The organism is Flavobacterium sp. GNP010 (genome assembly GCF_056428945.1).
Map to the genome: position 1 here is coordinate 1 of NZ_JBWJVK010000018.1, position 57671 is coordinate 57671.

At 34.3% G+C, this 57671-nt stretch carries 56 protein-coding genes and 1 riboswitch (1 of these 57 running past the window's edge); of the genes, 24 read left to right on the top strand and 32 right to left on the bottom strand.

The features are described 5' to 3' along the window. The 3 genes from cysS to AC061C_RS09150 form a co-directional block, all read right to left on the bottom strand. Nucleotides 1–1093, bottom strand: a 1093-nt coding sequence (cysS, locus tag AC061C_RS09140; protein ID WP_478290920.1) for a cysteine--tRNA ligase, incomplete at its 3' end; no start/stop codon positions are given. 123 nt (nt 1094–1216) lie between these two features. Then, complete coding sequence (folE, locus tag AC061C_RS09145) at nt 1217–1888, bottom strand: GTP cyclohydrolase I FolE (protein WP_417969270.1); 672 nt, start codon at nt 1886–1888, stop codon at nt 1217–1219. 226 nt (nt 1889–2114) lie between these two features. After that, entirely contained in the window at nt 2115–3308 is a 1194-nt protein-coding gene (locus AC061C_RS09150; RefSeq protein ID WP_478290921.1) for a pyridoxal phosphate-dependent aminotransferase, read from the bottom strand. A 129-nt stretch (nt 3309–3437) separates the two neighbouring features. Between AC061C_RS09150 and AC061C_RS09155 the strand changes: the two genes are divergently transcribed. After that, complete coding sequence (locus AC061C_RS09155; RefSeq protein WP_478290922.1) at nt 3438–4769, top strand: PDZ domain-containing protein; 1332 nt, start codon at nt 3438–3440, stop codon at nt 4767–4769. A gap of 58 nt (nt 4770–4827) precedes the next feature. Here AC061C_RS09155 and AC061C_RS09160 read toward each other — a convergent pair whose 3' ends face one another. Further along, nucleotides 4828–5214, bottom strand: coding sequence for a DUF1573 domain-containing protein (locus AC061C_RS09160; RefSeq protein ID WP_417944668.1), 387 nt, complete (start codon nt 5212–5214; stop codon nt 4828–4830). A 161-nt stretch (nt 5215–5375) separates the two neighbouring features. Here AC061C_RS09160 and AC061C_RS09165 point away from each other — a divergent pair, with 161 nt between their 5' ends. Beyond that, nucleotides 5376–8009, top strand: coding sequence for a valine--tRNA ligase (locus AC061C_RS09165; protein WP_478290923.1), 2634 nt, complete (start codon nt 5376–5378; stop codon nt 8007–8009). Nucleotides 8010–8377: 368 nt separating this feature from the next. After that, a complete protein-coding gene (locus tag AC061C_RS09170; protein WP_478290924.1) occupies nt 8378–8755 on the top strand; it encodes a hypothetical protein in 378 nt (125 codons plus the stop codon). Nucleotides 8756–8876: 121 nt separating this feature from the next. Here AC061C_RS09170 and AC061C_RS09175 read toward each other — a convergent pair whose 3' ends face one another. The 7 genes from AC061C_RS09175 to AC061C_RS09205 all read right to left on the bottom strand — a co-directional run bounded on the left by AC061C_RS09175 (nt 8877) and on the right by AC061C_RS09205 (nt 17750). Next, nucleotides 8877–9422, bottom strand: coding sequence for a PepSY-associated TM helix domain-containing protein (locus tag AC061C_RS09175; protein ID WP_478290925.1), 546 nt, complete (start codon nt 9420–9422; stop codon nt 8877–8879). Between the two features lie 59 nt (nt 9423–9481). Continuing rightward, a complete protein-coding gene (locus tag AC061C_RS09180) occupies nt 9482–11689 on the bottom strand; it encodes a TonB-dependent siderophore receptor (protein ID WP_478290926.1) in 2208 nt (735 codons plus the stop codon). 197 nt (nt 11690–11886) lie between these two features. Next, nucleotides 11887–12366 (bottom strand): DUF6265 family protein, encoded by a 480-nt coding sequence (locus tag AC061C_RS09185; RefSeq protein WP_478290927.1) that lies wholly within the window; start codon nt 12364–12366, stop codon nt 11887–11889. 248 nt (nt 12367–12614) lie between these two features. Continuing rightward, nucleotides 12615–14906, bottom strand: coding sequence for a DNA topoisomerase 3 (locus tag AC061C_RS09190; RefSeq protein ID WP_478290928.1), 2292 nt, complete (start codon nt 14904–14906; stop codon nt 12615–12617). Nucleotides 14907–15087: 181 nt separating this feature from the next. Further along, nucleotides 15088–15495, bottom strand: coding sequence for a hypothetical protein (locus tag AC061C_RS09195; RefSeq protein ID WP_478290929.1), 408 nt, complete (start codon nt 15493–15495; stop codon nt 15088–15090). A gap of 269 nt (nt 15496–15764) precedes the next feature. After that, nucleotides 15765–16628 (bottom strand): DUF1963 domain-containing protein, encoded by an 864-nt coding sequence (locus tag AC061C_RS09200; RefSeq protein WP_478290930.1) that lies wholly within the window; start codon nt 16626–16628, stop codon nt 15765–15767. A 228-nt stretch (nt 16629–16856) separates the two neighbouring features. Next, nucleotides 16857–17750 (bottom strand): dienelactone hydrolase family protein, encoded by an 894-nt coding sequence (locus tag AC061C_RS09205; RefSeq protein ID WP_478290931.1) that lies wholly within the window; start codon nt 17748–17750, stop codon nt 16857–16859. A 492-nt stretch (nt 17751–18242) separates the two neighbouring features. Here AC061C_RS09205 and AC061C_RS09210 point away from each other — a divergent pair, with 492 nt between their 5' ends. The 7 genes from AC061C_RS09210 (at nt 18243) to AC061C_RS09240 (ending at nt 24936) form a co-directional block, all read left to right on the top strand. Continuing rightward, nucleotides 18243–19187 (top strand): ion channel, encoded by a 945-nt coding sequence (locus AC061C_RS09210; RefSeq protein ID WP_478290932.1) that lies wholly within the window; start codon nt 18243–18245, stop codon nt 19185–19187. 87 nt (nt 19188–19274) lie between these two features. Continuing rightward, a complete protein-coding gene (locus tag AC061C_RS09215) occupies nt 19275–20171 on the top strand; it encodes a MerR family transcriptional regulator (protein ID WP_478290933.1) in 897 nt (298 codons plus the stop codon). Nucleotides 20172–20207: 36 nt separating this feature from the next. Next, nucleotides 20208–21683, top strand: a complete 1476-nt coding sequence (gene crtID, locus AC061C_RS09220) for a bifunctional phytoene desaturase/3,4-desaturase (protein ID WP_478290934.1) — start codon at nt 20208–20210, stop codon at nt 21681–21683. A gap of 1 nt (nt 21684) precedes the next feature. Beyond that, on the top strand, nt 21685–22524 hold the full coding sequence (locus tag AC061C_RS09225) for a phytoene/squalene synthase family protein (RefSeq protein WP_478290935.1): 840 nt from the start codon (nt 21685–21687) through the stop codon (nt 22522–22524). A gap of 50 nt (nt 22525–22574) precedes the next feature. After that, the gene (locus AC061C_RS09230) at nt 22575–23015 is read left to right on the top strand and encodes a sterol desaturase family protein (protein ID WP_478290936.1); all 441 of its coding nucleotides are present in this window, start codon (nt 22575–22577) and stop codon (nt 23013–23015) included. A gap of 164 nt (nt 23016–23179) precedes the next feature. After that, nucleotides 23180–23641 carry an SRPBCC family protein gene (locus tag AC061C_RS09235; RefSeq protein ID WP_478290937.1) on the top strand — a complete coding sequence of 154 codons (462 nt, stop codon included), beginning with the start codon at nt 23180–23182 and terminating at the stop codon, nt 23639–23641. Further along, entirely contained in the window at nt 23641–24936 is a 1296-nt protein-coding gene (locus AC061C_RS09240) for a cryptochrome/photolyase family protein (RefSeq protein ID WP_478290938.1), read from the top strand. Before AC061C_RS09235 ends, AC061C_RS09240 begins: the two co-directional genes overlap by 1 nt. A 76-nt stretch (nt 24937–25012) precedes the next feature. On the opposite strand, the gene AC061C_RS09245 is transcribed toward AC061C_RS09240, so the two are convergent. The 9 genes from AC061C_RS09245 to AC061C_RS09285 all read right to left on the bottom strand — a co-directional run bounded on the left by AC061C_RS09245 (nt 25013) and on the right by AC061C_RS09285 (nt 33264). After that, nucleotides 25013–26434 (bottom strand): SDR family oxidoreductase, encoded by a 1422-nt coding sequence (locus AC061C_RS09245; protein WP_478290939.1) that lies wholly within the window; start codon nt 26432–26434, stop codon nt 25013–25015. A gap of 232 nt (nt 26435–26666) precedes the next feature. Next, nucleotides 26667–27266 (bottom strand): GTP cyclohydrolase I FolE, encoded by a 600-nt coding sequence (gene folE / locus AC061C_RS09250; protein ID WP_417968850.1) that lies wholly within the window; start codon nt 27264–27266, stop codon nt 26667–26669. 50 nt (nt 27267–27316) lie between these two features. Further along, nucleotides 27317–28000 (bottom strand): SDR family NAD(P)-dependent oxidoreductase, encoded by a 684-nt coding sequence (locus AC061C_RS09255; protein ID WP_309758575.1) that lies wholly within the window; start codon nt 27998–28000, stop codon nt 27317–27319. Between the two features lie 57 nt (nt 28001–28057). Beyond that, a complete protein-coding gene (locus tag AC061C_RS09260) occupies nt 28058–28342 on the bottom strand; it encodes a TIGR03643 family protein (RefSeq protein ID WP_309758573.1) in 285 nt (94 codons plus the stop codon). 51 nt (nt 28343–28393) lie between these two features. Next, on the bottom strand, nt 28394–29878 hold the full coding sequence (locus AC061C_RS09265; RefSeq protein WP_478290940.1) for a cryptochrome/deoxyribodipyrimidine photo-lyase family protein: 1485 nt from the start codon (nt 29876–29878) through the stop codon (nt 28394–28396). An 8-nt stretch (nt 29879–29886) separates the two neighbouring features. Next, complete coding sequence (locus AC061C_RS09270; protein WP_478290941.1) at nt 29887–31188, bottom strand: DASH family cryptochrome; 1302 nt, start codon at nt 31186–31188, stop codon at nt 29887–29889. Further along, nucleotides 31164–31298: a DUF2256 domain-containing protein gene (locus tag AC061C_RS09275; RefSeq protein ID WP_417944634.1), complete on the bottom strand. Its 135-nt coding sequence runs from the start codon at nt 31296–31298 to the stop codon at nt 31164–31166. The genes AC061C_RS09270 and AC061C_RS09275 overlap by 25 nt, the downstream gene beginning before the upstream one ends. Continuing rightward, on the bottom strand, nt 31298–32605 hold the full coding sequence (locus AC061C_RS09280; RefSeq protein WP_478290942.1) for an ABC1 kinase family protein: 1308 nt from the start codon (nt 32603–32605) through the stop codon (nt 31298–31300). The genes AC061C_RS09275 and AC061C_RS09280 overlap by 1 nt, the downstream gene beginning before the upstream one ends. Beyond that, nucleotides 32605–33264, bottom strand: a complete 660-nt coding sequence (locus AC061C_RS09285; RefSeq protein ID WP_478290943.1) for a TetR family transcriptional regulator C-terminal domain-containing protein — start codon at nt 33262–33264, stop codon at nt 32605–32607. The genes AC061C_RS09280 and AC061C_RS09285 overlap by 1 nt, the downstream gene beginning before the upstream one ends. A 116-nt stretch (nt 33265–33380) precedes the next feature. Between AC061C_RS09285 and AC061C_RS09290 the strand changes: the two genes are divergently transcribed. Further along, complete coding sequence (locus AC061C_RS09290) at nt 33381–34295, top strand: TIGR01777 family oxidoreductase (protein WP_478290944.1); 915 nt, start codon at nt 33381–33383, stop codon at nt 34293–34295. A gap of 2 nt (nt 34296–34297) precedes the next feature. On the opposite strand, the gene AC061C_RS09295 is transcribed toward AC061C_RS09290, so the two are convergent. The 4 genes from AC061C_RS09295 to AC061C_RS09310 form a co-directional block, all read right to left on the bottom strand. Beyond that, nucleotides 34298–34837 carry a YceI family protein gene (locus AC061C_RS09295; protein WP_478290945.1) on the bottom strand — a complete coding sequence of 180 codons (540 nt, stop codon included), beginning with the start codon at nt 34835–34837 and terminating at the stop codon, nt 34298–34300. 180 nt (nt 34838–35017) lie between these two features. Next, nucleotides 35018–35569 (bottom strand): acyl-CoA thioesterase, encoded by a 552-nt coding sequence (locus tag AC061C_RS09300; RefSeq protein WP_309757022.1) that lies wholly within the window; start codon nt 35567–35569, stop codon nt 35018–35020. Further along, on the bottom strand, nt 35569–35934 hold the full coding sequence (locus AC061C_RS09305; protein WP_478290946.1) for a 6-phosphogluconate dehydrogenase: 366 nt from the start codon (nt 35932–35934) through the stop codon (nt 35569–35571). Before AC061C_RS09305 ends, AC061C_RS09300 begins: the two co-directional genes overlap by 1 nt. A 7-nt stretch (nt 35935–35941) precedes the next feature. Continuing rightward, a complete protein-coding gene (locus AC061C_RS09310; protein ID WP_478290947.1) occupies nt 35942–37312 on the bottom strand; it encodes a DNA recombination protein RmuC in 1371 nt (456 codons plus the stop codon). 136 nt (nt 37313–37448) lie between these two features. Between AC061C_RS09310 and AC061C_RS09315 the strand changes: the two genes are divergently transcribed. Further along, a complete protein-coding gene (locus tag AC061C_RS09315; protein ID WP_478290948.1) occupies nt 37449–38087 on the top strand; it encodes a Pr6Pr family membrane protein in 639 nt (212 codons plus the stop codon). A gap of 144 nt (nt 38088–38231) precedes the next feature. On the opposite strand, the gene AC061C_RS09320 is transcribed toward AC061C_RS09315, so the two are convergent. Both AC061C_RS09320 and AC061C_RS09325 read right to left on the bottom strand, forming a co-directional pair. After that, the gene (locus tag AC061C_RS09320) at nt 38232–41648 is read right to left on the bottom strand and encodes a choice-of-anchor J domain-containing protein (RefSeq protein ID WP_478290949.1); all 3417 of its coding nucleotides are present in this window, start codon (nt 41646–41648) and stop codon (nt 38232–38234) included. A 242-nt stretch (nt 41649–41890) separates the two neighbouring features. Beyond that, nucleotides 41891–42268 (bottom strand): hypothetical protein, encoded by a 378-nt coding sequence (locus AC061C_RS09325; RefSeq protein ID WP_478290950.1) that lies wholly within the window; start codon nt 42266–42268, stop codon nt 41891–41893. 171 nt (nt 42269–42439) lie between these two features. On the opposite strand from AC061C_RS09325, the gene AC061C_RS09330 reads away from it, so the two are divergent. Beyond that, nucleotides 42440–43015, top strand: a complete 576-nt coding sequence (locus AC061C_RS09330; protein WP_478290951.1) for a pseudouridine synthase — start codon at nt 42440–42442, stop codon at nt 43013–43015. A gap of 50 nt (nt 43016–43065) precedes the next feature. Further along, nucleotides 43066–43521, top strand: coding sequence for a tRNA (cytidine(34)-2'-O)-methyltransferase (locus tag AC061C_RS09335; RefSeq protein ID WP_417978942.1), 456 nt, complete (start codon nt 43066–43068; stop codon nt 43519–43521). Here AC061C_RS09335 and AC061C_RS09340 read toward each other — a convergent pair. Genes AC061C_RS09340 through AC061C_RS09350 form a run of 3 tightly spaced genes read right to left on the bottom strand, consistent with a single transcriptional unit; the run spans nt 43518 to nt 46475 of the window. Further along, the gene (locus tag AC061C_RS09340; RefSeq protein ID WP_478290952.1) at nt 43518–44300 is read right to left on the bottom strand and encodes an ABC transporter ATP-binding protein; all 783 of its coding nucleotides are present in this window, start codon (nt 44298–44300) and stop codon (nt 43518–43520) included. The two genes, AC061C_RS09335 and AC061C_RS09340, sit on opposite strands and share 4 nt — an antisense overlap. Next, entirely contained in the window at nt 44300–45331 is a 1032-nt protein-coding gene (locus AC061C_RS09345) for an iron chelate uptake ABC transporter family permease subunit (RefSeq protein WP_478290953.1), read from the bottom strand. The genes AC061C_RS09340 and AC061C_RS09345 overlap by 1 nt, the downstream gene beginning before the upstream one ends. A 1-nt stretch (nt 45332) precedes the next feature. Then, a complete protein-coding gene (locus tag AC061C_RS09350) occupies nt 45333–46475 on the bottom strand; it encodes an ABC transporter substrate-binding protein (protein WP_478290954.1) in 1143 nt (380 codons plus the stop codon). Between the two features lie 189 nt (nt 46476–46664). Here AC061C_RS09350 and AC061C_RS09355 point away from each other — a divergent pair, with 189 nt between their 5' ends. Next, nucleotides 46665–47600, top strand: a complete 936-nt coding sequence (locus tag AC061C_RS09355; protein WP_478290955.1) for an ABC transporter substrate-binding protein — start codon at nt 46665–46667, stop codon at nt 47598–47600. Nucleotides 47601–47661: 61 nt separating this feature from the next. Here the strand turns inward: AC061C_RS09355 and AC061C_RS09360 are convergent, their stop codons facing one another. Then, on the bottom strand, nt 47662–47868 hold the full coding sequence (locus AC061C_RS09360; RefSeq protein WP_478290986.1) for a hypothetical protein: 207 nt from the start codon (nt 47866–47868) through the stop codon (nt 47662–47664). Between the two features lie 7 nt (nt 47869–47875). Here AC061C_RS09360 and AC061C_RS09365 point away from each other — a divergent pair, with 7 nt between their 5' ends. From AC061C_RS09365 to AC061C_RS09405, 9 genes are all read left to right on the top strand, one after another. Next, nucleotides 47876–48022: a DUF5522 domain-containing protein gene (locus tag AC061C_RS09365; protein ID WP_478290984.1), complete on the top strand. Its 147-nt coding sequence runs from the start codon at nt 47876–47878 to the stop codon at nt 48020–48022. A 22-nt stretch (nt 48023–48044) separates the two neighbouring features. Continuing rightward, a complete protein-coding gene (locus tag AC061C_RS09370; protein WP_478290956.1) occupies nt 48045–48761 on the top strand; it encodes a DUF8737 domain-containing protein in 717 nt (238 codons plus the stop codon). A 65-nt stretch (nt 48762–48826) separates the two neighbouring features. Beyond that, nucleotides 48827–49342, top strand: a complete 516-nt coding sequence (gene cobU, locus AC061C_RS09375; RefSeq protein ID WP_478290957.1) for a bifunctional adenosylcobinamide kinase/adenosylcobinamide-phosphate guanylyltransferase — start codon at nt 48827–48829, stop codon at nt 49340–49342. Between the two features lie 90 nt (nt 49343–49432). Next, a complete protein-coding gene (locus AC061C_RS09380; RefSeq protein WP_478290958.1) occupies nt 49433–50077 on the top strand; it encodes a Dph6-related ATP pyrophosphatase in 645 nt (214 codons plus the stop codon). A gap of 123 nt (nt 50078–50200) precedes the next feature. Next, nucleotides 50201–51877 (top strand): nicotinate-nucleotide--dimethylbenzimidazole phosphoribosyltransferase, encoded by a 1677-nt coding sequence (gene cobT / locus AC061C_RS09385; protein ID WP_478290959.1) that lies wholly within the window; start codon nt 50201–50203, stop codon nt 51875–51877. Between the two features lie 76 nt (nt 51878–51953). Beyond that, on the top strand, nt 51954–52760 hold the full coding sequence (locus tag AC061C_RS09390; protein ID WP_478290960.1) for an adenosylcobinamide-GDP ribazoletransferase: 807 nt from the start codon (nt 51954–51956) through the stop codon (nt 52758–52760). Then, the gene (gene cobC / locus AC061C_RS09395; RefSeq protein ID WP_478290961.1) at nt 52745–53281 is read left to right on the top strand and encodes an alpha-ribazole phosphatase; all 537 of its coding nucleotides are present in this window, start codon (nt 52745–52747) and stop codon (nt 53279–53281) included. Before AC061C_RS09390 ends, cobC begins: the two co-directional genes overlap by 16 nt. Before the next feature lie 40 nt (nt 53282–53321). After that, nucleotides 53322–53590: riboswitch (cobalamin riboswitch) on the top strand. A gap of 31 nt (nt 53591–53621) precedes the next feature. Further along, complete coding sequence (locus AC061C_RS09400; RefSeq protein ID WP_478290962.1) at nt 53622–55451, top strand: TonB-dependent receptor; 1830 nt, start codon at nt 53622–53624, stop codon at nt 55449–55451. A 3-nt stretch (nt 55452–55454) separates the two neighbouring features. Continuing rightward, nucleotides 55455–56513 (top strand): YncE family protein, encoded by a 1059-nt coding sequence (locus tag AC061C_RS09405; RefSeq protein ID WP_478290963.1) that lies wholly within the window; start codon nt 55455–55457, stop codon nt 56511–56513. A 100-nt stretch (nt 56514–56613) separates the two neighbouring features. Here the strand turns inward: AC061C_RS09405 and AC061C_RS09410 are convergent, their stop codons facing one another. Next, complete coding sequence (locus AC061C_RS09410; RefSeq protein ID WP_478290964.1) at nt 56614–57234, bottom strand: N-acetylmuramoyl-L-alanine amidase family protein; 621 nt, start codon at nt 57232–57234, stop codon at nt 56614–56616. 237 nt (nt 57235–57471) lie between these two features. Further along, nucleotides 57472–57671, bottom strand: partial view of a GFO_1087 family putative carboxy terminal peptidase gene (locus tag AC061C_RS09415; protein WP_478290965.1) — the 3' portion only. Its footprint extends 1228 nt past the window's final position; the window shows 200 of its 1428 coding nt (coding positions 1229–1428); its start codon lies off the right edge, out of view — the gene reads right to left on this strand; its stop codon occupies nt 57472–57474.

Consider the following 57671-nt stretch of genomic DNA (forward strand, 5'->3'; position numbering starts at 1 on the left):
TGCTTTTTGCGCTAGCTGAGATATCTTTTAATGAATGCATTGCTTCCATCAATCGTTTATATCCTTTTTCTGCGGCAACTATTGCATCATCAGAAAAATCAAGAATGCTTCTGTAGTGTGCTTGTAACATGAAAAATCGTGCAACCGATGCAGAGAAAGCTTTACTTAAAATAGTATTGTCACCAGTCAATATTTCTCTTGGCAAAATATTATTACCAGTAGATTTGGCCATTTTTTTTCCGTTCAACGTCAACATGTTGGCATGCATCCAGTAATTAACAGGAGTCTGACCGGTACAGGCTTCATTTTGAGCAATTTCACATTCATGATGCGGGAATTTTAAATCCATTCCGCCTCCATGAATATCAAAATGATTGCCTAAATATTTAGTACTCATGGCAGTACACTCTAGGTGCCATCCTGGAAATCCATCGCTCCATGGCGAAGGCCAACGCATGATATGTTGCGGTTCAGCTTTTTTCCAAAGTGCAAAATCTTGTGAATTTCTCTTGTCACTTTGTCCGTCAAGATCACGGGTATTGGCAAGCATATCCTCAATATTTCGACCACTTAGTCGGCCATAATGATTGGTTTCATTGAATTTTACTACATCAAAATAAACAGATCCATTGGCTTCATATCCAATTCCTTTGTCGATTATAGTTTTAATAATTTCAATTTGTTCGATAATATGACCCGTAGCTGTTGGTTCTATACTTGGTGGTAAAAAATTAAATTCGTTCAAGATATCATGAAAATCTACCGTATACCGTTGCACTACTTCCATAGGTTCTAGCTGCTCTAAACGCGCTTTTTTTGCAATTTTATCTTCACCTTCATCTACATCATCCACAATATGCCCTACGTCTGTAATATTTCGAACGTAGCGTACTTTATAATCCAAATGCAAAAAATACCTAAAAATAACGTCAAATGACATGAAGGTACGAACGTTTCCAAGATGCACATTACTATAAACCGTTGGTCCACAAACGTACATTCCTACATTTCCTTCGTGAATGGGTGTAAATGTTTCTTTTTCTCCAGAAAGAGAATTGTATATTTTTAGAGTTTGGTTACTATATAATGGCATTTTTTATTTTTTAGGAGCTTATTCCTGCTGTACGCTTAATCTTTTTATGGCTAAAAAGCCATAAAAAGGATACCGCTTCCATCAGGGCTAGGGCTTATCGATACTATGAAATTTATTTCTTTTTTAGAATTTTGTTTCTAATTTGATATAATCCAAAAACTCTCTACGCGTTACATTGTCTTTAAATTTTCCACCAAATTCGGAGGTTACCGTGCTGCTCTCAATATCACTAATTCCTCTTGAATTAACACAAAGGTGTTTGGCATCAATTACACAAGCTACATCTTCAGTACCCAATGCGATTTGTAATTCCTGAACAATTTGCATCGTTAAACGCTCTTGTACTTGAGGTCTTTTGGCATAATATTCAACAATACGATTCATTTTAGATAAACCTATTACCCTACCATTTGAAATATAAGCAACATGTGCTCTTCCAATAATTGGTAATAAATGATGCTCGCAAGTAGAGTAAACAATTATGTTTTTTTCTACTAGCATTTCGCCGTATTTGTAATTATTATCAAACGTAGATGCTTTTGGTTTTTTTGAAGGATTTAAACCTCCAAAAATTTCTTTTACAAACATTTTTGCTACACGATTGGGCGTGCCTTTTAAACTATCATCCGTCAAGTCCATTCCAAGGGTACTTAAAATACTCTCAACATCTTTTTTTATTTTTTCAATTTTTTCATCATCAGAAAGGTCAAAAGCATCATCTCTTACTGGATTTTTTGCAGATAAACTAACATGATTATCTCCTATTTCGTCTTGAAATTCTTCGTTTTTTATCATTAAAAGCAACTATTATAGTGGGTATATTTATTTGAGCGGTAAAGATAAATAATAAAAAGTAAAGTATTTCTATAGCCTAAGTATTTAAGAGTACTTTATTGTTTGCGCTTGGTATTCTATGTTTTTTTAAAATAAAAGAAAGGCAACAACGAATTCGCTATTGCCTTTCTTTTAAAATGTAAGGTGCTATGTTTTGAAACTATTCTTTAGCCCTTTTGCTATTACCTTACCTTGCGTTATAGATTGGTATCGCTGTTTTTATAATTTGTACTGCACGAATTAAATCTTCTTTTTTTAGCACGTAAGCAATTCGAACTTGATTCAAACCCATTCCAGGAGTAGAGTAAAAACCTGCAGCTGGTGCTACCATTACTGTTTCACCGTTTAAATCATAGGTTTCCAATAGCCATTGGGCAAAATCATCAGCGTTTTCAATTGGAAGTTGTGCAATACAATAAAACGCACCTTTAGGTTTGGATACCACAACACCTTCAATTTTATTCAACTCAGTTACTAAAGTATCTCTTCGTTCTCTATATTCTGAAATCACCTCGTCAAAATAACTTTGTGGAGTGTCTAATGCCGCTTCACTTGCAATTTGTTCAATGGTGGGTGGGCTTAGTCTTGCTTGCGCAAATTTCATAGCTGCTCCCATCACTTCTTTGTTTTTAGAAACAATACATCCAATTCTTGCACCGCACATGCTGTATCTTTTTGAAACCGAATCAATCATAATAGCGTGCTCTTCTAGTCCGGGAACATTCATAACTGAATAATGAACGTCGCCATCATAGGTGAATTCTCGATATACTTCATCAGAAATTAAGAACAAATCATGTTTTTTAACCAAAGCGGCCAATTGCATAATTTCCTCTTTTGAATATAAATAGCCAGTCGGGTTTCCTGGATTACAAATCAAGATTGCCTTTGTTTTTGGAGTAATTAGTTTTTCAAAATCAGCTACTGCTGGCAAAGCAAATCCAGTTTCAATAGTTGAGATTACAGGAACAACAGTAACGCCTGAGGCTGTTGAAAATCCGTTGTAATTTGCATAAAAAGGTTCTGGTATGATGATTTCATCACCTTGGTCCATAGTGCTTCCCATTGCAAACATTAACGCTTCAGATCCACCTGTAGTGATAATTATATCTTCCTTGTTTACTGATACACCTTGCTTGATGTAAGAAGCAGATAATTTTGTTCTATAGCTTTCGTTTCCTGCGGAATGGCTGTATTCTAAAATAGTTAAATCAATGTTTTTAACAGCTTCCATTGCAACCTCGGGTGTTTTAATATCCGGTTGGCCAATGTTCAAATGATATACTTTATTTCCTTTTTTCTTAGCGATTTCTGAGTAAGGAACCAATTTTCGGATTGGTGATTCTGGCATTTGTGTGCCTTTGATAGATATTTTTGGCATAGTCATATAATTATTGAATTGCAAATTTGCGATTTTTTTTCCGAATGTATTACAATCAAAACGAGTATATATTGTTAAAACTGCAGTTTTGATATAATTTTTTTAGTATTTTTATGTCAAAGATTAACAATGAAAAAAACAGTAGTAACAATTCTCATTTGCCTATTTTTTTGTCCTATTTCTGCCCAAAAAGGATTTCAGTTTGAAAATGGCGTCAATAAAATCAGCATCCCATTTAAATTGATCAATAATTTAGTTTTTATTCCTATAAAAGTAAATGGTGTAGAGCTTAATTTTCTTTTGGATACAGGTGTCGACGAAACTATATTATTTAGTTTGGAAGACAAAAAAGAAGTCCGTTTTTTTAATACAGAAAGAATTTTACTAAAAGGATTGGGCAGTCAAGAAGCAGTAGAGGGTTTGAAATCTACCAATAACCTTTTGGAATTTGATGAAATGAAATTTCGGAATCATATGCTTTATATTATTTTGGATCCCGAATTTAATCTATCATCTCATGTAGGAATTCCAGTTAACGGTATTATTGGCTATCAGTTTTTCCGAAATTATTTAGTTGAAGTCAATTATAGCAAAAAGAAAGTTGTAGTGTACAAAGAGACTGAAAAAAATCGACTAAAAATTGAAAAAAACTATAAAAGAATACCCATTTCTATTGAAAAGTCCAAGCCTTACATACAAAGTACCATTGTTCAAGATAATAAAGAAATACCGGTTAAGTTATTGATAGATATTGGAAACAGTGATGCTTTATGGCTCTTTCAAGATCGATCCGAATTGATTACAGTACCTACAAAGAATTTTGAAGATTTTCTGGGAAGGGGATTTAGCGGAGATGTGAAAGGGAGAAGAGCCCTGGTTAATAAATTTAAAATGACAGATTTTGAATTTAATAATCCTGTAGTTGCTTTTCCAGATTCAATTTCTATAAAAAATGTAAATATGGTTGTAGACCGAAAAGGCTCTGTGGGAGGTGAGGTTATGAAACGATTTACAGTGGTTTTTGATTATAAAAACAATCAAATGTTTTTAAAAAAGAACGGGAATTATAATACACCTTTTAGTTACAATAAAAGTGGTGTTGAGATCCAGCAAAATGGTTTGCAATGGGTTCAGGAAACCGTAAGGATGGAGACAGTGCCACTATCTAGACAGGATAATGAGTCGGGTGGAATTAGAGTTTACACAAGTGATTTTAAATATAAGTTCCAATTAAAGCCTATTTATGAGATTGCTTACGTTCGCCCAAATTCTCCAGCAGCAATTGCAGGATTACAAAAAGGAGATGTGATCATAACTATTAACTATAATCCAATATACAAGCGTACTCTACAAGAGATCAACGCTCTTTTTAGATCCGAAGAGGAAAAAAGAATCACTTTAGAAGTTGAACGTAAAAGCGAAATTTTGAAATTTAATTTTCAGCTGTACAATATTTTGTAAAAAAAAATGCTTTTGGTAGAATTTCCAAAAGCATTTTGATTTTATATTTTAATTAGAATTAATCCGAAATAACTTCACCCTTTATTTTAAGAGCAACTCTGCCGCCTTCATAATTTACTGCGTTAGACTCTACCGTTAGGGTTTTTCTAATTGGTCCAAGTGCCATATTATACTTTACCGTTATTTTGCCTTTTTTTCCAGGTAGAATTGGCTCTTCTGGTTTAGTAGGAACTGTACAACCACAAGTAGACAATACATTACTTATTATTAATGGTGCATTACCTGTATTTGTAAAGATAAAATCACGAGAGCCATTGTCATTCTTATTGACCTTTCCATAATCGATTGTGTTGTCTTTGGCTTCAAATTCAATTTTTGGACCATTTTGAGCAAAACCAATACTGCTAATTAATGCGAATGCGACTAAAGCTATTGTTTTTTTCATTTCCTAAATATTTAAATTCATTAAGTAAATTTACATCCTTTTAATTTACGTACAAATATTTTTTTCCCTTTTTATAGTGTACTTTATTATTTACTTTTGTTCTCAACTTGAATTACAAATATCAGACCAAAGTTTAATTTTGGTTTTAACAGTTGCTTTTTATGACTATTCCTGCACAATTTGACGCTAAAACTATTGAAAATAAGTGGTATGACTACTGGATGAAGAATAATTATTTTCATTCTGAGCCTGACCACAGAACACCTTATACTATTGTAATTCCTCCTCCCAATGTTACTGGAGTTTTGCACATGGGGCACATGTTAAACAATACGATTCAAGATGTATTAATTCGAAGAGCCCGACTAAAAGGTTTTAATGCATGTTGGGTTCCTGGAACGGATCACGCCTCTATAGCCACCGAAGCGAAGGTAGTGGCTAAATTAAAAGCCGAAGGAATCAATAAAAATGATTTAACACGCGAGGAATTTTTATCTCATGCTTGGGAATGGACAGATAAGTACGGTGGTGTAATTCTAGATCAATTAAAAAAACTAGGCGCTTCGTGTGATTGGGAACGAACTAAATTTACTATGGATCCTGATATGTCGGCATCAGTAATTCGTTCTTTTGTAGATTTATATAACAAAGGTTTGATTTATAGGGGATACCGAATGGTGAATTGGGATCCTGAAGCAAAAACTACTTTGTCTGATGAAGAAGTGATTTATGAAGAACAGCAAGGGAAATTGTACTTTCTAAAATATAAAATCGAGGGAAGTGAAGACTTTCTAACGATTGCAACAACACGTCCTGAAACTATTTTTGGCGATACTGCGATTTGTATTAATCCAAATGACGAACGTTTTGCTCATTTGAAAGGCAAAAAAGCGATCGTTCCTATATGCGGAAGAGTTATTCCAATTATTGAAGATGAATATGTAGATATCGAATTTGGTACTGGTTGTTTAAAAGTAACTCCAGCACACGATATGAATGACAAAGCATTGGGAGAAAAGCACAATTTGGAAATAATTGATATTTTCAACGAAGATGCAACCCTTAACAGTTTTGGATTGCACTTTCAAGGTCAAGATCGTTTTGTGGTTCGTGAAGCAATTGCCAAAGAATTAGAAACCATTGGTGCTTTGGCAAAAACAGAAATACACTTAAATAAAGTTGGAACCTCAGAAAGAACAAAGGCCGTTATCGAACCTCGTTTGTCTGACCAATGGTTCTTGAAGATGGAAGATTTGGTAAAACCGGCCATCCAATCAGTTTTGGTTGATGGCGATATCAAATTACATCCAGCTCGTTTTAATAATACCTATGCGCACTGGCTTAACAATATTCGGGATTGGAATATCTCCCGTCAACTGTGGTGGGGACAACAAATTCCGGCGTATTTTTATGGTGACGGAAAAGAAGATTTTGTCGTTGCCGAAACAATTGAAGAAGCATTGAAATTAGCACAAGCTAAAACTTCTAACTTCTCACTTCTCACTTCTGACTTACGTCAAGATGTTGATGCTCTTGATACTTGGTTTTCGTCTTGGCTGTGGCCAATGTCCGTTTTTGGCGGAATTATGGACCCAGAAAGTGACGATTTTAAATACTATTACCCAACCAACGATTTGGTTACGGGTCCAGATATTTTATTTTTCTGGGTGGCCAGAATGATTATTGCAGGTTATGAATACACCGATAAAAAACCGTTTACAAACGTGTATTTGACTGGTTTGGTTCGTGATAAACAAAGACGCAAGATGTCTAAATCACTAGGAAATTCCCCTGATCCTTTAGACTTAATTGAAAAATTTGGTGCCGATGGTGTTCGTGTAGGATTGCTTTTGAGCGCTTCTGCAGGAAACGATATCATGTTTGATGAAGAATTGTGTAACCAAGGTAAAGCGTTTACCAATAAAATTTGGAATGCGTTTAAATTGATCAAAGGATGGGAAGTGTCTGATGCTATTCCTCAGCCAGAATCGTCTAAAGTAGCCATTGAATGGTATGAGGCTAAATTGCAGCAAACACTTCTTGAAATTGAAGATAACTTTGAAAAGTATAGAATTTCAGATGCGTTAATGGCAATTTATAAATTGGTTTGGGACGACTTTTGTTCTTGGTTCTTAGAAATGATCAAACCAGCGTACCAACAGCCAATAGACAGCGTAACTTTGGCGAAAGCCATTGAAATGCTCGAAAACAATTTGAAATTATTGCATCCTTTTATGCCGTTTTTGACTGAGGAAATTTGGCAAATTCTTGCAGAAAGAACTACAGCAGAAGCATTGATTGTTTCTACTTGGCCAGAAATGAAACCATTTAATGCCAGTTTAATTGCTGATTTTGAGAACACTATTGAAGTAATTTCCGGAATTAGAACAATTCGAAAAGACAAAAATATTCCTTTCAAAGATGTAATAGAGTTGAAAGTTGTTAATAATGATAAAGCTTCTACTTATTTTGATTCGGTTGTAACCAAATTAGGGAATATCACTGCATTAGAATATGTATCGGATAAAGTAGATGGAGCATTGTCTTTCCGTGTAAAATCTAATGAATATTTTATCCCTATCACTGGAAACATAAACGTTGAAGAGGAAATTGCAAAATTAACAGCAGAGTTGGTGTATACGCAAGGTTTCTTGAAATCTGTTCAAAATAAACTATCTAATGAGAAGTTTGTTGCTGGCGCGCCAGAGAAGGTGTTGGCAAACGAAAGACAAAAAGAAGCGGATGCTTTAGCAAAAATTGACACCATCGAACACAGTTTGGCTGGACTAAAATAGGAACAAAATTAAAACCTTATTATTATCCCATTTGCAACGTTTGCGAATGGGATTTTTTTTACATGAATAATTTTTTAAGTTGCAATTAAAATTTTAGCCACAGATTTATATGGTTTAATCTTTTTAAATCACTTTAAAATAGGGCTAATCTATTAGTATTACAATTCAACTTACAATACCTTCATTCTGTTTAACCTAATTCATGTAGGTCCAATCCTTAGTGGTTTAGTTTGAAATACTTTTATCGACAAACGTCAATAGCGCTGTGTTTAAAAGAGTATTTTGTCCTTTAATCGATTTTAAATTGCTTCCTGAAATATTGTTAATAATTTTATAGTAAGATTTCCAAATACCACAAATAATACAAGATGAAAAAAGCGTTTAGTCCTACTTATAGGCAATATTATTTTGAAGGCTATTCTATTGGTTTAAATCCATATTTAGAATTTAATAGTGCAATGAAAAACGATGCATTTATAATGGGGTTTAATGCTGGGCGATCAGAATATGAACGAATGAATGGCTTAATATGTAATGGAATTCCGCAGCGAATCGTTACAGATATGATTTTAGAAGATTTTCTTATTGCAGGCTTACTTGGATTGCCTATTGATGATGAAGGATATACAGCACATCAAGTAGCAATGATTGAGGAATGGTATCAAAGTGGTATCGAGAAGTATGAACCTAATCATAGCAATACTCTTTTTGAGCTACTGGAAAAAAGTGGAATTCAAATCAGTTAAGAATTATTGCGATTTTACAATAATCCAAAAAACAGATTGTTTTTTAAATAAAATGCCCCCAAATACTGTTTATTTTTTGGAGGCAATTTATTTTTGAAACGAGGATTTTACTATTTATTTTTTAGAATAAAAATAAGAACAGTAATGGAAATACAACTCCAGCAACCGCTAGTTTCCAACCTCTGTTCTTCCAGCTGAATTTTCCAGCTTTGATCATCAAAGTTCCAGTCAAAGCGATAAGAATTAAACTTATTGCAAAAATATCAGAATAATAAATCCAGAAATTCGATGTGTTTTTGTGCAATTTCATCGTTTGACTGATGATTGGCGTTTTTACAAATGATACAATTTCACCTTTTCCTGTTTTCATATCAATTTCGACATCGTGGTTTTCAAAGGAAATTTTAAATACATCCTTCTTTACATTATGACGTCTGAACTTGTCATCGATTCCCAATTTTTTTCCAAAATCCTCAGCAAATTTTTCATCAATTTTATTTTCTTCAGGGAGTTTCACTGTGATGGCTTTGGTTTCTGTAGTGTATTTTTCAGAATGCCACATATCTCTGTGATTCATTAATAGTCCGGAGAATGCAAAAGATACAATCAGTCCAATGTAAAAATATCCTAAATCGCGGTGTAGGTTTCTTGCTTTAATTTTTTTCATGGTTTAAAAAATTATAAAATAAATCAGGAGTCAGACTATTTGTTTGGTAAAAGGTTTAATTAAAATTTATATCGTAAACTGGTTAATACTTGTCTCGGTGCAATTGGGTTTACGCTATAGTTTTCGTGTACAGTGTAATTCAACTCATTTGTAACGTTAGAAAGTTTGCACAAGATCGATATTTTTTTCCATTCATAACCAACGGATACGTCAATTGTGGTATAGCCTTCTAAAGGAATTTCTCTGTCAAATATTCCATTAGGCAATGAAGCATCGACTTGATTGTTCCATCCACCAACTCTTTTCCCGATATAATTTCCTAAAGCTCCCAGCGAAACTCCTTTAAATGTACCAGATTGCAATGTATAGAAAAAACTTAAATTGGCAGTATTTGCTGGAGTTCTAGCTAATCGATCTCCTTCAATAAAGCTCCCTTTTAAACCAGAAGTTTTGGTAAAACGCATGTCATTGTAACTGTATCCGGCAATAATGTTTAGTCCCTCTATTGGTTTTGCAACAATATCAAGTTCTACTCCTTTGCTGTTGGTTTCTCCACTTAACACTTTTATTGAACTATCTGTATTAGAGGATCCATCAGCTTTAAATTCAGCTGTTTGTGCTAAATTACTATTTGTGATTTGGTACACAGTAACATTTGTACTTAATGCTCCTCTCCAAAAATCTTTCTTCACACCAACTTCATATTGGTCAATTATAGATGGTTCAATTGCTTTCAAGTCTACAGTTGTTCCTGTATTTGGAGTAAAAGAGTTTGCGTAACTAGCAAATACAGACAGATCTTTTGTAGGTTGATAAACCAACCCAAGTTTTGGAGTGAAGGCGAGGTCTTTTCGTTTTTTATCTTCAATACTTGTTTTTTTAATCAGGTCTGTGGTTTCTACTTGTGCCTCTTGCCAAGACCAACGAATTCCTGCGAGAACTTTGAATTTTTCAGTAAGTGAAATCAAATCTTGTGCATAGATACCAAAACGGTTGGTATCTGTTTTTACTATTCTAGTATTCTTACCAACTGATATCGCTCCGCCTTGGTTAAAATTTTCAAAGTCAAATAGGTTGCCACTACCGTAAGTCGTAGGTGTAAATGTAAAGGTATAAGCTTGTGAAAAGGAGTTTTCTAAATCCATACCAGTGAATAATTGATGTCTCACTTTTCCAGTTGTAAAATTTCCTTGCACGCTCAATTGTTCGCCTATAATTTGTTCTAAGTTTTTGTTTTGTCCCAAAGGTCGATTCCAATCACCATTTGCAGCTGGTTGCACTCGTTCGGTACCTTTAGAAGTTCTCTCATAGTTTTGAAAAGAGGTATTAAAGTTTAATTTCCAGTCTTTATTAAAATTATGTGTTAGCAAACCAGAAACAGTAGCTTGATTGGTTTCTCCATTAGACCAAGTTGCGCCTAAATAAAGGTTTCTAGGAAGGTCTAATATTTTTTTTCCGATGATTCCCGTTCCAAAATCAGGAGTCCAGTAGTCTTTTAAATAGTCTCCTTGCAAAATAATCTCCGTTTTATCATTTACTTTAAACAAAAAGGAAGGATTAATGTAATAGCGCTCTTTGGTTACATTATCTCTAAAACTTTTAGAGTTTTCATAAGAACCAGTAAAGCGGTAAGCAATAATGTCATTTAATGGGCCATATACATCAATGGATGGTTTGTAAAAGGAGTAGCTCCCCATTTGCATTGAAATTTCGCCTCCTTTCTTGAAAGATGGAGTTTTAGTAACCATGTTTAAAATTCCCCCTGGCGCCACATTTCCGTAAAGCAAAGCAGCACTTCCTTTTAGGACTTCAACTTTTTCTAAACCTGAAACTTCTGGTATGGAACCAGCATTGTAACGAAAACCATTTTTAAACATATTATTGGCAGACATGTCATATCCTCTCGAAAAAAATGATTCTTGCGCGCCACCTCTAGCGGAACCTACATAAACTCCATTGATGTTTTTGATGACTTCACTTAAACGAATGGCTTGTTGTTGTGTTATTATTTCAGCACCAATAACTTGAACGCTTTGTGGTGTATCCATTGGTTTTAAACCAGATCGCAGTGCCGAAACAGGTTTTTTCTCTGTATTGGCGGTAATAATAACTTCTCTAAGTACACCACCTTTTTTGTTTTTGATTGTGTCAAATTCTGATGAAATTGCGGCATCAAAATTTTTGTCGTCAGTTGCAGTAGCTGATTCTTGTGCGAAACAAGATAAGCTGAATAATAGGCTTACTGTTGGGAGCAAAATATATTTCATGATTGTTTATTTGGAATAATTAAAAATAACGGTGCAAATATATAAAGCACTTTTGATTTAACAAAACTTATTTAGACTAAATATGAATAGTGAATTAAAGATCGTTCTTTCGCTATTGAAATTCAGTATTTTAAGAGCATAAAAAAACCTTACTTTTAATGAGTAAGGTTTTGATTGGAAGGCGATATGTTAAAATTTTATTTGATTTTCTTCATTATAAATTCTTCTGAAGTAGGTTTTCCTTGCTGTATTCCAGAAATTTTAACCGCTAATTCTATCGTGGTTTTGTGAGTATATGTTATTTTTTGGGGATAATCGTGTTTAAGATTTTCGAATGTCAGTTGTTTTGGAGTTTCATTCGTTTGTTTGAAAGCAACTGCTTTGTCATTATTTTGTCCTAATACCGTAGCAGAATAGGTGAGAACGTCGTCTTTCTGCTGCAAGATGATGGTTTCAAAATGGATCGTATCCTTTTCTTTAATAAAATAGGAAGTTGCTTGAAAAGTGCTGTCATTTACTTTTGACCAAGACTCTGTCAGCGTACCTTCATCGGACTTGCTTTCCCAATTACCTAAAATCCAATTGGCGGCTTTTATTTTTTCTTTTTCATTTGCATCCGATTCTTTGCAGGAAAAAATGGATAACAAAAGTAATATAAGGGTTGTTTTTTGAAACATTGGTATAAATATTATGTGTTATTTTGAACTGCTAAATTAATAAAAAATAGAATAACGTCGCCTTATTTGTTTTGGAATCAAATGTTTACCAAATCAGTCATTTAAGTTTTTAATTGGAATATACTAAAGAAAAAAACAGTTCATTTAATGAAAGTTGAATAATTCATAAAGAATGTTTTAACTTACATTCTCTCTCGCAAATGTGACAAACAAACTTTCTTATATGACTTATATGTTTAAAACAAAATTTAAACACTTTCATTCAATATAGTATAAACCAATTCTTTAGTAGGTTTTTGATCTTTTAATTTCTCCCGAACTACATCAAATGGGACCTTAAAATCGCAGCCTGATTTATAATTACTGCACCCATAAGCCATTTTTCCTTTTAGCACGGTTCCTTTCTGGCATTTCGGACAGGTTAATTCGTCAGGTATGGCTTTCGCCAAAGTTTTCTTAGGTTCTAAAATGAGTTTGAAGTTGTCATCAAAACGCAACAAGCCTTCTACAGTACCTGAATTGGTTTTAAAATCTTTCAAGTTTACCGTTGATCCTTTTTGAAGCAGTCGCAAGTACTGGTTTTCGGATATTTTTTTATCGGCAAAAGTATAAGGCAATAAAAACGTGCAACCCGCTTTATAATTGGAACACCCAAACGAAGATTTTCCTTTTATAAGTATTCCTTTTTTACATTTGGGGCAGGCTTCCGCCAAAATTCCGATTACTTTCTTTTTCTCTACTTTAGTAACTTCTTTTGGAACACTTCCTGCATGCGAAATATTAGCTTGCCTGCTTTCACTGCGAACTTCATCGACCAAAGCGGCTACCATTCGCTTCATATTATTGATAAAGGAACCAGCACTGCAGGATCCCTTTTCAATATCTTTTAACTGTTTTTCCCAAGATCCCGTCAATTCCGCTGATTTTACTAAATCATTTTGAATCGTATCAATAAGCTGAATACCCGTTGGTGTGGGCAAAACTTGTTTTTTGTTTCTTACAATATATTGGCGTCTAAAAAGAGTTTCAATAATATTGGCTCGCGTTGAAGGTCGTCCAATACCGTTTTCTTTCATCAATTCGCGTAAATCTTCATCATCCACTTGTTTGCCTGCGGTTTCCATGGTGCGCAGTAAAGTCGCTTCGGTAAATTGATTCGGTGGTTTGGTTTCCTTTTCTAAAAATGAAGGTTGGTGTGGCCCTTTTTCACCTACAACAAAACTCGGCAAGATGTCCGCTTCTTTTTCTTTTGCGTTTGGGTCTTCAAATACTACACGAAATCCTTTTTTCAAGATTTCTTTTCCAGTGGTTTTGAATAAAATATCGGCAGCTTTCCCGACTACCGTTGTATTGGCAACCAAACAATCGTCATAAAAAACGGCAATAAATCGCTTTGTAATACTATCATATACTTGCTGCTGATTGTATTGCAAATTACTTTGAATCCCCGTTGGAATAATCGCATGGTGATCCGTAACTTTTTTATCGTTGAAAACCTTGGGCGATTTTTTAATCTTTTTTTCTAAAAGCGGTTGCGTCAACACGGCATAATTCGTCAAGTTTTTCAGAATCCCAGGTACTTTTGGATAAATATCGTTAGGTAAAAATGTGGTATCGACTCTCGGGTAGGTGACCACTTTTTGTTCGTACAAAGTCTGTACAATTTTAAGCGTTTCATCTGCCGTAAAACCAAATTTTGTATTGCAGTAGACTTGAAGACCTGTTAAATCGAATAGTTTTGGTGCAAATTCATTACCGTTCTTTTTTTCGACAGAAACTATTTCGAATTCACTTTCTTTGACTTTAATGGCGAGAATTTCACCATCTTCCTTTTTCAAAAAACGCCCTTCCTCATAACTGAAAAGCGTATCTCGATACACCGTTTGTAATTCCCAATACGGCTGTGGTTTAAAATTCTTGAACTCTTTGAATCGGTCCACGACCATTGCCAATGTTGGGGTTTGCACCCTTCCAATAGATAAAACTTGTTTGTATCCGCCATGTTTTACGGTGTACAATCGCGTGGCATTCATACCGAGTAACCAGTCGCCAATAGCTCTGGAAAAGCCGGCGTAGTATAAATTATCGTAGTTTGCGGATGGCTTCAAGTTATGGAATCCCTCTTTGATGGCTTCGGGGGTTAAGGATGAAATCCACAGGCGTTTTACTTCCCCTTTATACTGGGCTTCGTTCATAACCCAACGCTGAATGAGTTCTCCTTCTTGTCCAGCATCCCCGCAGTTGATAACCAATTCGGCTTTGTCGAATAATTTTTTTATGATTTTAAATTGCTTTTGGATTCCCGAATTCTCCACTACTTTTGTCTCAAATTTCTCGGGAAGCATGGGTAGGTTGTTCAAATCCCAACTTTTCCAATGCGGTTTGTAGTCGTTCGGTTCTTTCAAGGTACATAAATGCCCAAAAGTGTACGTTACCTGATATCCATTGCCTTCAAAATACCCATCGTGCTTGGTATTAGCGCCCAAAACGGATGCGATTTCTCGTGCTACACTTGGTTTTTCGGCAATACAGACCTTCATTTTTTGCGATTGATTTTGAAGTCGCAAATTAGGAATTTAGAAATTGGTATGAAAAGGAAATCTAAGGGAGTTATGATTAGGAGATGCGTCCTGTTTTTTTAGAAGTAATAAAATGTACGGGTTTCCAGTACTTGGCACTTTAGTTTGGAGTATTAGATATTTGGGTATTTTTTTTAAGATTTTATATCTTTTTACGAGCTACGCTTATAAAAACAAACAAGAAAAATAAAAAGAAAATCCAGTCATTGATGCCATAAATCACATAAAATATTCCAGCCATTTTATCTTTTTCTAGCACATCTGTAATTTTGTTATCGAGTATCCATTTTGTCCAGTGGGTTGCATAAATTAATTTTTCAATCATAAATACAGCAATTAACCATTTTACTTGATCAAAATTTTGGGATGCTGCTATATACCCAAACCCCCAAACTACAATCATTATCAATCCAAAATTGGACATGGCTTGAGGATCAAATTCTGGAATAACCGCATTACTAAAAATTCTGGAGAATAATAATACGCCTGATATGTTCATCAATCCAGCAAGAATAAATCCTTTTGTTAGGTGTTCTTTTTTAATATTCATTTTTTGTCGAATTAGATGTGATTTTGTAAAATTTTTATTTTGATCTTTTTACTCTTTAATTTTAAAGTATTAAAAATAAGCAATCTATTTTGTAAATGTACTTGATTTGCTGTTAAGTAAAAAGGTTTTTAAAATGTTCGGCCCGAGCGATCGCGAATATGCGAAGCGAATCATTTCATAGTTCCTAGCAGTGAACGGTTCCGTTTAATAAGGTTTTCATTGTTCGTGCTACGCACGGAACAAAAACCTAGCTGTTAGCAAAAGGCATTTTAATAGCTATCCCAATTACTTTCAATGCTTTTTTCACCACAATCTTTGCAAATGTAGTAGTAGATATTTCCAACATCTCCAATCATTATACCGTGACTTGACCAATTATCAGGTTTTGGTGGAAATTCAACACCATCTTCAATATCTTCACTAGAAAGCTGAAATAAAAATTCTTTTGTTTTTCCACAGTTACATACTGGATAACAAAGATTTTGTGTATAGCTTGGGTAACCATATAATTTTGTGTTTTGGATAGCAGAATACTTGTCCATAAATTCTTCTGAAAAGTCTTCCCCAAATTTATTTTCAATTTCAACAAAATCATTTTCATCATAGTCGTCATAATTTGGGAAATCAAACTTTTCTATTGATTTCAAATAGCAATTAGGCACTTCTAATTCCAAATCAGTTAAATTGTTTTTTTCTTTTTCTAATTCCTTATTTCTTTCACAATTAACCTTAGAAAAATAATGAAACATTTTATGGTCAAAAAATTCATTGTAAGAATCTTTACAATTATTATTTGGACATCGAAATAATTGAAAAATGTTTGAGTCGCTCGGAAAATAAAAATCTGAGAAGTCCTTTTTATAAATTTGAAATACAAAATTCAGAGAACTATTGCAGGAATTACATTTTGGGTATTCAGAAAAGGATTCTAAATTTGGATAACCACCAAATTTGCTTTCTGTCCATTTTATTTCTTTTTCGGATTTATGAGGCTTTAATAATACTGTTTTTCTACTATATTTTTCGATAAGATTTTTTATGTATTCTGTTTCGAAAAACTGTTCATTTGTCATAATCTCATTTTTTATTTTTTCATAGGAATTTAATCCAAATATTTTTCTTAAAAAATCCATTTTTGTTGTTTTTTCTATACTTTCTGTCAACTTCTCTTTAAACCTTATAAAATCAGACCTATCGCCCCAGATTTAGAGTGATAGCTCTGACTGATATCATTTTGAATTTGTTTCAAATATAGTTCAAATTCTGCATTGCATTTAATTTTTGAAGTATTTTATTTACATTAATCCATAAAAAAAGTGGAGACCCAATAGTTCCACTTTTCGCACACTTCGAAATACGAATTACTTTCGCTTCAGTTCTTTTCTAAAAAAATCTATTGTTCTTATCCATGATAAAGTTGCTGCTTTTTCATCGTAGCGCGGTGTAGTATTGTTGTGAAAACCATGGTTCACTCCTTCATAAAAATAAGCGACATGTGCTACTTTGTTCTTCTTGAGTATGGTTTCATAAGCGGGCCAGCCATCATTGACACGGGTGTCTAAGCTGGCATATTGTGCTAGGATAGGAGTTTTTATGAGCTCGGCTTCAGCTGCTGTGGGTTGGCCACCATAATACGGAACTGCAGCGCCTAAGGTTGGGATTTTTACCGCCATCATGTTGGCAATCCATCCGCCAAAACAAAAACCAACTACACCAATATGTCCGTTGCAATCTTTGTGTGCTTTTAGGTAATTGTAGGCTGCAATGAAGTCTTCGAGCATTTCCTCCCGAGTTCGTTTTTTTTGTAATTCTCGACCTGCATCATCATTTCCAGGATAACCGCCTAGTGGTGACAAAGCATCAGGTGCCAAGGTGATAAAACCATCTACGGCTGCTCTGCGTCCTACATCTTCTATATACGGATTCAATCCGCGATTTTCATGCACCACAATAATTCCGGGTACTTTCTTTTTTGTTGCTGTGGGTTGAGCCAAAAGTCCTTTAATTGTACCGCCACCTTTGGGAGAATCATAAGTTATAAATCCTGATTTTATTCTGGGATCTTCGGGTTTTATTAATATAGCATCCGCATAATTGGGCGTCATAAAACTCAGTAGAGAAGGCAGTGTAAGCGTTCCCACAGCAAATAATGATAATTTTTCTACAAAACTTCGGCGGTCAATTTTGTTGTGTGCGTAGTCATCGTACAAGTCAAATACTTCTTGGCTGATGTCCTCTTTGGTTATTTGTTTCATAGCTTTTTTTTAGTTGGTACTAATATAATAAAAAGTTTTGAGAGCATTTTATAATCGAAATTATAAAATACTATATTTAATAGACTCTAACTTTTTCATTATGAGGAACGAAGAAGTAACGTGTCTTGACCAATTTCTGAGGATTCCTCCTTCGATGAAAAGAATAATAAGGGTTCTAAGTAGCAAGAAAAATAAATTGTAGCAAGTATTAAAAATTGTTCTTGCTACAGATTGGAGGTTTAAAAATATTTTTAAAATTACACAACAAATTAATTTGTGCTAATCTGCGAAATCTGTGGCAGAGAAATTTAGTGCTTAATTAGAATACGACATCACATTTTAGCCATTACTTAGTTTTGAATTTGCTATAAAAACAACTGTCAATAATAAAATATATATGATGTTTTGCATTTTAGTTCTATTTTTGAATTTCCAATCGCAATGGCAACCAAGCGTGAGAGGTTAACTCAGCATATTTTTAGGTAAAACACAATGAAAACAACAAGAGCATCACAGCACAATACTGGTTTTGGAACCAATGCCAATAATTATGGTGGGCGTTTTATCAATAAGGATGGAACTGCTAATGTAGAAAAGCGCGGTTTGTTTTTCTTACACCGCATCAGTTGGTACCACACTATGATCGATATGCCACGTTGGCGATTCATGTCTATCCTGTTGTTGTTTTATGTTGGAATGAATTTCATTTTTGCACTATTGTATTATGCAATTGGTATTGAACATCTAAACGGAATCGATGCTACTGGCTCTGATTTAGGTAAATTTGGTCAAGCCTACTTTTTTAGTGCGCAAACCTTTACTACTGTTGGCTATGGTCACATTAGTCCAGTAGGTTTCTTAACAAGTTTGCTTTCTGCTGCCGAGGCATTAATAGGATTATTGAGTTTTGCAATTGCTACGGGTTTGTTTTTTGGTCGATTTAGCAAACCAACCGCTTTTTTAAAATTTTCACACAATGCAATCGTTGCACCTTATGGCGAAGGAACTGGATTAATGATTCGGGTCGCACCTTTTAAAAATACCAATCTTACTGATGCTTTGGCAAAAGTTACGCTGGGAATAAGCATCAAAGAAAATGGACTAATGACCAATAAATTTTTTGCCTTGGACCTAGAATTGGATAAAATAAATTTGTTAACTCTAAGCTGGACACTCGTGCATCCCATAACCGAGGACAGTCCGCTATATAAGTATACTCAAGAGGATTTTGAGGCTATTCATGGTGAAATAATAGTCATGATCACCGCTTTTGACGATATGTTTAGCAACACGGTAGCCATAAGAACATCGTATACTTTTAATGAGTTGGTTTATGGAGCTAAATTTGAACCCATGTTCACCAGGAGTACCGATAATTCTAAAACTATCCTAAATTTAGATCTGTTGAACGTTTACAAAAGGGTTTCTTTACCATAAATTGCTCTTTTTTTATGTGTTTTGGAATTTTAAAAGCTGTTTTTAATTAAATTTATTTTACATTTGTTGAATAAATTTGAATAAACGATGAACAATGTAAAAAATGTGTTTAGTATTAAGGATCTTGAGAACCTTTCGGGCATCAAGGCGCACACGATACGTATTTGGGAAAAACGCTACGATATTTTGCAGCCCATGCGTACGGATACTAACATTCGTTTGTATGATTTGGCGAGCTTACAAAAATTATTAAACATCACGTTGTTACATGATTACGGCTATAAAATTTCAAAAATAGCTACGTATCCACAGGAAAAAATACCTTCTTTAGTACGTGAAATAATTTCGAGCAAAACAGCAAAAAGTCATGCCATAAGTGAGTTTAAAATGGCTATGATGAACTTTGATCAGGAGCTTTTTTTTAATACCTACAATTGGTTAATTGCAGAAAAGTCGTTCAAAGAAATTTTTCACCAGGTTTTTATTCCGCTGATGAATGAATTGGGATTGTTGTGGCAATCCGATACTATAACTCCAGCTCATGAACATTTCATTAGTTATTTGATTAAACAAAAATTATTGGTCAACACTGAGAAACTTCAAGTTTTGAAGCAAACTAAATTGGATCGTATTTTTGTGTTATCACTTCCTATGAACGAAATTCATGAATTAGGACTGATGTATTTAAACTATGAAATTTTATTGCATGGCTACAAAACCATTTACTTAGGGGAGAGCATGCCAATCGAGAACTTGAAAGATTTGAAAAAACATTTTAGTTCTATCGTTTATGTATCGTACATGACAGTGCAACCCGAAAGAGATGTTGTGGATAGTTATGTTCAAAAAATGTCAGAAGAATTACTAGATGATACTACTGAATTATGGTATATTGGTCGCATGGTTGAGTTTGTAAAAAAAGAAAAATTATCTCAAGGAATAACAATTTTTAATTCCATCAACGAATTAGTCGATTGGATTTAATTATTTGTTTAAACTATTAGTATATTTGCTAAACAAATGAAGAATATTAAAAAGATTACAATCATAGGTTCTGGTTTCTCTGCTTTGGCTGCTTCGGCGTACCTAGCGCAAAGTGGATATGATGTTACAGTATTCGAAAAAAACGATGCTATTGGTGGTCGTGCTAGACAATTAAAAAAAGATGGGTTTACCTTTGATATGGGGCCAAGTTGGTACTGGATGCCAGACGTTTTTGAACGTTTCTTTGCTGATTTTGGAAAAAAAACTACCGATTATTATGAGCTTATAAAATTGTCTCCAGCCTACCGCGTGTATTATGGAATTGATGACTTTATAACCATTGCCGACAATTTAACTGAAATTATAGCTGCTTTTGAAGCTATCGAAAAAGGAAGCGGTGCTTTGCTGCAGGATTTTATGGCTCGAGCCAAAAGTAATTATGATATTGCCATTAAGGATTTAGTATATCGTCCGGGCGTTTCGCCATTGGAATTAATTACTCCAAAAACCGCTATGAAAGTAGGTGAATTTTTTAGCAACATCAGTAGAGATGTTCGCAAGAAATTCAAAAACAAAAAGTTGATTCAAATTCTAGAATTTCCGGTTTTGTTTTTAGGCGCCAAACCTTCAGATACGCCATCATTTTATAGTTTTATGAATTACGCCGACTTTGGATTGGGAACTTGGCACCCCAAAACAGGAATGTTTGACGTAGTTCGTGCCATGGAAAGTCTAGCTAAAGAGTTGGGAGTGAAATTTCAAACGGATGCCAACATTGAGAAAATTATTGTCGAAAATAAAACAGCTGTAGCCATTCAAGTTAATGGTGAACGCATAGATTCTGATTTGGTTTTGAGCGGTGCTGATTACCACCACACCGAAACTTTATTGGAGCAGGAGCACAGAGCCTATACAGAGAAATACTGGGATAGTAGGGTTTTTGCACCTTCGTCTTTATTATTTTATGTGGGTTTCAATAAAAAAATCGATAACATTTCGCATCACGCTTTGTTTTTCGATGTAGATTTTTATCAACACGCTAAAGACATTTATGATGAACCACAATGGCCTAAAGAACCTTTGTTTTATGCGAACTTCCCTTCGCTAACAGACAAAACTGCTGCTCCTGAAGGAATGGAATCGGGCTTTTTTCTAATACCTTTAGCACCAGGAATCAATGATACTGAGGCGTTGAGAGAGGAATATTTTGATAAAATAATTGATCGTTTTGAAACTTTAACAGGTCAAAGTATCAAAAACAATATTATATTTAAACAATCTTTTTGTAAAAATGATTTTGTGTCAGAATACAACTCATACAAAGGAAATGCCTATGGAATGGCAAACACTTTATTACAAACCGCATTTTTGAGACCAAAGTTAAAGAGCAAAAAGGTTAAAAATTTATATTTCACAGGTCAGTTGACCGTGCCGGGACCAGGAGTTCCACCTGCATTAATTTCTGGAAAATTGGTGTCGGAATTAATTAATAAGCAATTTTCAGAACAATAGTATGAAGCAATTATTTGATGATGTATCTTTTAAATGTAGCAAGTTAGTTACTAAGAATTATAGTACTTCTTTTTCACTAGCGGTGTATATGTTATCACCTGTTATTAGAGATGCCATTTATAGCATCTATGGTTTTGTTCGCTTTGCGGATGAAATTGTCGATTCTTTTCATGGATACGATAAGGAAAGTTTAATTACAGAGTTTGAGGATGAGTATTACAAGGCCAAAGAACGTGGCATCAGCTTAAACCCTATCTTGAACTCGTTCCAGCAAACGGTAAAGCAATACAATATTACAGATGATCTAGTTCAAGCTTTCTTGAAAAGTATGAAATTAGATCTTATTAAATCAGATTACAACAGCAAGGAAGAGTATGATGATTACATCTACGGATCAGCTGATGTAGTGGGATTGATGTGTCTGAAGGTATTTGTATCAGGAGATGACAAGCGATATGCGCAGCTCAAAGATGAAGCGATGCGATTGGGATCAGCGTTCCAAAAAGTAAATTTTTTACGCGACTTGAAAGATGATAACTTGGTTTTGAACCGGAATTATTTCCCCGGAGTCGATCTAAATTCATTCGACGAAAATGCTAAGAAAGCAATTATCAATGAAATCGAAGAAGATTTTAGAGTAGCCTACGAAGGAATTGTTAAATTACCTATTGAGGCTAAGTTCGGTGTTTATACCGCTTTCGTGTATTATAAAAAATTGCTTAAAAAGCTAGAAAATACACCTTGTGAGGAAATAGGGAGCGCCAGAATTCGAGTTTCAAACTATACTAAAGCCGGATTATTAGCCAAATCTTTTGTTTCCTATAAATTGAAGTTAGTTTAGATTACCCTTACTTTTTTTAAAAAAATTGTTTGACTTTAATACAGAATAAAATGATATTTTTTTTGATTTTTCTAAGTACTTTTCTAATAATGGAATGTATTACGTGGTGCACCCATAAATATGTAATGCACGGCTCTATGTGGTATTTCCATGCCGATCACCACCAACCAAAATATGCTAATATTTTTGAACGAAACGATATCTTTTTTGTAATTTTTGCCGCCCCAAGTATAGCACTTTTTTACTACGGAGTAGAGGGAGGTTTGAATAACAAATTCTTCATAGGTTTGGGAATTATGTTTTACGGTTTGTGTTATTTTATGATTCACGATGTACTGATTCACCAACGTTTCAAATGGTTCAAGCACACTAATAACAAGTACTTAATCGGTTTGCGAAAAGCACACAAAGTGCACCACAAACACTTGGGTAAAGAACACGGCGAGTGTTTCGGAATGTTATTCGTACCGTTCAAATATTATAAAATATAAGTTTAATTGGGGCGTTACCCCACTTTCACTAGCGTTACAGCGGGGTCGGGCAATCCGTTCCCGCTTTTTTTATCCTGCTTAAAAAAGCAGCACAAAAAAGAGCTCCACTGCTGTCCCTTACGCGAGTCTGTTACTAAGACATCATTTATTTTAAAACACCAAAAATGAAAATATACAAACAAGAAACCGTGCAGCATGTCAATGCCACTGTAGAAGAATGCTGGACTTTTTTCTCTAATCCAAGAAATCTTCAAAAAATTACACCAGAAGGAATGGGTTTTCAAATCACTGATTTTGATCAAAAATCTATGTATCCTGGCCAAATTATTCAATACAAAGTAACGCCACTCTTTGGAATTACCTTATCATGGATGACATTGATTACTCAAGTAAAGGAAAATAGTTATTTCATCGATGAACAAAAATTTGGTCCTTACAGTTTTTGGCACCACAAGCATTTCTTTGAAGCAACACCTACTGGAACTAAAATGACAGATGTGGTGCACTACGGATTGCCATTAGGGATTTTAGGACGTATAATGAATACGTTAGTGGTGAAAAACAAATTAAAATCCATTTTTGAATATCGTGTGACTAAAGTGGATGAATTATTTAATAAAAAGTAATGAGCAAGCAAGCTGTTTCCCTTTTTTGGTTCAGACGCGATTTGCGTCTCGAGGATAACATAGGATTGTTTCACGCGCTGAAATCTCCATATCCTGTACTACCTATTTTTATTTTTGATGAGGCTATTTTAAACAAGTTGCCAAAAAATGATGCTCGTGTTGGTTTTATCCATGAAAATCTTTCTAAAATAAATGCACAACTAGAGGAAATAGGAAGTTCCCTTTTAGTTCAAAAAGGTGAAACTGAAACTGTTTGGCAAACTTTATTGACACAGTACGATGTCAAAGAAGTTTTTTTTAATAAAGATTATGAACCGTATGCTTCAAAACGTGATGCCGCTATTTGTGGACTATTAGAAGCAAATCATGTTGTTTCGTATTTATTTAAAGATCAAGTAATTTTCGAAGAAAAAGAAATTACTAAAGCAGATGGATTGCCGTACACCGTGTACACTCCTTTTAAAAATAAATGGTTAGAAAAATACAAATCGAAGGCTCCAGTTCAGGAGTACGATGCCACTTCACTTTACGCTAATTTTCACAAAAATAGTTTTGTGATGCCTACTTTAAATGAAATTGGTTTTGAAGAAAGTAACATCAAAGTTAAGCCACATAATCTTAAATTTATAAGCAATTACCAAGACACGCGAGATTTTCCAGCGATGGATAAAACCTCGTATTTATCCCCTCATTTACGGTTTGGAACAGTTAGTGTTCGCAAATTAGTTAACTGGGCTTTTCATAAAAATGATGTTTTTTTGAGTGAACTTATTTGGAGAGAGTTTTTTATGCAAATCCTTCACAGTTTTCCTAAAGTAGTCAATCGTAATTTTAAATCGGCGTATGACGGCATTCAGTGGCGCAATGACGAAGCTGATTTTAAGCGTTGGTGTTCTGGAAATACAGGTTATCCTATGGTAGATGCAGGAATGCGACAGCTCAATGAAACCGGCTACATGCATAATAGAGTTCGTATGGTGGTTGCTAGTTTTTTATGCAAGCATTTATTAATCGAGTGGCAGTGGGGCGAGGCATATTTTGCTGAAAAATTATTGGATTATGAAATGTCTGCCAATGTAGGGAATTGGCAATGGGCAGCAGGTACCGGTTGTGATGCAGCTCCGTATTTTAGAGTATTTAATCCCGAAATTCAACAAAAGAAATTTGACGAAAAAGGAGTCTACATTCGCAAATGGATTAAAGAATTTGATTTGGGTTATGGAAAACCTATGGTAGAGCACGCCATGGCTAGAGATAGAGCTATTGCTACATACAAAGCTGGAATTTTAAAATAAAATACAGATTGAACAGTGTATAAATAGTTCAATTTGTATGGTCCTTGTTCTAGTAGATATTGAAAAGGATATTTTTTTATTCCTTAATTAATTTATTGAGCATTCCATTGAAGATAAAACCATGGAAGGGTAAAACAGAGTACCAATAGAGTTTACCCCAAATTCCTTTGGGTCTAAAAGTAGCTGATTGGTATAAAGTGTGATTTATAATTTTAAATTCGAGCCAGGCTTCTCCCGGAAGTTTCATTTCGGCAAACAAAATAAGTTTACCCTCCTCCTTATTGGCATACAAAACCCTCCAAAAATCCAAAGCGTCACCAGAATGTATATCGTGTCTGTTGGTTCTTCCTCGTCTGGAGCCCACACCACCGTATAATTTATCAATAAAGCCACGTAAGTTCCAGAGCCAATCTCCATAATACCAGCCTGAGTCGCCACCTATAGACCAAATTTTGTTGATTGTAAACTCCCGATCAATAAGTTCCATTTTTCGACGGTCGATAAAACAGTCCTTTTTGGGAACTTTTAAGTAGCCCGACATATTAGTTGTAAAACGACCACTCACCAAGGAATCTTTCCAACTGGATGCTACTTTATCTTCATCAACTTTGATCAAAGCACGTGAGAGTCCTTGTTGGTAAGTCATAGGCGTTACGTGCAGCAATTCATTAATTCGGGTATCATTACAAACTACTTCTACTTTCATACTGCTGACTAACGCAGATGCCAATCTGTAAGACGTTGAAGTTACAAAATACAACCAATAGGACGACAATTTAGGTGTCATTACTGGCACAGTAAAAATCCATCGTTTTAGATGTTTTGCTTCTGCAAAACCCAAAAGCATTTCTTTATACGTTAATATATCTGGTCCACCAATGTCGAAACTTTGGTTGTAAGTAAGCGGATTTAATAATGATTTGGATAAAAATTCAAGCACATCAGGAATAGCAATGGGCTGACATCTCGTGTTGAGCCACTTTGGGGTAATCATAACGGGCAGCTTATTGACTAAATCTCGAATAATATCAAAGGAGGCGCTTCCTGAACCTACTATAATTCCAGCTCGTAAAGTGGTAGAGGCAAATGTACCTGTATTTAAAATTTCTTCTACTTTTTTTCTTGAGGACAAATGTTTTGATAACGATGTATCGTTTACAATACCACTCAAATAAATCACCTGTTTCGCTTTGGTAGTATTCAAGCGGGTAACAAAATGATGCGCGGATAGGCTCTCAAGTTCATCATAATTAGCGTCAGATCCTGACATGGAGTGAATCAAGTAATAGGCAGCATCAATTTCATCAGGTATTGCTGTTAACGTATCTTCATCAAGAAAGTCAACTTCTATGATTGTGATATGGCTGACGCAGTCAATTGGACAATAAAATCTATTCTTATCTCTTACACAACAGATTATTTCGTGACCTTGTTCTACCAATAATGGTAAAAGTCGCTTCCCAATATAACCTGTTGCACCTGTTAAGAGAATTTTCATAATGTATATTTTTAATCATTTAAAAGTAAGACAAATAAAAGGGATCAAGATCCTTAACATCCTTTCGGTTATTTAAGCCATACTTTGCATAAAATAGCTAAATATAATTTAAAGCGAAGTCCATAAATATAATTATGTGTACACTTTGCTTTATATGAAAAAAATAGATTTGTAATTACAAAACAAAAGATTTTGCTATCGTTATCTATTGTTGAGTATTTATAAAATAAAGTTAACTCAATTTATTCGAAACAAGACTAATAAATTCTTTCCTTGTTTTATCTTTCTCAAAAGCTCCTGTAAATGATGAGGTAGTTGTTACAGAATTTTGTTTTTGAATACCACGCATTTGCATACACATGTGCTGCGCTTCGATTACAACAGCTACACCAAGCGGGTCTAAAGCGTCTTGAATACAATTCTTTATTTGATCTGTCAATCGTTCTTGCACTTGCATTCTTCTTGCAAAAGCGTCAACAACTCTTGGAATTTTACTCAAGCCTACAATCTTACCATTTGGAATATACGCCACATGTGCTTTACCAAAAAACGGTAACATATGGTGCTCACACATCGAATAGACTTCGATATCTTTTACCACAATCATTTGTTGGTGGTCTTCTGTAAACATAGCTGACCTAAGTATTTCCAATGGATCAAGGCCGTAACCATGTGTTAAATACTGCATCGCTTTAGCAACACGCTCTGGAGTTTTAAGAATGCCTTCGCGGTTTACATCCTCGCCTAAGTTTTCAATAATTACTTTATAATTATCAGCTAGAGCTTCAGTTATTTCAGTATCGTATTGTTCAATTTTTTCGTAACTTTTCATTTCTTTTATCATTGTATTCTGTGTTTCAATTTTATTGTAGGTAATTGTTTTTAAATTTTAAAAGTAACTATTCCATAATCCATTTCAAATATTTGACCGGAGATGGATTTAGCATTTTCAGAAATTAAGAAGTTTGCCATGTTTGCAACTTCTGCAGGTTTTAGATAGCCTTTCATTGGGTGGCGTTCTATCATGTTTTCTTTCATGCGGTCGTTTCTTAAAATACCTGCTGCAAGCGATGTTTCGGTAATAGTAGGCGCTATAGCATTTATGCGCACTACTGATGCCAGTTCAGCCCCCAATGATTTTACCAATCCTTCGACACCCGCTTTTGCAGTAGCGATGCTTGCGTGAAAGGGCATTCCTAATTTTGCCGCTACTGTGCTGAAAAGAACGATTGAAGGATCTGTACCTTTTCTTAGAACAGGTAAATATTTTTGAATGGCCTTCACTGCGCCAATCACATTAATTTCAAAATCGTTTTTGAAATCGTCAATGCTTAGACTTCCAATAGGTTTCAAATTAATAGAACCCGGGCAATAAATCAAAGTATCTATCGCTTCAATTTCAGGAAGTGCTTCTTTCAAAACATCTACCGAAAAATGTTTGAGGTTGGGGTGTGTGATCTCAGGAGCATTTCTGCTGATGTTGTAAACTATGTTTGTTTCTAATTGTTGCAACAAAATGGCACTACCAATTCCTTTACTACCACCAATGATTACTATGTTTTTCATATCTGTTATTAATCAGTTATATAAATTAAGGCAAAGTTTATTTATTAGTAACTAAAATTATCTTTTAGAAATTTTATTGTTATTGATTTGTCGCTGCATGGTACATTTAAAACGACCCTCGCGGAATTCGCGTAATTTTTCATGTTTGGTTTTACGACCCTGCACGCGTTCACGCCACATTCTAAAACTAGACGGTTTCATTTCGGTTCGCATCAAGTTGATTACTTCCTGCTCTTTTAATCCAAATTGCAGTAAAATAGCATCAAAAGTGGTTCGGTCCTCCCATGCCATTTCGATGATTCTGTCTTTTTCTAAATCGGTAAGTTCTTTTTTTGTGGTCACGCTATTTTAAATATTAAATTCTTGTACTTGTTTAAATTTGTTTGCTAAACATTATTCACTATCGCCAATATCTGCCATAGTATGTAATCGTAATATCCGGGTACTTTCTTCATTTACCAGCGGGTTTTTCTTCATTTTCCATAAAAAATCACTAGCAAATTTCCGTGTTCTTTCCATATTCACGATAGGTTTTGGATAATTGACACCAACTTCAAAGTCGTTAAATTTTTGATCCAAATACGTCATTTTATACGGTTCATGAATAAAAACACGGGGTAAGCTTCTTAATTCTGGAACCCATTTTCTAATGAATTCACCTTCAGAATCGTGTTCGTAGCTATTTTTTATCGGATTGTAAATACGCAACATATTAATGCCTGTTTCACCAGCTTGCATTTGCAACTGCGGAAAATGGATACCAGGCTCAAAATCTAGAAACATTTGTGATAAATGTTGTGTTGCTTGCTGCCAAGGTTGCCATAAATTATGAGTAAAAAAGGAAACTAACATCGCTCTCATCCTAAAATTTAGATAACCAGTTTCATTTAAGCAGCGCATACACGCATCTACCAATGGGAATCCTGTTTGTCCCGTTTTCCAGGCAATAATGTAATTTTCATTCACTTTTTTATCCAAAGAATGAAAACCTTTATTCACGCTTTCGAACTCCATAATTTCCTCCATTTCAAATTTTTGTATGAAATGAGCTTGCCAAGTTAGTCGGGATAGGAACGAGTCTATTTGTTTTTTATCATTGCAGTGTAATTTAAAAGTGGCTGCTTTTTGTAAAACTTGTCTAGAGGATAAATTTCCCCAAGCTATATAAGGTGACAACCTGCTGCAACTTTTTCGCGCTAGTAAGGGTTTTGATATATGAGAACTATAATTATGATAGCGTTCATCAAAAAAAGTCTTGAGATATTTCTCGGCCATAGTAGCACCTCCTTTTTGGAAAATGGTATCCGGGACAGTTGCTAAATCAGCTTTTTCGAAAACAGTTTCTAGTTCATTGATTTCCTCAACATTGATATAATGATCTGGTTTTGGATCAAAGTCAAACTGCGGCTGATTCATATAATCTTCCCATTTAGAAACCCAATTGTTTCTGTTTTTGAGAGCTCTAAAAATGCCGTTATTTATATTTTCTTCCCAGTTGATTAAATTGTTTTTACAGAAACGTTTAAAGGTTTTATCTCTTTCATAGGTGATTTTCAAACCTGTTTCTTGGTGAGAATACACATTGTCAATTTTATAGGTTTCCTCTAATATATTAAAAACTTGAAGTACTTCAGATGAAACGGCTAGCACTTTAGTATTGGATTTTTCCAATTGCTTGTTGATATCTAACAGAGATTGCTTAATAAAATTCCAATGTCTCTTGCTGTAATGGGAATCATTTTCTAGTGATTTTTCGAAAACATAAAGAAACAAGGTCGGAATACCTGTTTTAGTTGCATTAAAAATTGCTTCGTTATCTTGTAAACGAAGGTCTCTTTTAAACCAAACTACATTTATATGTTTTTTATTTATACTCATCTATTTTTTTAAAATAATTTTTGTTGCAGCCACAATTTTTGGAATTTAAATTGCCCGTCATAGTTGGATGCTTGCAACTTGATATTAAATTTACGATCTCTAGGGTCGTTTCCTACTCCTGAAACATACATCCAGTTTCCGTAGTTGCTGTGTACATCATAATCTACAAGCATGGCTTCAAAATACGCTGCTCCAATACGCCAATCAATCAGTAAATCTTTGGCAAAATACGACGCCACATTTTGTCTGCCGCGGTTGCTCATGAAACCTGTTTCGCGTAGTTCGATCATGTTGGCATTTACAAATGGCTCTTTTGTTGTGCCGTTAATCCAGCCTTTTATTGCTAATTGATTGTTTTTCCAATCGTAATCTCTATCTAATATTCCACCAATTTTAAATATGGTGTCTCCATTTTTCAAGGAGATGTATTTAAAATAATCTCTCCAAATCAATTCAAATATCAGCCAATAAGTAGATTCGTTTTTCTCTATTTCCTCTTCAAAATTCAGAATCTCCCAATAGATTCTTCTAGGCGAAAGGGTACCGTTTGCCAACCATGGAGAAAATTTAGAACTAAAATCGGTACCTACTAAACCATTACGGGTCAGTTTGTAAACGCTTAATTTTTTGGTTTCCCAAAAATAATTTTTCAGTCTTTTTAAGGCTTGATTTTCACCACCTAAAAATGGAAATGCTGACCTTGGATCTGGGATAAAAGCATCAAAACCAAGTTTTTCTAAAGTCGGGATTTCAGTTGTAATTTCCTGCCAGTTTTGCTTGGGTAATGCGAGTATTTCAAACTCTTCTCTTACCTTAGAACGTTTTTCGCATTGATTTCTAAATTGTGTAAAAACATTTGGAATCGACTCTATAGAAAACGGAATATCTTTTGGATGAAATAAAAATTGATTGTACGTTCCTAAGAATTTGGTTTCCTTGCAATTTGCTTTTACAGCTTCAAGTACTTTAGATTCCTCACTGGTCCATTCGTATTGAAAGTAAACAGTCGTGATCTCATGCTCAGTACTAATTTGTGGAACTACTTTTTCAGGCTCATCAAAATGGACTAAAAGCGGAATATTTAATTTCGATAAGTTAGATCTTAGTTCTGCTACTGATTCGATTAGGAATTTAGCTCTAAATTTTTCTGTTTTTTTAAAGCCAAATCTTGATTCTGTAAAATGTCTTGGATCAAAACAATATATCGCGATGACGCTTTCATTATTTTCCACAGCATTAAATAAAGATTCATTATCATGAACTCTTAAATCATTTCTAAACCAGATTAACCCTTTTTGTTTCTTTTGCATTTTTCGCTACAATATTTTACTTCATCCCAAACCTTTTCCCATTTCTTGCGCCAATCAAATGGTCTGTTGCAGACCAAACACATTTTAGAGGGTAGGTTGCCTTTTTTCACTAGTTGTATTTCTTATATTCGTTAACCACAATAGTTGCTTTTAGATCAAACATCAAATTATATAAGCCAAAAAATGTACGGTTCATATAGATAAAGTGTTTCGATCCACGGTTCCCATTCATTTTTTTCAAATTCGTATCCTTCGAAAAACGCTCTCCTAATTGTGCAATACTGTCAAAAAATGATTCATCAGAAAAATCGAAAGTTTCTGCTTGGAACGGTTTTGTAAATAAGGATAATAAGTCATGAAACATATCCGTGAAATAAGCTATTTCTTCTTTGGTATCATCCGTTCTTAATATTTCTAATTCAAATAATTTCGCATTAAAAATTTTGGGATCGTTGATTACTTTTTTGTCAATCAATTCAAAATAAGGCGTGTAAAAATCAGTAGGAATCTGTTTCATACAACCAAAGTCTAATGCGACTAATTCATTGTTATCGTTCACTAAGAAGTTCCCAGGATGTGGATCAGCATGTACTTTTTTCAAAATATGAATTTGATACATATAGAAATCCCATAAGGCTTGACCCACTTTGTTCGCTATTTCTTTATTGCTATTGGTTTTTGCAAATTCAGAAAGGTGCTTTCCGGTCATCCAATCCATAGTGATGATTTTTTCTGTTGAAAATTCAGGATAATATCGTGGAAAAACAAGATTTTCTATTTTTTCGCAGGCTGCAACAACTTCCTGACTTTGTTGTAGTTCTAACAAGTAATTAGTTTCTTCAATTAGTTTGTCTTCTACTTCTTTAAAGTATTTATCAGAATCTTTGCCTTGTAAGTTAAACATCCTAATAGCAATAGGTTTTACCATGGATAAATCTGAAGAAATACTGTTGGCAACACCCGGATATTGAATTTTAACTGCTAGTTTTTTGCCGTTTTTTACCGCCACGTGCACTTGTCCGATACTAGCTGCATTTACAGAATTAGCATTGAACTCGTCAAAAATTTCATTTGGTGTTTTCCCAAAATTACTTTTGAATGTTTTTAAAACCAATGGCGCGGATAAAGGCGGAACTGAAAATTGCGATAATGAAAACTTTTCAACATAGGCTTGTGGCAAAAAACTTTTGTCCATGCTTAGCATCTGCGCTACTTTTAAGGCACTTCCTTTTAAACTTTTAAGTCCATCATAGATATCTTCGGCATTGTCTTCGTTTAATTTATCACGTGTCAAGTCAGAGTTTACTATTTTTTCTCCGTAGTACTTCAAATAATTTACGCCCACTTTTGCACCAGTTTGCACCAGTTTAGTAGCTCTTTCAATTTTTGAAGTTGGGATGTAGTCAATTGTTTTCATTATTTATTGTATATTTTTTCTTTGAAAATGAATTTTCCAAAGTCAATTAAGCTGTCAATAGGAGCAATGTTCATCAGTTCAAATGTTGCTTTTACGGATTTTTCGATATAAATATCTGTTTTCTCAAATGCTGGAGAGGAATCATCTAACCAAAACTTCATAGTCAACAAAAGCTGAATCCAAGATGTTTCAATAAATGTTTTTTCTTGGAAATTTTGAAATCGTTCTTGTTGCGTTCTAAAATCGTCTGTGATAATTTCGATTAAGAAATTTTTGTAGCTATTTCTTAAACCGGATAAAAGCGCTAATTTTTTTAATTGATTGTTGTGTTCTTTCAAGACCATTACAACATAACTTCTGTTTGCTGTAAGGATTTCAAAGAAGGTAAAGTAAAAACTGAGCATTTTACTCCTCATATCATACATCTCGTATTCCTTATTTTTGTGCAGTAAATCGATTGTTTTCTCAGTAAACATTTTGAAAATTTCTTTTTCGATACTTTCTATAGTTCCAAAAAACGCGTAAAATTCTGTTTCTGTAAAATCATTCAGTTTTGTGAAATGATAAACTGACTTAGGTTTTTCGCTGTTTTCAAGTACATAATTCATGTACATTGAAACTATTTTATCCTTTGTGATGCTTGATTTTTTAGTTGCCATTTTTATGTATTTCAAATTAGAGTATAAAGGTAGTAAATGTTTAACTATATATTAATAAAGTTAAACAAAATTTAATATAATTTTATATCGTTATAAATTGTTAGTTTTACACTACTATGAAAAAAAATGTTTTAATAAGTGGAGGTTCTGGATTTATTGGGAGTCATTTAGCAAGTTTATTAGTTTCAAAAGGATACTCTGTTTCTATACTGAGTAGAACTGAAAAACAAAATAGAGATGGTATTTCTTATTACAAATGGGATGTTGCCAAAATGACAATTGATGAAAACGCAGTCATAAAAGCGGATTTTATAATACACTTGGCTGGTGAAAATATTGCAGAAAAAAGATGGACAGCCAAACGAAAAGCTGAAATTATCGATAGTAGAGAGCAGTCTACTCAGCTGTTGTATTCGGTGTTAAAAAAGAATAATAAGAAACTAGAAGCATTTATTTCAGCATCAGCAATTGGTATTTATGGTGCTTTAAATGGACAAGAAATTTGTACAGAACAAATGGCACCTGCTAATGATTTCTTGGGTTATATCTGTCAGAAGTGGGAAGAGTCACTAGATTTTATAGAAAATTTAAATATTCGAACAGTAAAAATTCGTACGGGATTGGTGTTAGGAAAAAATGAAGGTTTTTTGAGTAAACTGGTTCCGCTTTTTAAAAATAGATTGGGTTCCGCTATAGGCTCTGGCGAGCAATACATGCCTTGGATTCATATTGATGATTTGTGTGGTATGTATTTGCAAGCGATTTTAAATCCTACAATGGAAGGTGCTTATAATGCAGCTATTTTAGATGATACCACTAACACTCTCTTTTCTAAAACCTTAGCACGCATATATGGATATTCGATATGGTTGCCTAATGTTCCTGCTTTTATTCTAAAATTGGTAATGGGCGAAATGGCGGTTATTGTTTTGACTGGACGCAGGGTTTCATCTGATAAAATTGAACAAGTTGGTTTTCAATTTAAATTTAAAAACTTGGAGGTTGCATTAAGAGATTGTTTAAAAAAATAAGTTTATTGTAAGACACAACTGACTGTAATTTTTACTGTTTTGGATATTTTAGTATCTACTATGGCGGGAATTTTGATGTTAAAATCAGCTGTGTTTACTATAACTGATGTCACAAGTTCTAATCGGTTGTCTATTTTTTTCAAAAAACCGACACAGTTTATTTTTTTAGTTTTACCATGAATAGTAATTTTCCCGTTGATTTGATGCTGTTTTGCAGTTGAAGTACAATTTTTTAAATCAAATTTTTCGATTCTACCTTTGAAAATAGCTCTAGGATACTCGTTGCTTTCTAAGTAATTATCATTAAAATGTTCTTGCATCAAACTTCTTTCAAACTGAAAATCCTTAACATACATCCAACAGGTAAAATCACCAGTTTTAGTTATTAAAACGCAGTTTACTTTTTTATTAATAGCTTTTACTTCTTCAAAAAATGGAATAGAGGCTTCAAAAGATACGCTTGCATGATCTGTCATCATTCTTTCTTGAGCAAGCAGTTGCACGGCAAAAAGTAAAAGTAACGCTATTGTAATTTTTTTCATGGAATTGATGAATTAAATTACTTAAAATTACAAAAAATATTTTTTAAAACATAAGACTTTGACGACTAAAAAAACAAATAAAATTTATTATTTTGTACATTTTAATTAAAAAAAAGGAACTCTTTTTTTAATGTTTTAGCAGTGCTTTTTGATTTTATTTAGAACTAACGTTTTCTTAAGTTAGTCTTGTAATTCTAATTTTACGTTGTATTTTTTTAAGTTTTCTAGCGTCTCTACTGAGTTGTAATCAAATTTTTCTTCGTGCAGTTCTTTTTCTTTTTTCAACTCTATTTGTTTGATACAATTGCAAAAGCGGCGCACTTCATTTTTATTAGATAAAATTAATCCTGGAACAAGCATACTATTGCCTAGCTCGTCCTTGGCAACCATAGTAAAATAAGAGGAATTGCAATGTTTGATTGTTCCTGTTTGTATATTCTCGGCTTCTACACGAATGCCAATAACCATAGCACTTTTACCAACATAATTTACAGAAGCTTTCATAGTTACTAGTTCGCCAACTTCTATAGGCTTAAGAAAATTTACAGTGTCTACGGATGCCGTTACACAATAATTTCCAGAGAATTTTGAAGCGCAAGCAAAAGCAATTTGATCCAATAAAGACAGTATATAACCTCCATGAATCTTTCCGCTAAAGTTTGTGTGCGAAGGAAGCATTAATTCTGAGATACTGATATTCGATGAAGCTACAGTTTTAAAGGTCCTATTCATTATTTGATTTTAAAAGGCGAGTTTACTTTTTTTACGGCTACAATAAAGTAGCGAGTGTCTCCCCACCACGGGAACGTTCGGTAGCGCTCCACATAGTTCACTTGAACATATTGACCTTCCATATCTTTTAAATCAGCAATCACTTTTTCTTCACTATCCATCACAGAAAAAGTAAAAATCTGTGCTCCAGAAATTCCTTGACTAATTTCACCTTCCCAAGTTTTGAATGCAACACCTTTGTGACTGACCTTGATCAACTCACCAGATCGCACGCCTTCACTGTAGGTTGCTGTGTATAAAAAACCAAAATATCCTGCTACTGCTACTAGAAGGACAACACTGATAATCAATAAAAATTTTCTCATTTTAGATTTAGTTTAAAAGTTTATTTTCGTCTTTTTCTGCTCGGTTTAAGATACTTTCGGGAAGTGCTTTTTTAGCTTTAGCCCCCATTTTTTTTAATTTCTCGACACTTACAATTAAATTTCCTTTCCCTTCTACCAGTTTGTTCATGGCACCACTATATTCTATTTTGCTTTCGTCTATTTTTTTTCCTATTTTGATTAAATCACCCACAAAACCTTCGAATTTATCATACAAAGCACCAGCTTGCCTAGCAATTTCGAGTGCGTTTTCTTGCTGCTTCTGGTTGGTCCACATGCTGTCAATAGTTCGCAAAGTAGCTAATAAAGTGGCAGGTGTAACTATGACAATATTTTTTTCGAATGCCTTGTTGTACAAACTAGTATCCTCATTGAGTGCCAAAGCAAAAGCAGGTTCGATAGGAATAAATAATAATACAAAATCTGGGCTTTCAATTTGGTATAAATCCTGATAGTTCTTGTTGCCTAATTGCTCTACGTGACGTTTTATAGAATTAACGTGTTCTTTTAAAAAACTAGCTTTTACCTCTTCTTCCTCTTCATTGATGTATTTTTCATAGGCAGTTAAAGAAACTTTAGAGTCGACAATCATTTTTTTGCCATCTGGTAAATTGATCACTACATCAGGGAAAACGCGGTTTCCATCAGCAGTTGTAAAGGCTTGCTGCACTTCATACTCTCGTCCTTTTTCTAAACCTGATTTTTCTAACACACGTTCCAGTACGAGTTCGCCCCAATTGCCTTGCATCTTGCTATCTCCTTTTAATGCTTTTGTCAAGTTGATTGTTTCTTTGCTCATTTGGATATTCATTTCTTGCAATCCCAATATTTGTTGACGCAGAGCGGCATGGTAATCGATGCTTTCTTTGTGTGTGTCTTCGACTTTCTTTTCAAACAATTGAATTTTATCCTGCAAAGGGGACAAGATATTTTTCATGTTTTCCTTGTTCTGTTCGGTAAATTTATTCGATTTTTCCTCTAATATTTTATTGGCGAGGTTCTCAAATTCTTTCGTGAATTTTTCTTGAAGTTTTTCTACTTCTTCTTTTTGTTCTTTGTTTCGTTCCCAAAGATTCTCAAAATCTACTTCCTTTTTTGAGAGTTGAATTGCAAGACTGTCTTTTTCACTTCTGATATTTTCTTTTTCAGTATTGGATGTTTCTAATTGTTTTTCAAAGGCTATTTTCTCCATTACAATTTGCTCTTTCAGTTGATTAAACTGTGAACTGGAAGCAATGAGTTTCTCCTCTAAACTAATTTTTTCCGACTGGAATCTGGCAGCGTATAGCATCTTGCCAATGAAAATCCCGATAGCGAGTGCAACTATGAAAATCAATAAAAATGGAAGCATATTTGACATAGAATTTCTTTTTGTAAGTTTGTAAAAATAAAGAAAAGTTTCCGAGTTTCTTTTGAGAAATCAAAATAGTATTTATTTTTTAGTATTCATGGAATTGTAAATTTAGTAATAACTTCATCTTTAAACTTTAGAATACATGCTGGATAAATCTTTAAAATTCAAAACGCTGTTTTGTGCAACAATTTCAATTGTGGGTTGGTTTGCTGTGATTTTTCAATTGTATCTTATTATCATTAATCGTGTGGCTTCACTTCCTGAAACAATCGTTCGATTTTTTAGTTTCTTTACTATTCAGACCAATATTCTCGTAGCAATTTGCTTTTCCTGTCTTTGGTTGGGGCCAAAATCCAATTGGGGTTTGTTTTTTTCAAAAGCGAAGAATGCAACTGCCATTACTTTGTATATTTTAATAGTAGGGCTAGTTTATAACGTAATCTTACGTTTTTTATGGGCTCCGACAGGTTCTCAGAAATTAGTAGATGAGCTGCTGCATCTCGTAATTCCAGTATTAGTTTTATTGTATTGGATTGTATTTGTAACCAAGAATGAATTGGAATATAGCACAATTTTTAAATGGCTAATTTTTCCTTTTGTGTACTTAATTTATACCTTAATTCGGGGCGCTTTTTTTAATTTTTACCCGTATCCATTTGTTGATGTAAACGCTTTAGGATATTCTGAAGTGATTCGTAATAGTTTTTTTATGCTATTGACGTTTTTATTTTTTGGAATGCTATTGATTACTGTAGGCAAAAAGACTGCAGTAAAGTCGTAATGCTGTTGTTAATTAAATTGCTGTATGTACTCGAATAAACCTAGTAAAAAGTACACTCTTATACCATATTTTGTAAATACTTTAAATAAATAAAGCCAGATTTCAGTTGTGAAATCTGGCTTTTATTTAAAAAATTAATTCTATTTATTTTTTAACAATTTTATTTCTATACATTACTTTGTTGCCATCGCTCACGGTATAAATGTATATTCCAGCAGGAAGTTTAGCGATATTTATAGTAGTGGTATTGCCATTAGAACTGCTATTTAATTTATACGGCATACCCATTGATCGTCCTAAAACATCGTAAATATTAAGCTGTAAATCTGTTGAGTTTTCTAAATTCACGACCACATTAAATGATTCGATGGTTGGATTTGGGTAAGCAATTGCGCTCAACTCATTTTTACCTATAACATCATTGGTACTTAACGTAATGTCTTCTTTAAGTTCAAATCTTGCGATTACTGGGCCATGATCTGACGTAGTAGTCGTGTAACTAGGTATGTCTGTTCTTGGATCGTAAACCATTATCGAATTTGGTACGTATTCATCTGTAAGTTCATTTGAGACTACTATATGGTCAAGAAAACCACCAGAAGACAAGTAGCTAAAAGCGCCTGCTTTACTGATTTCCAGTGTCAATGTATTGTAACGTGCAGTATCTTCAACCATTTTTTGATAAGAGGAAGGATTACCAGCAATAACAGACTGGTCCACATCATCATTAAAATCTCCTAATAGCATTACATTGGCATTTGGGAACTCAACATCTAAACTGTCTTTTAAAACTTCGACATCATATTTTCTCATATTGTATCGTGCTATATCCCCTCCGCTGTTGGCTCTTGCATGAAGATCTACAATTTTAATGTCTTTTTTGATACCACCAATATTTGTTTCTATTTCAACTAAATACGGTAAACGACCAGACGAATAAAAGCTTGAACCGTCGCCACCTGGGTAATTAGGAAGTGTTTTTGTTCCAGCACGTACTTCATCATACAATTTAGAGAATAGTACACGTGTCTTTTTTACTGCGGTAGTTTGTGTATTGTAAATCACTACTAATTTTTGCGGTGGAAAATTTACATCTGGAGCTTGAAACGAGCGTGACCAAACTGGAGAAACTGATTTTGCAAAGGTTTTTCCGTTAATGCTTATTTTAGTTATTAACAGATCTAAAGCTGCATCATCCGAAACTTCTTGAACAGCGTAAACATCTGCATTTAAAGTATTCATGACCTTGGCCACGTTGTCTATTTGTAGCGCATCATTTGTTGGACCAAATTCAGTTCCGCCTGTATCTTTAACATCAGTTCCAAAAAATTCTAAGTTATAGGTAACAATATCAAAAGTTTCCGCTTTTGTTATGGAAGAACCTTTGAAAGCGCCAATTTCTTGATTAAGTCCTGTTCCAGTTAACTTCAAAGGACCAGAAATAGTAAGCGCTTTTACAGAGGGAGCGAAACGAGCAAAAATTGTTTTGCCTGCTACAGCCTCGGCAGCGGTGATCACTACGCTAGTTTGAAAATTCGTATTGTCAGTTGATATTTGGAAATCAGCAGGAGCAGTTATGGTGATATCGCCGTAACCACCTGCCATAAATGCAAATGATTGACTTGATGAAGTAGTGTTAGGGCTAACCTCTCCAAAATTTAGATTAGGGTTAGATGCTATAAATGTTTCATTATTCGCTATTCGTACATCATCCAGTGTCCATTCCGCACTATCAGAACCGGTTCCAGAACCAGTCGATTCATAAACCCAAGCAATATAGGTGTGGTCGGTTTTATATGCTTGTAAGTTGATAAATTGTGATTGTTTGAATGTTCCAGTAGTTGTTGGGAAATCACCTTCTAATGCAGTCCATGTTGCATTTTCAGGGTTGCTTTTTCCATCATAATCTACTGAGACCATCAACTTAAGAGGTGTTCCTGAGAAAAATTTACGGGAATAAAAAGACAATAACGGAAATTGATTAAATGTATCTAAACGTAAATTTGGGGAAATCAACCAGTCTTTACTAGCACCACTTTCAGAAAAACCATTCATTTGTACCGCTGCAGGTCCGGTATTGAAACGAGAGGTTGTGCTTGCCCATTTAATCCTATCGCCAGTTACACTGTACGCTGTCCAGCCACTGTTAGAAAGAACATTTACATCATTAAAATCTTGGATGTATGGATTTATTCCTACGCCTGTTAAGCTTACAGTCTTAGTAGTTGCATTTGTAGCTTCATGGTTTATTTGACCTGAAAAAACGCCAGTTGTATTGGGCGCAAATTTCACATATACAGTTAGTGTTGCTCCATTATTAAAGTCAGCAGCTGCAAAAACTAAATTCGTTCCAAACCCTGTAGCTGCCGCTTTTGAAATAGTAAAATTACCTGATGCTGTTACCGTTACATCACTTGCTAAATTGAGTGCTGTTATTTGATAATTTAATGGTGCAGAGTTGAAATTTTGCTCTACAAAACTAAAATCTAGTGCCGTTTTAGACGTAGTAATAGAAGGCACTGCAACGCTTGAAGTGGTAACATTTAATGTGTTTACTGTAGTTTGTAAGTTTCCTGCAGTATCTTCTGACACAGAGTATACCACATAAGCAGTACCCGAAATTAATCCAGTGTTGTTTTGGGTGTATTCTAAAGCAGGATTAACAATTGTAAGCGTTCCAGCTCGTAAAGCTGCAGTATTAGAAGCATTTGTTCCTGCCTTTATTTGTGCAGCGGTTGGAGTAGTACTTCCTGAAGCTTCAACTATAAAATAAGTTTTTCCAGCTTCATTAATTTTAGTCAAAAAATCAAATCCATCAGAAAGGATGCTACTTATTTTAGGAAATCCATCTGCATTTACGGGCGGAACAACATCGTTGATCACCGTAATGTTATCAATGGCAAAAGATGGTCGTGAGCCACCTCCAGATAATTGTTTGGAAATCCATCTGATTTGAACTACGTCTTGGTTGTCGCATTCTGCAGGCAATAAAACTTTTATTCTTTGAATATTTTGTCCTGTAGTACCGGAAATTTGCTGCGTTGTATTACTTGTATAAACTGTAGTTGGTAAGGTGATGAAATTAGCTGTACTACCGACACGGTATTGCAACACCATATCATTGATACGCGTATTAGTTGGATCAGCATATGGATTACGTATCGTCATCGCATCATATTCCACTGATATGGCAGTTTTACCTGTAGTTTTGATAGCCAATCCAATGGTAAGATCTAGTGATCCTGTGTTTAAAAAACCTATTTTTCCATTGTAATTATGGATATTTCCACTTGAGGTTGCAGCGGTGCTATTTGCAACTAACACTCGATCTGCTCCCAAAGTTCCAGTGGTCACATACGAACCGCTTGGTGCTATACTTGCGGTCCAACCTTGAAATCCTGCAGGATAAGTGGTAGAAGCAACATCTATAGTGGAAAAATCTTGTGAAAAAGGTAAATTTTGAGGTGCAGGCGATGTTCCTTGTGCCAGTAGAGTTGCTGAAAAGCAGCATAAAAAAGTAAAACAAGCTACAAAGTAGCGCAAATAGTAATTATGTTTCATAGATATTTAAGGTAAATTTAGGTCGCAAATTTATAAGTTTTAATGTTAAGAGAATATTATAAATTTATCTAACTCAGTATTTTAAAAATTAATAATTTGAGATCCTATTTTTCTTTTTTGCCAACCGTTAATTAATACCTTTTTTTAATTCAATAAAAAAGCCAACAAGAAATAAATTCCTTGCTAGCTATTAAAATTTTTAATACAGTATTTCTGTTTTGGTATAGCGCTATGAGACTATTTTACTCGTCCAATTTTATATTTCCGCGATTTTCTTTGTTATCAGGGTGTTCATTAGGATATCTTTTTGCTGTAATATCAGAGTTGTAATCTTCATTTTCAACGGTTCTCATATTTTCTTTTTCTGAAGATACACCGCGACTCAAACTTTCGTTTTCATTCCAATTTCTTTCTTCAGGTTCTGGTATAGAAGCTATTTTTTGGTCTACATTACGGGCTCTTTGCACCAGTTTTTCATTTCCATTGGCGTCAATTTCCACTTCTTCTTTAAGTATTGATGCGCCTGTGGCAGGATCTTCGGGACTATTATTTCCGCTTAATCCTTCATTTGTAGTTTGTTTATTATTGGATTTTTTGTTACTTAAATCGTCGCTTTGCATGATATTTTTTTTAAAAGTTACTATTTTATTCTACTATAAGATTACAACAAAAATCCTTGTTATTTTAATCATTTAACATAGCTTTTGCTTTCTAATAGTAATTGTATAGCGACACTATTTTAAATCCATCAAAAACAAAACTATCTTTGCTCACACAAACAATCGAATAAAATGCCGCATTCTCACTTCATCATTCACAAACCTTACGGATATTTAAGTCAGTTTATTTACGAGTTAAAAAGAAAAAAGAAATTGCTGGGGGAGTTGTATAATTTTCCGATTGGGACAATGGCAATTGGACGTCTTGACGAAGATTCGGAAGGGTTGTTATTGTTGACTACTGATGGGATGATGAGCGAAATTATTCGAAGTAAAAAAGTAGATAAAGAATATTTTGTGCAAGTAGATGGTGTTATCAATCAGCAAGCCATTGATCAAATAAAGAAGGGAGTTGAAATTGGATTTAACGGTACCAAATACAAAACCAAGCCTTGCCAATCCTTTATTTTGAATGAAATTCCTAATTTTGGCCAACGCGGAAAAAAAATTCGAGATGACCGCCATGGTCCCACTTCTTGGGCATCGATTACAGTCAATGAAGGCAAATTTCGCCAAGTGCGCAAAATGACGGCTGCTGTTGGTTTTCCCACGTTACGTTTGGTTCGTGTTCGAATAGGAAGCATGCATCTCAATGATTTACAGGCAGGGGAAGTTAAAGAAGTTGAGGATTTTCAAATAGAGATGTAACGGATTTGATCTGAATCTTTTAATTTTTCAATTTTTTAATAAAGTATACTATGTTAAATATCGTTCTCGTAGAGCCAGAAATACCTAACAATACCGGAAACATTGGCCGCTTGTGTGTGGGCACAGAAAGTCGTTTGCACTTGATTCATCCTTTTGGATTTGTCATTAATGATAAAAACCTCAAACGTTCTGGATTGGATTATTGGGTGCATCTTGATGTGACAGAATATCAAAATGTAGCCGAATGGAAAGCGCAGATATCAGACTTGTCACGCGTTTTCTTAATGAGTTCTCATGCTTCAAAATCGTATTTAGAAACTGATTTTCAGGATGGCGACTGGTTGGTTTTTGGTAAAGAGAGTAAAGGCTTGAGCCAAGAAGTTCTCGCACAGTTCGAAAATCACTTAACTATTCCTATGTCCCCACTAATCAGGAGTTTTAATATAGCGAATTCTGTAGCGTTTGTTATTGGTGAAGCAAAAAGGCAAATAAGTTTGAACGTTTAAGAAATTACAAACTTCCCTTTTTCGGCATCAAAAATAATATGCTCGTCTTTAAATAGCGTGTTGAAACTGCCTTTTGCAATGAAATTGCAGGGTTCGTCTTGTAGCACTATTTCTGGAGTCATAATAATCATTTCGTCACTCAATTGTATGGCCATATCGATATCATGCGTAGAAAACAAAATGCATTTTCCGGTTTCCTGTGTGAGTTTTTTTAAAAGTTTGAACAGTGCTACTTTATGTAGTAAGTCCAAATGGGTAGTGGGTTCATCCAAAATTATTAATGGAGTATCTTGTGCCAAAGCCCGTGCAATAAGTACTTTTTGTAATTGTCCGTCACTGATTTCATAATGCTTTTTGGCGGTTAAATGACTAATTTGTGTCAACGCCATGGCTTCGTTAACTTTTACAATATCAATGTCAGATAAAGTTCCCATCCAGTTGGTGTAGGGTTGTCTTCCTAAAGCAATGAGTTCAAAAACGGTTAAATTACTGGGAGGTAATTTTTCGGTTAAAACGATACTTAGATTTTGTGCTAAAGCCAAAGGTTCATAGGAAGTAATTTTCTTTTCATTCAAAAAAACAGCACCCATTAGCGGTTTCTGTATTCCTGTTATTGTTCTTAAAAGTGTCGATTTCCCTATGCCATTGGCACCAATTAAAGCAATTAGTTTTCCTTTTTTTAAAGAAATAGAAATATCAGAAGCTACTATTGTTTGCTTTTTTTTATGAGAATACCCAATGCTGATTTGAGAGGCTTGTAAGATTATTTTGTTTTCCATTAGGCAATCATTTTTCGTTTCCTAACCAATAACCAGATTACAACTGGAGCGCCAATTATAGAGGTTACTGCATTGATGGGTAGCGTGATATTTAATCCAGGTAACTCTGAAATCACATCACAAATGAGCATTATTGATGCTCCTAAAAGCAACGTACTCCAAAACAATACCGCATGGTTGCTGGTTTGAAATAGTAATTTTGCAATATGCGGAACGGCTAGTCCAATAAAGGCAATTGGTCCTGCATATGCGGTGATACTTCCTGCTAAAATACTGGTGGCGAAAATTATAATTAAGCGTGTTTTTTTGAAATTCATACCTAAACTACGAGCGTAATTTTCGCCCAATAATAAAGCATTTAAGGGTTTGATACTAAAAACACTCAACAACAGTCCTGCTACAACACAAACTGTCAAAATTAAAATAGAAGACCAAGATAAATTGCCTAAGTTTCCCATAGACCAAAATGTAAATTTTCGCAACTCTTCGGCTGTACTGAAATACGTGAGAATACCCACTATTGCGCTGGTAAAGCTACCAAACATCAATCCTACAATTAATATCGCCATAGTATCACGTAACTTTTGGGACACCAATAATACTGCCATCAAAACGATTGAACTTCCTATGGTAGAAGCCAAAACAACTCCATAAGGAGATAGTAATAAAGTGCTCAAAAATGGTGGCAAAAAGCCAGCTCCTAAAAGTACAAAAGCTACTCCTAAACTAGCACCAGAACTTAGTCCCAATACATAGGGTCCTGCTAGTGGATTTCGAAACAAAGTTTGCATCAACAAACCACTTATCGACAGTCCCATTCCAACTAGAACAGCTGTAATGGATTTGGGTAAACGGTAATTCATAATAATGTACTCCCAACTAGATTTGCTGGCTTGACCGCCCGTTAAACTAGTGTAGATTTCCTTAAAAGGAATCGTAATAGAACCCAAACTAATATTTACAAAAAACAAAAGCACAAGCACAAAAGTGAGCAAGAAAAATAAAATTATATTTCGTTTTTGGTGAGGCAATTTAATTCAGTTTTTGTGCAAAAGTAAATGTATAATTTGGAAGCAGTTCAGGATGGAATATTTTTATGTAATCTTTTAGTACTAAATCTGGTCGACTGGCGGCAACTTCATAATATACAGTTCCTCCTGTACTGCCTAATTTACTTTCGAAAGTATACACATTTCTAGATTTTAAAGCATCAAATTGATCGTAATGCGGATTGCTGTTTTCAAATTCTGCGAGATTCTTAAAAGAACCTGTTGCAATCCAGTATTTGGCAGTTTTGGCTTTTTCCAGTATTTTTTCAAACGACAAACTAAGGCTTCCAGTTCCTTCAACATCAGCCCATAAATAATTCGCTTTTGCATCCTTCATGAATTGGGCAACCCAGCTGTTTCCCCTTGCCACATACCACTGATCTTGATACATAGAGCCGTACAAAACGGTTGCTGTTGGTTTTTGGGAGGCCACTAATTGTGTCGCATCATTATAATTCTTGACAATTCCATCAAATAGTAGTTTGGCCTCTTTTTCTTTTCCAAACAAAGCACCATAAAGCTTGATCCATTCGGCTTTTCCCAGCGGTGTTTGCTCCATCCAATCCGCTTGAATGAGCACTTTTAGACCGCTTTTTTGTAGATTATCAATCATAGGATTGTTGTTGTCAATTCCAAAAGTCACCATTAAATCAGGCGCTAATTCAATCAGTTGCTCTGTATTTAATTTCTCATTTTGTCCTATGTTTTTAACTGCGCCGGCATCAATTAGTTTTCTGGTTTTTTCAGAGGAAACATAATCGGTGTGAGGGAAACCTAACAATGATTTTTCAACTTCAAGCATTTCCAAAAAAGGAATATTGGTAGTTGAGGTAACGACAATTGATTTTAAAGGAACTGAAATTGTAGTGTATTTTTGCAGGCTGTCAGGAATGCTGCCGCTTTTTTCTTTTAATATATAAGTGAAGTCCTTATTGGCTTCAGGCCAAGGATTTGAAACTTTTACTATTGAATAGCCTTCGTGCTTAAAGATAGCTAGACTTTTTGAATACGTTATGGAATTCCCAGTTGTAACTGCTGTTTTTATTGAAGTTTGCTCGTTTTTTTTGCATCCTATTAGCATTAAAAACAATATAAAATAAGTTAATTTCAGCGTATTTCCTTTCATGATTTTTTGCAAATTTGAAGACAAAGGTAAATTATAATTTTTTTATAATCAGAATCAAATTTTTAAAATGAGGCAGGAAGTATAAAACATAAAATAAGATTTATACTAATAGTTAGCTGCATACCTTTATATTTGTACTTCGTTTTTTTTCTGTTTTTATTTAAAAAAGGCCAGCAAAAAGAACCTTAAATGATAACTACAATGATGAAAATTTGTTCTTTTTTGCCTGCTGCCACTTCTATGATTTACGAAATGGGATTAGAAAGTCAATTGGTTGGTGTTACTTTTGAATGCCACTCTGACAAACCAAAAGTAGTTCGTTCCTATCTTGAAGGTACCAATCACACAAGCAAGGAAATTGACCAAATTGTATCACAATCAAAGGCACAAGGAAAAAGTTTATACTATATTGACGATGCTTTACTAGAATCGATTGCTCCAGATATTATTTTTACGCAAGATGTTTGTGATGTATGTCAAATAGACACCAGTCATGTGGCTCGTTCCATTTATAAACTATCGAAAGAGCCAGAATTAATCGCACTTATCCCTAGGAATTTACACGATATTTATCAAAATGCGATAACGATTGCAAAGGCTTTCAATAAAGAAGAGCGCGCTTATGAGTTACTGGCAAAACTAAAAAAACGAACCGATTTTATTCTGGATACGCTTCGCAAAAATAACGCGCCATTAAAACGAGTTATGGTTATGGAGTGGCTGGATCCTATTTATAATTGTGGACATTGGATACCGTATCAGATTTCGCAAGCTGGAGGCGTTGATATGCTTTCGAATCCATCGGGCTATTCGATTGTTACGGATTGGGAACGTATTTTGCTCTATAATCCAGAGGTTTTGGTTGTGGCACCTTGTGGTTTTGAAGTCAGCCGTTCAGGGCAAGAAATTGAAGCATTGACCAAATTAGAAGGTTGGGAGACTTTACAAGCAGTTCAAAATAATGCCGTTTTTCTAGCTGATGCCGATTTATTTACGCAACCTAGCACGACCGTTGTAGACGGAATTGAATTGCTGGCAGCACTATTTCATCCAGATCTTTTTGAAGTTCCAAGTACATTAAAGCACAAATATTTGTCTTTTCATGTTAATGAAAAAGTGAAATAATGACGAATACTTTTCCAAACGCTAATCGAATAAAAAACTGTTCTACCTGCGGAACTCCTTTTCATTGTGGGGACACACCTGAAGGAAGTAAGTGCTGGTGCAACGATTTTCCGCCCATTTTTACTCCGTCAGAAGTAGTGGATTGCCTTTGCGTAAGTTGCTTTACAACGGCTTGTTCCACTAAAATTGACGAATATGTTGCTACAATAACTCCCGAAACGGCAACAAATACTATAGCTAAAGATTTACCCAAAACGACTAATCTCATAGAAGGAATCGACTATTATCTAGAAAATGGGAACTATGTTTTCAAGACTTGGTTTCATCTTAAAAGAGGGCACTGTTGTACCAATGGATGTCGACACTGTCCGTATGGATTTAAAAAAATAAGTATTACACAGAATTTTAAAAATCATATTTAATTGACATTTAAACCTAAAGAGAATGATAAAAAACTTACCCATCTATATTTCAGTAGCTTTTGCACTGACCACAGTAGCTACTTTGTTACTTTTTTATTGGACTGTTAAGAACTCAAGTGGGGAAGCGATAAGAAAAAAAGCTAATGTTATTTTATTTGGCTTGATAATTTGGTTGGCTATCCAAGCGGTTTTAACACTAAATAATTTTTACAATTCTGATACCAATTCATTTCCTCCAAAAATTATGTTGTTTGGTATATTGCCAACAATTTTCACTATTATTCTTTTGTTTGCCACAACCAAAGGACGGCAATTTATAGACAGTTTACCTTTGATAAACGTTACTTATTTGAACATCTTGAGAATTCCAGTCGAAATCGTCTTGTATTGGCTGTTTTTACACAAAGCTGTTCCACAACTAATGACTTTCGAAGGACGAAATTTTGATATTATCGCGGGAATTACAGCCCCTTTTATTGCTTATTTTGGATTTAAGAAAGGAATATTGAGACGACAAATTATTTTAATTTGGAACTTTATTTGTCTTGGACTTTTAGTGAATATTGTAGTGAACGCATTGCTATCAGTACCTTCGCCAATACAAAAGTTCGCATTTGACCAACCGAATATTGCCGTCTTGAATTTTCCATTTAGTTTGTTGCCCACTTTTATAGTTCCGATTGTTTTGTTCGGACATTTGGTATCTATTAGGCAACTCGCCAGAAAACTAGAACATTAAAAATGAAAATAATTATAAAAAAAACTTTGAGTCTTTGCGCCTCTGTGGTAAATAAATAATAAAAAATGATATATTTAATAACTGGTGGTGAACGCTCGGGAAAAAGTAGTTATGCCGAAAATCTAGCAAAAGAATTGTCGGATAAACCAATGTATGTGGCGACAGCCCGAAAATGGGATGATGACTTCCAAAAAAGAATCGATCGCCATCAAAACGATCGGGACGAACGATGGATTAATATTGAAAAAGAAAAACACTTGAGCGAGATTGATTTTTCAGGAAAAGTAGCCGTTGTAGATTGTGTTACACTTTGGTTAACGAACTTTTTTGTAGATACTAAAAACGATATTTCTTTGTGCTTAGAGCAAGCTAAAGCTGAAATTGATGCAATTGCCAATCAAGAAAATACAACGATTATCATTGTCACGAATGAAATTGGTATGGGGCTTCATGCTGATACAGCAGTTGGAAGAAAATTTACCGAACTTCAAGGTTGGATGAATCAATATATTGCTGCAACTGCCGATACCGTTGTGCTTATGGTTTCCGGAATTCCAGTTACGATCAAAGTAAAAAAATAAAATAGCTATGATTTTACAGCATTGAATTCATAGAAAATAGTGCCCCATAGCGTATTACATATGCAATTAAAAATCAATAAATAACTACATATGAATTTTGTAACTTCTTGGAGTGGAGGAAAAGACAGTTGTTACGCAATGATGCGAGCAACCCAGCTAGGGTTTATTCCAAAAGTGTTACTAAACATGATGAATGAAAACGGCAAAGTGTCTCGTTCTCACGGATTGCCTTTGTCTATTTTGAATCAGCAAGCCCAAAAAATGGGATTGCCTCTGGAAGGAATTCCGGCAACTTGGGGTGATTATGAAGTCAAGTTTATTGCAGTTCTGAAAATCCTAAAAGCCAAATATGATTTGGAAGCAGCCGTTTTTGGTGATATTGATTTGCAACCGCACAAAGATTGGGAAGATAAAGTATGTGCCGCCGCATCACTAAAAGCAATTTTACCTTTGTGGCAACAAGACCGAATTGTTTTGGTAAACCAAATGCTTGAAAACGGAATTGTAACCATGATTGTTTCTTGCAATACAATGATGGGAGAACAGTATCTGGGGAAAATTTTGACCAAAGAACTAGCGCAAGAATTACACGAAAAAGGAATAGATCCTTGTGGCGAAAATGGTGAATTTCATACTTTGGTACTTAACTGTCCGTTATTTTCGGGAGCGATTGAATTGCCAGCATTCATTAAAATTACCTATGAAAATTATTGCTTCATTGTTTGGGAAGAATAACTTTTCAATAACAAAGAAACAATGGCAATATCAATTACAAAAATCAATATCAAAGCAATGTTTTTAAAATTGATTTTTTGCACTTGTCATTTAATTTGCCATTGAACTTTTAAATAAAAAAACATGACTTATTTAGATGAAATTTTAAAATCCCGTCGCGACACCCGCCATTTTACGGAGGATCAAGTGCCGGATGCTGTTATTAAAAAAGCACTACAAGCGGGACATTGGGCACCTTCAGTAGGTTTGACCGATGCCACAAAATACTATTTAATCAAGTCAGCAGAAATAAAAAAGGCGATTAAAAATTTGTTTACAGATTATGATGAAAAAGCAATTGCATCAACAGATCATGAACAACAAAAACAAGCCTACAAAGCCCTTAAGCTAGAAGCAATTGAAGAAGCACCATTGGGATTAGTTATTTGTTACGATCGTTCTGTTTTGAATAATTTTACTATTGGAACTGTTGGGAGCAATGAAGCAATCAAGTTTAGCGCGGTCTGTGCGGCACAAAATATTTGGCTTTCCCTAACGGAGCAAGGCTATTCTATGGGTTGGGTTTCTATCTTGAATTACTATCAGTTTAAGCAATTATTGGGTTTACCAGATAATATGGAGCCGTTGGGGTATTTTTGTGTGGGAAAACCAGCTACTGATTATGATAATCAACCCATGTTGCAACAACTGAATTGGAGACAAAAACAAGAAATTCCATTGGTTGAGGAAATCACTGTTTTGCATGAAAGTAAGGTGGAGAAAGTATTTTTTGAGACTAAAAAGGAGATAGATTCTGCTGCTTTTGCAAATGTATTACAACATAAAATCGATCAAAAAACCAAACCAACAGGTTCATTAGGAATTTTAGAAGTGCTCGCCAAACAAATTGGGATGGTATTTCAAACTTTAGAACCAAAAATAATAAAACCTAATCTAATTATTTTTGCTGCTGATCACGGAATTGCAAATCACGGAGTAAGTGCCTATCCGCAAGATGTAACTAGACAGATGGTTACAAACTTTTTAGTAGGTGGCGCAGCTATCAATGTATTTTGCAAACAAAACAACATCAAACTTTCTATTGTGGATGCGGGTGTGAATTATGATTTCCCTTTGAATACGAATTTGATTTCGGCAAAAATTGGGATGGGAACACAGTCTTTTTTGCACGGCCCAGCCATGAGCGGCATGGAACTGCAATTGTGCTTAAACAAGGGGCAAGAAGTCGTGAAAACGATTGCAAAAACGGGTTGTAATTGCATTGGTTTTGGTGAAATGGGAATAGGAAACACCGCAACTGCTTCAGTTTTAATGAGTATTATTTTAGCATTACCCATTGCCGATTGCGTAGGAAAGGGAACGGGTATCACAGACGAAAAGCTGATTGAAAAAATAAATATTCTTAAAAAATGCCTCGATAATTATGAGGGTGAGAGTAACTTAGAAAGCAAATTAGCCTACTTTGGCGGATTTGAAATTATGCAAATGGTAGGTGCAATGCTGGAAGCAAAAGAAAACAATATGCTCATTCTGGTAGATGGCTTTATCTGTAGTGTTGCTTTTTTAATTGCTTTTAAAAAGAAACCATCCGTTATAAAAAATGCTATTTTTTGCCATTCATCAGCAGAACAAGGACACCAAAAAATAGTAGATTATCTAGGAGTTCGATCCCTGTTGCAACTCGATTTACGGTTGGGTGAAGGCACGGGTTGTGCGATTGCTTTTCCTATAATTGAATCGGCTGTAGCTTTCTTGAATGAGATGGCTAGTTTTGAATCAGCGGGTGTTAGCGGTCGGTAAACGGCAGTAGAGACGCACTGCAGTGCGTCTCTACGTGCATCTCTACAGAAAAATAAACCAAAAAATAATTCTAAAAATGAAAAAAGAACTACATATATTTTTTACGGCTTTAATGTTTTACACAAGGATTCCGTGTCCTGCAAACATCGATCATAATCCAGATTATTTAAATAAAGCATCCCGTTATTTTCCTCTTATTGGTTGGATTGTTGGGAGTGCTGCTTTTGTAGTTTTTTATGTTTTTAATTTTTTAGTTGGGCCTGATATTGCAGTACTATTCTCTATGATTGCTTCTGTTTTAGTCACCGGAGCTTTTCACGAAGATGGTTTTGCTGATGTTTGTGATGGTTTTGGCGGCGGTTGGACCAAAGAAAAAATCTTGACCATCATGAAAGACAGCGCAATTGGCGCGTATGGTGCCATTGGTTTAATTTTGTTATTGCTATTGAAATATCAAGGATTGACTCAATTAATTGCAGTTCCGGAGAATCCTACTTTTATAATTTATAGTTCACAATTTACAATTCTTTTACTTTTTGTTACGGGCCATTCTATCAGTAGATTAGCGGCAATATCAATTGTTTTTACGCATCAATATAGTAGGGAGGATGCATCTAGTAAAAGCAAACCCATTGCACAAAATTACTCTTGGAGAGAAGTAGTAGGAGCTTTCTTTTTTGGATCAGTACCATTGGTATTTTTGTCTTATTTTCAGTGGCAAATCATTTTGGTTTTAATCCCTGTTTTTGTGACTCGATTCTTTTTAGCACGTTATTTTCAGAAATGGATTGACGGGTATACCGGAGATTGTTTGGGCGCAACGCAACAAGTTTGTGAAGTAATTTTTTATATAACTTTTATTGCTCTATGGAAGTTTATTTAGTACGCCACACCGAAACCGTTTGCCCAAAAGGCATTTGCTACGGACAATCAGATGTAAGTGTCATTGAGCCCTACGATGCTGTTTTTCAGTCTATTTTAAAGCAATTGCCATCCGATGCTATTTTATATTCCAGTCCCTTGCAACGTTGTATGCTGTTAGCAAACTTTATCAAAGAAAATTTGGGAATTACAAACATTACGCAAGATGATCGGTTAATGGAAATGAATTTTGGCGATTGGGAAATGAAAAATTGGGATGTTATTGATCCTGATGAGCTTAATCCGTGGATGGCTGATTTTGTAACAATTCGCGTTCCTAATGGAGAGTCATTTACCGATTTACACAGTCGTATTGTTGATTTTATACAAAGTGAACTCCACAATACGCATTCGAAACCAGTGATTATTGTAGCTCATGCCGGAATAATCAGAAGCTTTTTATGCCACATTTCAGCATTACCTTTGAAAGATGCTTTTAAAAATAAAGTAGATTTTGGAGCTGTAATCAAGATTGAATTATAAAATTCGCAATTATTTAGGTTATTAACTTAATATAATTTTATCTTTGCTACCGTATTGAGGTTGTGGTTTAAATTTTTTAAATCGCATTAAAAGGGAATCAGGTGATAGATTTCAAGTTTTAGATTTCAGATTTTAGGGTTTAAATCCTAAATCAAGAATCCTAAATCTTAAATCAAAAATCCTGAGCTGTACCCGCAACTGTAAGCTATCAAGCTTGTTGTTATCTACAAAACCATTGTTCGTCACGGCGAATGAGAAGGTAAACAACAAGACGCAAGCCAGGAGACCTGCCTTTTTACTTAACAAATATCGAGCTCTCGGGAAAAAGAGTTCAGAAATTATGACTACAAAAAAATTACTTATATTTTGTTTTTTAAGTGTGTGCCAATATGTCTTGGCTCAAAATAAACCTGCAATTTCTTTAAACGAGGTAATTGTAACTGACGGCGCCCTAAAAAAATTTTCAAAAACACTTCAGGTTCAGGTATTGAATGATTCTGTAATTCAGAGAAATTACAGTTCATTGACCAATTTATTGCGATACAATAGCTTGCTCTATCTGAAAGAATATGGTAACGGAATGACTTCTTCTGTTTCCTTCAGAGGTACAACTGCTGCACAAACAGCAGTAATTTGGAACGGGATTAACATAAATTCACAGCTTCTGGGACAAACGGATTTTAATACCATAACTCCTATGGGATATACTGATGTCTCTGTACGAACTGGTGGTGGTAGCGGTATTTATGGTAGTTCAGCTATAGGGGGGAGTATTCATTTGAACAATGAGTTGCATTTTAAAAAACAATTTCAGAATCTTTTACGAATTAATTTTGGAAGTTTTAATACTCAAGGGTATTACTACCAGTTTATTGCCTCAGATAAAAAAGTTGCTTCTCAGTTTAGTGTTTCTAGAAATAGCTCGGATAACGATTATAGTTACCCCAATTCAAATCAAAAAAATAAAAATGGAGATTATTACAATACCAGTTTAAATGGAAGTTTTGGTTATAAAATCAATTTGAATCATAAAATCAATTTTTACAGCCAGTTATATGACGGTTTACGGCATTTTTCTGGAACTTTAGCTTCCATTTCTGTTAGTAAATATTATGATTTGAACACAAGAAATTTGCTGGAGTGGGTTGGATTACATAGAGATTTCACTTCTAAGTTGAAATTAGCGTATGTAACTGAAAATTATAGGTATTATGAGAATAAAGACAAAGATATTTTTAGTGAAGGTGGCGCCAAAACGAAGATAATAAAATATGATTTGGATTATTCTCCAACTAAAAACTTCACCGTCAATTCAGTTATTGATTTCACTCAAATCAATGGTTTTGGGACCTCGATTGATAATGCTAAAAGAAATATAGCCACTGCAAGCCTGTTAGTTAAACATACATTAAGTCCTGTTATACAATATGAAGCAAGTGTTAGACAGGAAATTGCCACCAGTTATAAGAATCCCTTTTTATATTCTTTTGGGTTTGTTTATCAGCCACTTGAATTATACAGCATGAAATTGAACACATCTAAAAATTTCAGACTCCCATCTTTCAATGATTTATACTGGGAAGGGAGCGGTAATTATGAACTCATTCCGGAACTTTCCCATCAAATTGAATTGGGACAGGAATTAAAAATTAATGCTTTGAAGTTTTCATTGACGGGTTTTTATATTCAAACCAAAGGAATGATTCGTTGGATACCTAATGAAACAGGACAATGGACGCCTATTAATACAGCAAGTGTTGTAAATAAAGGGGTAGAGGCGACAGGAAGCTATTTCAAAAATTTCAGAGGACATAATTTTAATTTCAGTTTAGCTTACGGCTATACTTCGTCTGTGGATCAAAGCAATCAAAAACAACTTATTTATGTTCCGTATCATAAAATGACAATGAATGCAGATTACTCTTATAAAAACTGGTCTTTAAATTATCAATATTTATTCAATGGAGCTGTTTTTACCTCAGCGGATAATTATTACAGGTTAAAAGAATATCAGGTTTCAAATCTTAGTGTCTATTACAAAATAGGAGAATTCGACCATTATAAAATAGGAATTCAAGCACTGAATTTATTTAATGAAAACTACCAAATCGTTGAGGTAAGACCAATGCCTGGTAGCAATTATAATTTAACTCTAACAATTAAATACTAACACATGAAAATTAAAAATTTTACAATCGCAGTCTTGGCTTCAACATTATTTTTAGGGTCTTGTACCAATGATACTAATGAGGAAAAATCATTAGGAGCTTATGATAATGGTTTTTTTATAATCAATGAAGGAGGTTTTGGTAAAGCCAATGCTGAAATTTCTTTTATCAGTAATGATCTTATCACGCAACAAAACTCGCTTTATTCCGCAATTAATCAAGGGAAGTTATTAGGTGACACAGCACAAGATTTTAATGCTAATGGAGAGTTTGGTTACATAGTAATGAATGGTTCTAATACAATTCAAGTTGTAAACAGATATTCTTTCAAAAGTATTGCGACTATTGATAAAGATTTGAAAAATCCAAGATATATTGTTTTTGCAAATGGAAAAGGATATGTTACAAACTGGGGAGATGGAAGTGATGCAACAGATGATTATATAGCTGTTGTGAATTTGACTTCAAATACAATAGAAAGCAAAATTCCAGTAGTTGAAGGTCCAGAAAAGTTGATCGTTTATAATAATAAATTATATGTAGCACATTTAGGTGGATATGGTTCAGGAAAGACTGTTTCAGTGGTTGATGTTATGACTTCTAAAGTAACAGCTACTATTTCAGTAGGAGATAAACCGGCAAGTATTGAAGAAAATCAAGGTGTTATCTATGTTTTAAGTAGTGGTAAAGCTTCTTGGACTGGTGATGAAACTGCTGGGAAGTTGCAAAAAATCAATCCTACTACAAATATGGTTAGCACAACTTTAGATTTCGCCTTGACTTCTCATCCTGGTCAAATGGATATAGAAAATAATAAATTATATTTCACTCAAGCTAAAAATGTATTTGTGATGAATACATCAGATACTGCTTTGCCTTCAAAAGCGTTTTTTACAACGAGTTTTAGTGCCTATGGTTTTGCTGTTCACAATAATTCAGTTTACTTGGCTGATGCAGTTGATTATAGTTCGAATGGTAAAGTTGCTATTTATGACACAAACGGTGTTTTGAAAAATAATAGCACTGTTGGAGTAACTCCTAATGGATTTTATTTCAATAATTAATAGTTAAAAATAAATTTTAAAAATAAGGTTAGTTATAATTGGAAACGAAAAAGAGAGACAATCAGCGGTGAAAGTCTCTCTTTTTTATTTAAAACAGTTTTTATTTTAATTCGGAAACAAAAGATAGTATGGTAGATGCAATTTTATCTTGTTCTTTTTCATCCATTAAATAGGCTCTGTCAGTAAGATTGGAAAGGTAGCCTAATTCAACAACGATAGCTGGAACAACTGATTTTTTCAAAATAAAAAAGGGAGCTTTTTTTACTTCAGATGATAGTAAGCTGTTATTCTGCTTAAATTTAGTACGAAGCGAATTGGCAATTTCAGCTGATTTTTCATATGCTACAGATTCATTGGCAACATAAAACTCCATTCCAGATTTAGCTACATTCGCACTTTTGTTAACGTGCAAAGACAAAACTAAGTCTGGTTTGATATTATTAATAATAGCAGCACGATCGGATAAGGATAGGTTTTTATCTTCATTTCTCGTAAGATGCACGATCACATTTTCATTTTTATTTAAGAATTTTATTTTTTTCGTTATTTGTTCTACGATCAGTTTTTCAGTACCTGAACTAGAAGTTGCTCCAAAATCAGTACCACCGTGCCCAGCATCAATAACAACATTGATTTGCTTGGTCGTTTTAGTAATAGGTTTTACAAATGCGAAAGAAACTAATGTAGCACAGGCTAAAAATAAGGGAATTGATTTTTTCATATGGTAGTTGTTTAGTGATTTATGCATTATAAACTTACAAAAAAATAATTTATTGTTTGAGTTAATATTTTTTTTTAGAGGAGTATAAAGAAAATGGTTTAAAAAAAAGTATTTAACATTAAAAAAATGCCACAGATTCAAAGAGTATATTCTTTTGAACTTGTGGCAAGATTTTCTTGTATTCTTATTTATTGAATAGTGTAACATTATTTTTTAAGATTAAAAACAATTGTTCCGTTACTCCAAAGCTTTCAAGAGCCCTTTTGGTGCTTCCTCCAGATACATTTCATTTTGAAATCTTCGCATCGATTTAGAATCTTTAAAAAAATCAAAGTCAGTAGCCGTATTTGGTCTCATCATTCTATTTGTTCCATTAATTTTTCCAATAGCATAGCTTAGTAAAGGCTCTGATGGATCTCCCAGAACGCCATAAGTGC

Bases quoted from the DNA above. Each gene is read 5' to 3' on its own strand.
- AC061C_RS09215 (WP_478290933.1), top strand. From the start codon at position 19,275: ATGAACAATGTAAAAAATGTGTTTAGTATTAAGGATCTTGAGAACCTT.
- AC061C_RS09165 (WP_478290923.1), top strand. From the start codon at position 5,376: ATGACTATTCCTGCACAATTTGACGCTAAAACTATTGAAAATAAGTGG.
- AC061C_RS09210 (WP_478290932.1), top strand. From the start codon at position 18,243: ATGAAAACAACAAGAGCATCACAGCACAATACTGGTTTTGGAACCAAT.
- AC061C_RS09225 (WP_478290935.1), top strand. From the start codon at position 21,685: ATGAAGCAATTATTTGATGATGTATCTTTTAAATGTAGCAAGTTAGTT.
- AC061C_RS09310 (WP_478290947.1), bottom strand. From the start codon at position 37,312: ATGTCAAATATGCTTCCATTTTTATTGATTTTCATAGTTGCACTCGCT.
- AC061C_RS09170 (WP_478290924.1), top strand. From the start codon at position 8,378: ATGAAAAAAGCGTTTAGTCCTACTTATAGGCAATATTATTTTGAAGGC.
- AC061C_RS09270 (WP_478290941.1), bottom strand. From the start codon at position 31,188: ATGCAAAAGAAACAAAAAGGGTTAATCTGGTTTAGAAATGATTTAAGA.
- AC061C_RS09230 (WP_478290936.1), top strand. From the start codon at position 22,575: ATGATATTTTTTTTGATTTTTCTAAGTACTTTTCTAATAATGGAATGT.
- AC061C_RS09245 (WP_478290939.1), bottom strand. From the start codon at position 26,434: ATGAAAATTCTCTTAACAGGTGCAACAGGTTATATTGGGAAGCGACTT.
- AC061C_RS09185 (WP_478290927.1), bottom strand. From the start codon at position 12,366: ATGTTTCAAAAAACAACCCTTATATTACTTTTGTTATCCATTTTTTCC.
- AC061C_RS09350 (WP_478290954.1), bottom strand. From the start codon at position 46,475: ATGAAAGGAAATACGCTGAAATTAACTTATTTTATATTGTTTTTAATG.
- AC061C_RS09155 (WP_478290922.1), top strand. From the start codon at position 3,438: ATGAAAAAAACAGTAGTAACAATTCTCATTTGCCTATTTTTTTGTCCT.
- folE (WP_417969270.1), bottom strand. From the start codon at position 1,888: ATGATAAAAAACGAAGAATTTCAAGACGAAATAGGAGATAATCATGTT.
- AC061C_RS09175 (WP_478290925.1), bottom strand. From the start codon at position 9,422: ATGAAAAAAATTAAAGCAAGAAACCTACACCGCGATTTAGGATATTTT.
- AC061C_RS09255 (WP_309758575.1), bottom strand. From the start codon at position 28,000: ATGAAAAACATAGTAATCATTGGTGGTAGTAAAGGAATTGGTAGTGCC.
- cobU (WP_478290957.1), top strand. From the start codon at position 48,827: ATGATATATTTAATAACTGGTGGTGAACGCTCGGGAAAAAGTAGTTAT.
- AC061C_RS09410 (WP_478290964.1), bottom strand. From the start codon at position 57,234: ATGAAAAAATCAATTCCCTTATTTTTAGCCTGTGCTACATTAGTTTCT.
- AC061C_RS09300 (WP_309757022.1), bottom strand. From the start codon at position 35,569: ATGAATAGGACCTTTAAAACTGTAGCTTCATCGAATATCAGTATCTCA.
- AC061C_RS09150 (WP_478290921.1), bottom strand. From the start codon at position 3,308: ATGCCAAAAATATCTATCAAAGGCACACAAATGCCAGAATCACCAATC.
- AC061C_RS09160 (WP_417944668.1), bottom strand. From the start codon at position 5,214: ATGAAAAAAACAATAGCTTTAGTCGCATTCGCATTAATTAGCAGTATT.
- AC061C_RS09400 (WP_478290962.1), top strand. From the start codon at position 53,622: ATGACTACAAAAAAATTACTTATATTTTGTTTTTTAAGTGTGTGCCAA.
- AC061C_RS09360 (WP_478290986.1), bottom strand. From the start codon at position 47,868: ATGAGATTAGTCGTTTTGGGTAAATCTTTAGCTATAGTATTTGTTGCC.
- AC061C_RS09265 (WP_478290940.1), bottom strand. From the start codon at position 29,878: ATGAGTATAAATAAAAAACATATAAATGTAGTTTGGTTTAAAAGAGAC.
- AC061C_RS09335 (WP_417978942.1), top strand. From the start codon at position 43,066: ATGTTAAATATCGTTCTCGTAGAGCCAGAAATACCTAACAATACCGGA.
- AC061C_RS09390 (WP_478290960.1), top strand. From the start codon at position 51,954: ATGAAAAAAGAACTACATATATTTTTTACGGCTTTAATGTTTTACACA.
- AC061C_RS09195 (WP_478290929.1), bottom strand. From the start codon at position 15,495: ATGAATATTAAAAAAGAACACCTAACAAAAGGATTTATTCTTGCTGGA.
- AC061C_RS09405 (WP_478290963.1), top strand. From the start codon at position 55,455: ATGAAAATTAAAAATTTTACAATCGCAGTCTTGGCTTCAACATTATTT.
- AC061C_RS09325 (WP_478290950.1), bottom strand. From the start codon at position 42,268: ATGCAAAGCGACGATTTAAGTAACAAAAAATCCAATAATAAACAAACT.
- AC061C_RS09380 (WP_478290958.1), top strand. From the start codon at position 49,433: ATGAATTTTGTAACTTCTTGGAGTGGAGGAAAAGACAGTTGTTACGCA.
- AC061C_RS09290 (WP_478290944.1), top strand. From the start codon at position 33,381: ATGAAAAAAAATGTTTTAATAAGTGGAGGTTCTGGATTTATTGGGAGT.
- AC061C_RS09200 (WP_478290930.1), bottom strand. From the start codon at position 16,628: ATGGATTTTTTAAGAAAAATATTTGGATTAAATTCCTATGAAAAAATA.
- AC061C_RS09370 (WP_478290956.1), top strand. From the start codon at position 48,045: ATGATAAAAAACTTACCCATCTATATTTCAGTAGCTTTTGCACTGACC.
- AC061C_RS09295 (WP_478290945.1), bottom strand. From the start codon at position 34,837: ATGAAAAAAATTACAATAGCGTTACTTTTACTTTTTGCCGTGCAACTG.
- AC061C_RS09355 (WP_478290955.1), top strand. From the start codon at position 46,665: ATGATAACTACAATGATGAAAATTTGTTCTTTTTTGCCTGCTGCCACT.
- AC061C_RS09305 (WP_478290946.1), bottom strand. From the start codon at position 35,934: ATGAGAAAATTTTTATTGATTATCAGTGTTGTCCTTCTAGTAGCAGTA.
- AC061C_RS09285 (WP_478290943.1), bottom strand. From the start codon at position 33,264: ATGGCAACTAAAAAATCAAGCATCACAAAGGATAAAATAGTTTCAATG.
- crtID (WP_478290934.1), top strand. From the start codon at position 20,208: ATGAAGAATATTAAAAAGATTACAATCATAGGTTCTGGTTTCTCTGCT.
- folE (WP_417968850.1), bottom strand. From the start codon at position 27,266: ATGAAAAGTTACGAAAAAATTGAACAATACGATACTGAAATAACTGAA.
- AC061C_RS09240 (WP_478290938.1), top strand. From the start codon at position 23,641: ATGAGCAAGCAAGCTGTTTCCCTTTTTTGGTTCAGACGCGATTTGCGT.
- AC061C_RS09330 (WP_478290951.1), top strand. From the start codon at position 42,440: ATGCCGCATTCTCACTTCATCATTCACAAACCTTACGGATATTTAAGT.
- AC061C_RS09235 (WP_478290937.1), top strand. From the start codon at position 23,180: ATGAAAATATACAAACAAGAAACCGTGCAGCATGTCAATGCCACTGTA.
- AC061C_RS09320 (WP_478290949.1), bottom strand. From the start codon at position 41,648: ATGAAACATAATTACTATTTGCGCTACTTTGTAGCTTGTTTTACTTTT.
- AC061C_RS09180 (WP_478290926.1), bottom strand. From the start codon at position 11,689: ATGAAATATATTTTGCTCCCAACAGTAAGCCTATTATTCAGCTTATCT.
- AC061C_RS09280 (WP_478290942.1), bottom strand. From the start codon at position 32,605: ATGAAAACAATTGACTACATCCCAACTTCAAAAATTGAAAGAGCTACT.
- cobT (WP_478290959.1), top strand. From the start codon at position 50,201: ATGACTTATTTAGATGAAATTTTAAAATCCCGTCGCGACACCCGCCAT.
- AC061C_RS09205 (WP_478290931.1), bottom strand. From the start codon at position 17,750: ATGAAACAAATAACCAAAGAGGACATCAGCCAAGAAGTATTTGACTTG.
- cobC (WP_478290961.1), top strand. From the start codon at position 52,745: ATGGAAGTTTATTTAGTACGCCACACCGAAACCGTTTGCCCAAAAGGC.
- AC061C_RS09315 (WP_478290948.1), top strand. From the start codon at position 37,449: ATGCTGGATAAATCTTTAAAATTCAAAACGCTGTTTTGTGCAACAATT.
- AC061C_RS09190 (WP_478290928.1), bottom strand. From the start codon at position 14,906: ATGAAGGTCTGTATTGCCGAAAAACCAAGTGTAGCACGAGAAATCGCA.
- AC061C_RS09340 (WP_478290952.1), bottom strand. From the start codon at position 44,300: ATGGAAAACAAAATAATCTTACAAGCCTCTCAAATCAGCATTGGGTAT.